The organism is Pseudomonas sp. PA-7-1E (assembly GCF_021605325.1).
GTDB lineage: Bacteria > Pseudomonadota > Gammaproteobacteria > Pseudomonadales > Pseudomonadaceae > Aquipseudomonas > Aquipseudomonas fluorescens_BV.
The window spans coordinates 1-57,671 of the sequence record NZ_WKFA01000028.1 but is presented as its reverse complement, the minus strand read 5'-3'; the positions used below and the strand labels follow the sequence as shown (position 1 = coordinate 57,671).

Annotated in this window: 47 protein-coding genes and 1 pseudogene (1 of these 48 running past the window's edge); 30 read left to right on the top strand and 18 right to left on the bottom strand. The window is 62.2% G+C overall.

Annotated elements, in window-relative coordinates:
* On the top strand, window positions 1-80 hold the 3' portion of the coding sequence (locus GIW79_RS29615; protein ID WP_254989796.1) for a hypothetical protein. Its footprint begins 49 nt before the window's first position; the window shows 80 of its 129 coding nt (coding positions 50-129); the start codon falls outside the window, past its left edge; it ends in the stop codon at window positions 78-80.
* A 563-nt stretch (window positions 81-643) separates the two neighbouring features.
* Here the strand turns inward: GIW79_RS29615 and GIW79_RS18230 are convergent.
* The gene (locus GIW79_RS18230; RefSeq protein WP_236453458.1) at window positions 644-6,913 is read right to left on the bottom strand and encodes a non-ribosomal peptide synthetase; all 6,270 of its coding nucleotides are present in this window, start codon (window positions 6,911-6,913) and stop codon (window positions 644-646) included.
* A gap of 490 nt (window positions 6,914-7,403) precedes the next feature.
* Between GIW79_RS18230 and GIW79_RS18225 the strand changes: the two genes are divergently transcribed.
* Together GIW79_RS18225 and adeC are read left to right on the top strand one after the other, a co-directional pair.
* Window positions 7,404-8,198: a helix-turn-helix transcriptional regulator gene (locus tag GIW79_RS18225; protein WP_198790585.1), complete on the top strand. Its 795-nt coding sequence runs from the start codon at window positions 7,404-7,406 to the stop codon at window positions 8,196-8,198.
* Window positions 8,198-9,667, top strand: coding sequence for an AdeC/AdeK/OprM family multidrug efflux complex outer membrane factor (gene adeC / locus GIW79_RS18220; protein ID WP_198790586.1), 1,470 nt, complete (start codon window positions 8,198-8,200; stop codon window positions 9,665-9,667). Before GIW79_RS18225 ends, adeC begins: the two co-directional genes overlap by 1 nt.
* On the opposite strand, the gene hpaA is transcribed toward adeC, so the two are convergent.
* Window positions 9,594-10,454, bottom strand: coding sequence for a 4-hydroxyphenylacetate catabolism regulatory protein HpaA (gene hpaA, locus GIW79_RS18215; protein WP_054917478.1), 861 nt, complete (start codon window positions 10,452-10,454; stop codon window positions 9,594-9,596). The genes adeC and hpaA overlap by 74 nt on opposite strands.
* Window positions 10,455-10,582: 128 nt before the next feature.
* Between hpaA and GIW79_RS18210 the strand changes: the two genes are divergently transcribed.
* The 8 genes from GIW79_RS18210 (at window position 10,583) to hpaI (ending at window position 17,972) form a co-directional block, all read left to right on the top strand.
* Window positions 10,583-11,248, top strand: a complete 666-nt coding sequence (locus GIW79_RS18210; protein ID WP_236453456.1) for a fumarylacetoacetate hydrolase family protein — start codon at window positions 10,583-10,585, stop codon at window positions 11,246-11,248.
* Window positions 11,245-12,015 carry a fumarylacetoacetate hydrolase family protein gene (locus tag GIW79_RS18205; protein ID WP_054917481.1) on the top strand — a complete coding sequence of 257 codons (771 nt, stop codon included), beginning with the start codon at window positions 11,245-11,247 and terminating at the stop codon, window positions 12,013-12,015. Before GIW79_RS18210 ends, GIW79_RS18205 begins: the two co-directional genes overlap by 4 nt.
* 5 nt (window positions 12,016-12,020) lie before the next feature.
* Window positions 12,021-13,481, top strand: a complete 1,461-nt coding sequence (gene hpaE / locus GIW79_RS18200) for a 5-carboxymethyl-2-hydroxymuconate semialdehyde dehydrogenase (RefSeq protein WP_072446196.1) — start codon at window positions 12,021-12,023, stop codon at window positions 13,479-13,481.
* A gap of 154 nt (window positions 13,482-13,635) precedes the next feature.
* On the top strand, window positions 13,636-14,493 hold the full coding sequence (hpaD, locus tag GIW79_RS18195; RefSeq protein ID WP_236453443.1) for a 3,4-dihydroxyphenylacetate 2,3-dioxygenase: 858 nt from the start codon (window positions 13,636-13,638) through the stop codon (window positions 14,491-14,493).
* A 15-nt stretch (window positions 14,494-14,508) separates the two neighbouring features.
* The gene (locus GIW79_RS18190; protein WP_236453441.1) at window positions 14,509-14,901 is read left to right on the top strand and encodes a 5-carboxymethyl-2-hydroxymuconate Delta-isomerase; all 393 of its coding nucleotides are present in this window, start codon (window positions 14,509-14,511) and stop codon (window positions 14,899-14,901) included.
* A gap of 134 nt (window positions 14,902-15,035) precedes the next feature.
* On the top strand, window positions 15,036-16,340 hold the full coding sequence (locus tag GIW79_RS18185; protein ID WP_236453438.1) for an MFS transporter: 1,305 nt from the start codon (window positions 15,036-15,038) through the stop codon (window positions 16,338-16,340).
* Between the two features lie 11 nt (window positions 16,341-16,351).
* The gene (hpaH, locus tag GIW79_RS18180; RefSeq protein WP_236453435.1) at window positions 16,352-17,155 is read left to right on the top strand and encodes a 2-oxo-hept-4-ene-1,7-dioate hydratase; all 804 of its coding nucleotides are present in this window, start codon (window positions 16,352-16,354) and stop codon (window positions 17,153-17,155) included.
* 16 nt (window positions 17,156-17,171) lie between these two features.
* Window positions 17,172-17,972, top strand: coding sequence for a 4-hydroxy-2-oxoheptanedioate aldolase (gene hpaI / locus GIW79_RS18175; RefSeq protein WP_236453417.1), 801 nt, complete (start codon window positions 17,172-17,174; stop codon window positions 17,970-17,972).
* 123 nt (window positions 17,973-18,095) lie between these two features.
* Here hpaI and hpaR read toward each other — a convergent pair whose 3' ends face one another.
* Window positions 18,096-18,518: a homoprotocatechuate degradation operon regulator HpaR gene (hpaR, locus tag GIW79_RS18170; protein WP_032896376.1), complete on the bottom strand. Its 423-nt coding sequence runs from the start codon at window positions 18,516-18,518 to the stop codon at window positions 18,096-18,098.
* Window positions 18,519-18,725: 207 nt separating this feature from the next.
* On the opposite strand from hpaR, the gene GIW79_RS18165 reads away from it, so the two are divergent.
* The 5 genes from GIW79_RS18165 to GIW79_RS18145 all read left to right on the top strand — a co-directional run bounded on the left by GIW79_RS18165 (window position 18,726) and on the right by GIW79_RS18145 (window position 22,900).
* A complete protein-coding gene (locus GIW79_RS18165; protein ID WP_236453414.1) occupies window positions 18,726-20,024 on the top strand; it encodes an NAD(P)/FAD-dependent oxidoreductase in 1,299 nt (432 codons plus the stop codon).
* Window positions 20,025-20,158: 134 nt separating this feature from the next.
* Complete coding sequence (locus tag GIW79_RS18160; protein WP_034128191.1) at window positions 20,159-20,524, top strand: cupin domain-containing protein; 366 nt, start codon at window positions 20,159-20,161, stop codon at window positions 20,522-20,524.
* A 13-nt stretch (window positions 20,525-20,537) separates the two neighbouring features.
* On the top strand, window positions 20,538-21,359 hold the full coding sequence (locus GIW79_RS18155) for a molybdenum cofactor biosynthesis F family protein (RefSeq protein ID WP_198790592.1): 822 nt from the start codon (window positions 20,538-20,540) through the stop codon (window positions 21,357-21,359).
* The gene (locus GIW79_RS18150; protein ID WP_054917504.1) at window positions 21,352-22,155 is read left to right on the top strand and encodes an SDR family NAD(P)-dependent oxidoreductase; all 804 of its coding nucleotides are present in this window, start codon (window positions 21,352-21,354) and stop codon (window positions 22,153-22,155) included. The genes GIW79_RS18155 and GIW79_RS18150 overlap by 8 nt, the downstream gene beginning before the upstream one ends.
* Window positions 22,145-22,900 carry an SDR family oxidoreductase gene (locus GIW79_RS18145; protein ID WP_054897407.1) on the top strand — a complete coding sequence of 252 codons (756 nt, stop codon included), beginning with the start codon at window positions 22,145-22,147 and terminating at the stop codon, window positions 22,898-22,900. Before GIW79_RS18150 ends, GIW79_RS18145 begins: the two co-directional genes overlap by 11 nt.
* Before the next feature lie 328 nt (window positions 22,901-23,228).
* Here GIW79_RS18145 and feaR read toward each other — a convergent pair whose 3' ends face one another.
* From feaR to GIW79_RS18130, 3 genes are all read right to left on the bottom strand, one after another.
* Window positions 23,229-24,170 (bottom strand): transcriptional regulator FeaR, encoded by a 942-nt coding sequence (gene feaR, locus GIW79_RS18140; RefSeq protein ID WP_181125097.1) that lies wholly within the window; start codon window positions 24,168-24,170, stop codon window positions 23,229-23,231.
* A gap of 114 nt (window positions 24,171-24,284) precedes the next feature.
* Window positions 24,285-24,851, bottom strand: a complete 567-nt coding sequence (locus GIW79_RS18135; protein ID WP_181125096.1) for a DUF3156 family protein — start codon at window positions 24,849-24,851, stop codon at window positions 24,285-24,287.
* Window positions 24,814-26,313 carry an APC family permease gene (locus tag GIW79_RS18130; protein ID WP_054897404.1) on the bottom strand — a complete coding sequence of 500 codons (1,500 nt, stop codon included), beginning with the start codon at window positions 26,311-26,313 and terminating at the stop codon, window positions 24,814-24,816. The genes GIW79_RS18135 and GIW79_RS18130 overlap by 38 nt, the downstream gene beginning before the upstream one ends.
* A 217-nt stretch (window positions 26,314-26,530) precedes the next feature.
* Between GIW79_RS18130 and GIW79_RS18125 the strand changes: the two genes are divergently transcribed.
* Window positions 26,531-27,853, top strand: coding sequence for an alginate export family protein (locus GIW79_RS18125; protein WP_236453411.1), 1,323 nt, complete (start codon window positions 26,531-26,533; stop codon window positions 27,851-27,853).
* Window positions 27,854-27,885: 32 nt separating this feature from the next.
* Here GIW79_RS18125 and GIW79_RS18120 read toward each other — a convergent pair.
* Both GIW79_RS18120 and GIW79_RS18115 read right to left on the bottom strand, forming a co-directional pair.
* A pseudogene (locus tag GIW79_RS18120) lies at window positions 27,886-28,359 on the bottom strand (flavin reductase family protein); the annotation flags it as partial.
* 56 nt (window positions 28,360-28,415) lie between these two features.
* Complete coding sequence (locus tag GIW79_RS18115; protein ID WP_034128200.1) at window positions 28,416-29,585, bottom strand: p-hydroxyphenylacetate 3-hydroxylase oxygenase component; 1,170 nt, start codon at window positions 29,583-29,585, stop codon at window positions 28,416-28,418.
* Window positions 29,586-29,821: 236 nt separating this feature from the next.
* Here GIW79_RS18115 and GIW79_RS18110 point away from each other — a divergent pair, with 236 nt between their 5' ends.
* Window positions 29,822-31,309 (top strand): aldehyde dehydrogenase family protein, encoded by a 1,488-nt coding sequence (locus GIW79_RS18110; RefSeq protein ID WP_236453408.1) that lies wholly within the window; start codon window positions 29,822-29,824, stop codon window positions 31,307-31,309.
* A 107-nt stretch (window positions 31,310-31,416) separates the two neighbouring features.
* On the opposite strand, the gene GIW79_RS18105 is transcribed toward GIW79_RS18110, so the two are convergent.
* The 5 genes from GIW79_RS18105 to GIW79_RS18085 all read right to left on the bottom strand — a co-directional run bounded on the left by GIW79_RS18105 (window position 31,417) and on the right by GIW79_RS18085 (window position 35,745).
* On the bottom strand, window positions 31,417-31,821 hold the full coding sequence (locus GIW79_RS18105) for a RidA family protein (RefSeq protein WP_054897401.1): 405 nt from the start codon (window positions 31,819-31,821) through the stop codon (window positions 31,417-31,419).
* A 303-nt stretch (window positions 31,822-32,124) separates the two neighbouring features.
* Complete coding sequence (locus GIW79_RS18100; RefSeq protein WP_089042181.1) at window positions 32,125-33,057, bottom strand: pyridoxamine 5'-phosphate oxidase family protein; 933 nt, start codon at window positions 33,055-33,057, stop codon at window positions 32,125-32,127.
* A 79-nt stretch (window positions 33,058-33,136) separates the two neighbouring features.
* Entirely contained in the window at window positions 33,137-34,021 is an 885-nt protein-coding gene (locus tag GIW79_RS18095; RefSeq protein WP_236453407.1) for a LysR family transcriptional regulator, read from the bottom strand.
* Window positions 34,021-34,941 carry a LysR family transcriptional regulator gene (locus tag GIW79_RS18090; RefSeq protein ID WP_236453405.1) on the bottom strand — a complete coding sequence of 307 codons (921 nt, stop codon included), beginning with the start codon at window positions 34,939-34,941 and terminating at the stop codon, window positions 34,021-34,023. Before GIW79_RS18090 ends, GIW79_RS18095 begins: the two co-directional genes overlap by 1 nt.
* A 171-nt stretch (window positions 34,942-35,112) precedes the next feature.
* On the bottom strand, window positions 35,113-35,745 hold the full coding sequence (locus GIW79_RS18085; protein WP_034128205.1) for a glutathione S-transferase family protein: 633 nt from the start codon (window positions 35,743-35,745) through the stop codon (window positions 35,113-35,115).
* A 215-nt stretch (window positions 35,746-35,960) separates the two neighbouring features.
* Here GIW79_RS18085 and GIW79_RS18080 point away from each other — a divergent pair, with 215 nt between their 5' ends.
* Window positions 35,961-37,037 carry an aldo/keto reductase gene (locus GIW79_RS18080; protein ID WP_054898365.1) on the top strand — a complete coding sequence of 359 codons (1,077 nt, stop codon included), beginning with the start codon at window positions 35,961-35,963 and terminating at the stop codon, window positions 37,035-37,037.
* A gap of 355 nt (window positions 37,038-37,392) precedes the next feature.
* Window positions 37,393-38,598 (top strand): DUF1835 domain-containing protein, encoded by a 1,206-nt coding sequence (locus GIW79_RS18075; RefSeq protein ID WP_054898364.1) that lies wholly within the window; start codon window positions 37,393-37,395, stop codon window positions 38,596-38,598.
* Between the two features lie 15 nt (window positions 38,599-38,613).
* On the opposite strand, the gene GIW79_RS18070 is transcribed toward GIW79_RS18075, so the two are convergent.
* Complete coding sequence (locus GIW79_RS18070) at window positions 38,614-39,135, bottom strand: hypothetical protein (protein WP_014719098.1); 522 nt, start codon at window positions 39,133-39,135, stop codon at window positions 38,614-38,616.
* Between the two features lie 198 nt (window positions 39,136-39,333).
* Here GIW79_RS18070 and GIW79_RS18065 point away from each other — a divergent pair, with 198 nt between their 5' ends.
* From GIW79_RS18065 to GIW79_RS18020, 10 genes are all read left to right on the top strand, one after another.
* The gene (locus GIW79_RS18065) at window positions 39,334-40,023 is read left to right on the top strand and encodes a fimbrial biogenesis chaperone (RefSeq protein WP_442968611.1); all 690 of its coding nucleotides are present in this window, start codon (window positions 39,334-39,336) and stop codon (window positions 40,021-40,023) included.
* Between the two features lie 23 nt (window positions 40,024-40,046).
* On the top strand, window positions 40,047-41,030 hold the full coding sequence (locus GIW79_RS18060) for a fimbrial protein (RefSeq protein WP_014719100.1): 984 nt from the start codon (window positions 40,047-40,049) through the stop codon (window positions 41,028-41,030).
* Between the two features lie 57 nt (window positions 41,031-41,087).
* Window positions 41,088-43,886, top strand: coding sequence for an ATP-binding protein (locus tag GIW79_RS18055; RefSeq protein ID WP_057975004.1), 2,799 nt, complete (start codon window positions 41,088-41,090; stop codon window positions 43,884-43,886).
* Entirely contained in the window at window positions 43,873-45,066 is a 1,194-nt protein-coding gene (locus GIW79_RS18050) for an EAL domain-containing response regulator (protein WP_003192443.1), read from the top strand. Before GIW79_RS18055 ends, GIW79_RS18050 begins: the two co-directional genes overlap by 14 nt.
* A gap of 70 nt (window positions 45,067-45,136) precedes the next feature.
* Complete coding sequence (locus tag GIW79_RS18045) at window positions 45,137-48,310, top strand: hybrid sensor histidine kinase/response regulator (protein WP_236453401.1); 3,174 nt, start codon at window positions 45,137-45,139, stop codon at window positions 48,308-48,310.
* 23 nt (window positions 48,311-48,333) lie between these two features.
* Complete coding sequence (locus GIW79_RS18040) at window positions 48,334-48,981, top strand: response regulator (RefSeq protein WP_054898360.1); 648 nt, start codon at window positions 48,334-48,336, stop codon at window positions 48,979-48,981.
* Between the two features lie 199 nt (window positions 48,982-49,180).
* Window positions 49,181-49,783, top strand: a complete 603-nt coding sequence (locus tag GIW79_RS18035; protein ID WP_014719104.1) for a fimbrial protein — start codon at window positions 49,181-49,183, stop codon at window positions 49,781-49,783.
* Window positions 49,784-49,858: 75 nt separating this feature from the next.
* Window positions 49,859-50,599, top strand: coding sequence for a fimbrial biogenesis chaperone (locus GIW79_RS18030; protein WP_014719105.1), 741 nt, complete (start codon window positions 49,859-49,861; stop codon window positions 50,597-50,599).
* Window positions 50,600-50,684: 85 nt separating this feature from the next.
* Window positions 50,685-53,195 carry a fimbria/pilus outer membrane usher protein gene (locus GIW79_RS18025; protein WP_236453399.1) on the top strand — a complete coding sequence of 837 codons (2,511 nt, stop codon included), beginning with the start codon at window positions 50,685-50,687 and terminating at the stop codon, window positions 53,193-53,195.
* 59 nt (window positions 53,196-53,254) lie between these two features.
* Entirely contained in the window at window positions 53,255-54,091 is an 837-nt protein-coding gene (locus GIW79_RS18020; protein ID WP_181125088.1) for a 5'-nucleotidase, lipoprotein e(P4) family, read from the top strand.
* A 171-nt stretch (window positions 54,092-54,262) separates the two neighbouring features.
* Here the strand turns inward: GIW79_RS18020 and GIW79_RS18015 are convergent, their stop codons facing one another.
* From GIW79_RS18015 to GIW79_RS18000, 4 genes are all read right to left on the bottom strand, one after another.
* The gene (locus GIW79_RS18015) at window positions 54,263-54,685 is read right to left on the bottom strand and encodes a RidA family protein (RefSeq protein WP_032896335.1); all 423 of its coding nucleotides are present in this window, start codon (window positions 54,683-54,685) and stop codon (window positions 54,263-54,265) included.
* A gap of 11 nt (window positions 54,686-54,696) precedes the next feature.
* Window positions 54,697-56,280, bottom strand: a complete 1,584-nt coding sequence (locus GIW79_RS18010) for a flavin monoamine oxidase family protein (RefSeq protein ID WP_236453397.1) — start codon at window positions 56,278-56,280, stop codon at window positions 54,697-54,699.
* A 10-nt stretch (window positions 56,281-56,290) separates the two neighbouring features.
* Window positions 56,291-57,214 carry an ABC transporter substrate-binding protein gene (locus GIW79_RS18005; protein WP_054917520.1) on the bottom strand — a complete coding sequence of 308 codons (924 nt, stop codon included), beginning with the start codon at window positions 57,212-57,214 and terminating at the stop codon, window positions 56,291-56,293.
* 18 nt (window positions 57,215-57,232) lie between these two features.
* A partial coding sequence (locus GIW79_RS18000; RefSeq protein WP_236477397.1) for an amino acid ABC transporter ATP-binding protein occupies window positions 57,233-57,671 on the bottom strand: 439 nt, incomplete at its 5' end.

The following is a 57,671-nucleotide window of genomic DNA, read 5'->3' as shown; positions in this document are numbered from 1 at the left end:
CGGTGGATCGCTCCTACCTTGGTATTGATGCAAATACCTTGGTAGTTCAGGCGAACCGGGTCGATGCCATCGCAGCATAGATATCTACACAACTTTAATGCGACGCAGGACCTGTGGCGAGAGAGCTTGCTCCCGCGACGGCCTGACAGCCGACGCTGATATAACTGATGCCCCGCGATCCAATGTGGGAGCTGGCTTGCCTGCGAAGGCGGCCTTAAAGCCGACCAGTATCTCGGGTCAGACCGCGTACATATCCGTTCCTGCGGCAATGGCTGCTATTGGTTCCGCTTTTACAGCGGGTCACTGTTGAAAAGAGCCGGAATGCCGGCCCAGCCAAAAGTAACCAAAAGGCTCTTGCCCCACCACTCGGCACCTCGCCTAGTCTCGGTGTTCCCGTAATCCGACAGCGTGGTTTAACGGGGCGCCTAAGATCAAAAGCAGATCAAGATCAAGAGCGGCTCGCTTCGCATCGTGGTTACCGTCGGCGGCTACAGGCTACAAAGTTGTGTAGATACCTATGACCATCGCAGGCAAGCCAGCTCCCACATGGGTTCGCAGGGCATCAGTCGAATCAATATCGGCTGTCAGGCCGCTTTCGCGAGCAAGCCCGCTTCCACCGCAAGCTCCCCTCGCCACTAGTCAGCTAAATCCGTCGACGGCGGTTGAGTTGGGGGATGGCGGCTTCGGGAGCTTCTACGCGCGGGGCCTGCGCCAGCGTTTTGGCGGCCAGTTGCGCCAGCGTGGGCTGGCTGAACAAGGTGCGTGCGTCCACGTCCAGCCCCGCCTTGCGCAGGCGGGCTACCAGGTTCACTGCCAACAGGGAGTGCCCGCCCAGTTCAAAGAAGTGGTCATGGCGCCCTACCCGTTCGAGCTTCAACACGTCAGCCCAGATCCCGGCCATCAGGGTTTCCACCTCGCCCACTGGCGCTTCGTAGGCTCGGCTAAGCACGGCCTCCAGCCCTGGCGCCGGCAGGGCCTTGCGGTCGAGTTTGCCGGCGGGGTTGAGGGGCAGTGCGTCGAGTTGCACGAAGGCGGCCGGCACCATGTATTCCGGCAGGTGCTCCAGCACATGGTCACGCAAGGCTTGCAGGCTCGGCGCCTGGCCGCGCAGGGTGAAGTAGGCCACCAGGCGCTCATCGCGAATCAATACCGCCACCTCGTGCAGCGCCGGGTGGGCGGCCAGGCGTGCTTCGATCTCTCCCAGCTCCAGGCGCACACCGCGCAGCTTGACTTGGAAGTCGTTACGCCCAAGGAATTCAAGAGTGCCGTCTGGCAGGTAGCGCACCAGGTCGCCGGTGCGATACAGGCGGTCGCCGGGCACGAAGGGGCTTTCGATGAAACGTTCGGCGGTCAGCTGTTCCAAGCCCAGGTAACCACGGGCAACGCCGACGCCGCCGATGTGCAGTTGGCCGCTGATACCCATGGGCACCGGCGCATCATGAGCGTCCAGGACATACAGGCGGGTGTTGTTGATGGCGCGGCCAATCGGTAGTTGCAAGGCGGGCACCGGCGCGCCGGGTTCGAGGGTCCAGGCGCAGCTGTCCACCGTGGCTTCGGTGGGGCCGTACACGTTATGCAAGCGCACCGTGGGCAAGCGCGCCTGCACGCCACGGGCCAAGGCGGCGGTGAGTTCGCCGCCGCCGCACACTATATCGGTGAGGCTGGTGCACAGGGCCGATTCGTCCAGGTCCAGAAACTGCTGCAACATGGCGGGCACGAACTGGATCACCCTGATCTGCTGCTCACGAATCACCTGGGCCAGGTACGCCGGTTCACGGTGCCCATCGGGCCGCGCCAACACCAGGCGCATGCCGTTGCTCAACGGCCAGAACAGCTCCCACACAGAACCATCGAAGCTGAACGGCGCGCGCTGCAACAAGGCGCCGCCTTCGGCGTTCGGGCACAGTTGCGAGCCCCAATGCAACAGGTTGCCCAGGCCACGGTGCTCGATCATCACACCCTTGGGCGTGCCGGTGGAGCCCGAGGTGTACATCACGTAGGCGAGATTGGCGACGCTCAAGCCTGGCACGCTTGGATTGTCGATTGGCGCCTGATTCCAGGTGCAGTGGTCGAAGTCGATCAGCGGGATCGAGACATCGCCCACCCCTTCGCGAGTGGCAGCTTGTACCAACAGCGCCACTGGCTGGCTGTCTGTGAGCATGTAGGCCAGGCGCTCGCGTGGGTAACCTGGGTCGAGCGGCACATAGGCGCCGCCCGCCTTGAGAATTCCCAATAAGCCCACCACCAAGTCCAACCCACGCTCCACGCACAGCGCCACCCGCGAGTCCGGTTGTACGCCGTGCTCACGCAAGTGAAAAGCCAGTTGGTTGGAACGTTCGTTGAGTTGGCGGTAGGTCAATGCGTGCTGACCCGCCTGCACCGCAATGGCATCGGGGATTCGCCGCGCATGGGCTTCAAACAGCGCTTGCACGGTCAGCGTTTTTGGGTAGTCGGTGGAGGTTGCGTTGAAGTCCACCAATAGAGTTTGCAACTGGCTCGCGGGCAGCACCTGCACACCGCGCAGCGGCATATCCGGCGTGCTTTCCAATGCGTCCAGCAGGCCGTTCAGCGCGGTGTCGAAGTAGCTCAAGACAGGTTCAGCGCCCACTGTGTCCGGGGCCATGACCTTGAGCCGGAAGCCGCTGGCCGTGTCGTCCACCGTGAGCATCAACGGGTAACTGAGGATGTCTTCACTGCTAAGCAAGGCAATGCCCGGCACAAGGTTCAGTCCAGGGTCCGCCGAGGTGTGACGATAGTTGAGCAAACTGTTGAACAGTTCCGGCACGCCGCTACGACGCTGGGCCAACGCCAGGGACGCCTGTTCATGGGCGAGCAAAGCGCTCAGTTGCGCGTGAGTGTCGTGCAGCGCATCCGCCACGTTTTGCCCGGCCAGGCGCAGGCGCAGCGGCAAGGTGTTGATAAACATGCCCAAGGCCCGCTCGGCCCCCTCGCCGGCTCGCAAGCGGCCGAGCAGCACGGTACCGAACACCACATCTTCGCGGCCGGCTACACGGCTGAGCACCTGAGCCCAGGCCAGGTGAAAAAGGCTCGCGGCACTGACCCCCAGGGCTCGGGCCTGGCTGCGCAGGCGCAGATTGAGCGCGTCGCTGAGCGAGCGCTGCGCCTCTTCGGTCTCGGCACGCAGGGCCTGACGCTTCTGTAGGCCGAACGCCAAGGTCGGCTCATCGACATCCGCCAGACGCTCTCGAAAGAACGCCTCGTGCGCCGCCTGGCGAGCCGTTGAGCGGGACTGCGCGACCATGTTGCGATAAGGCACGGGCACAGGCAGTTGCGCCTGTTGACCCAGCAGATGGGCACGAATCTCGTCCACCAGCAGCGTGGTCGACGTGGCATCGTTGACCAGATGATGAAAGCGCAGCCTGGCGACCCAGCGCTGGTGCTGGGGCTCCTCGGCGTAATCCAGGGCCATCAGCGGCGCCTGGCGCAAGTCCAGGGGTTGCGCCGGTTCGCGCAGCACTTCAACCCGCAGCTGCGCCTGGCGCCACACCACCTGCATCGGTTGTTCCAGGGCATCCCACACCAGGCTGGTGCGCAAAATATCGTGGCGATCGATCACCTGTTGCAGGGCACTGGCGAAGGCATCCAACTGCTCGCGGCGCGCGAAGCTGAACAGCGCTTGTTGCTGGTACGGGTCGTGCGCATCGGTGAGGTGGTGGTAGAGCAACCCTTCCTGCAACGGCGCCAGCGGATAGATATCCTGCACGTTGGCGGCGCCGCCAGGGATGCCGGCGACGATGCGGTCAAGGCTGGTTTGGTCAAGTTCGGCAAGAACGAGCAAATCCTTGGTGATATGGGTGCAACCGGCCGGGATTCGATTGGCCGGCACCGCCTGTTCGTGACCGACACACGCCGCCGCCAGCGCCGCCAGGGTGGGCTGGCCGAACAGCACTTGCACATCGGCGCGCAGGCCGGCCTCGCGCATGCGCTGCACCAGTTGCACCGCCAACAGCGAATGCCCGCCCAGCTCGAAGAAATGGTCATGGCGGCCCACTGGCTGCACATTCAGCAACTCGGCCCAGATCTGCGCCAGTGTGGTCTCCACGCCCTCTTGTGGCGCTTCGAAGCGGCGGGTGATAAAGGCTTCCTGGGTCGGTGACGGCAAGGCTCGGCGGTCGAGCTTGCCGTTGGCGGTGAGGGGCAACGCGTCGAGGCACACGTAAGCCGCCGGCAGCATGTAGTCCGGCAGCGAGGCTTGCAGGTGAGTGCGCAGCACTTCGATTTCCACAGGCTGACGGGGCACGAACCACGCCCATAATTGCCCGTCGCGAAACTGCACCACCGCGTCCTGAAGCGCCGGATGGCTGGCCAGGGCCGACTCGATTTCCCCCAGCTCGATGCGCACGCCACGGATTTTTACCTGGTCGTCATTGCGCCCCAGGTAGTCGAGATTGCCGTCTGGCAGCCAGCGCGCCAGGTCGCCGGTGCGGTACATGCGAGCGCCGCTGAAAGGGTCGTCGATAAACCGTTCGGCACTCAACTCGGCACGGTTCAGGTACCCCCGCGCCACGCCCTTGCCGCCGACATACAACTCCCCCGCCACGCCAATCGGCACCGGGCGTTGCTGCGCGTCCAGCAGGTAGACGCGGGCATTGGCGACCGGCGCGCCGATATGCAACGGCTGGCCCACCTCAACGCGCCCCGAGGTCGTCACAACGGTGGCTTCGGTGGGGCCATAGTTGTTCACCACCGCGAACGTCTGTGCCTGGGGGAAGGTGCGCAGGCGGTCGCCGCCGATCAGCAAGGTGCGCAAGGTAGGATGCCCCAGCCCCTGGCTGAACGCATATTCGGCCACAGGCGTGGGCAGGAAACACACATCCAATGGTTGCGAGCGCCACCAGCCGAGCAACGCGTCGATATCTTCCGCGCCTTCATGGGCCGGTGGCAGGTGCAAGGTCGCCCCCACGCACAACGCCGGCCAGACTTCCCAGGCCATGGCATCAAAACCGAAGCCGGCGACGCTGGCAGTGTGGCTGCCCGCATGCAGGTCGAACGCTTGGCAATGCCAGTCCACCAGGTTCGACACGCTGTGATGTTCGACCATCACACCCTTGGGCAACCCGGTGGAACCCGAGGTGTAAATCACGTAAGCCAGGTTCGACGGCGTGACGGCAACCTGAGGGTTACTGTCGATGGATGCGCTACCAGGCTCCAGCGCGATCACCGGTACCGTCGAGACGGGCAGACGCTGGCGTAAATCGCGCTGAGTCAGGATGGCCGCGGGCGCGCTGTCGTGCAGCTGGTACTCCAGGCGTTCGCCGGGATGGGCCGGGTCAAGCGGCACGTAGCAGGCGCCGGCCTTGAGGATCGCCAACAGCCCCGCCAGGGTGTCAAGGCCACGCCGGGCCAGGATTGCGACACGGTCATCGGGCTGTACGCCGAGCGCCACTAGTTGATGGGCGAGTGCATTGGCCTGGCGGTTGAGTTGGGTGTAGCTCAGTGAACGGTCCTGAAACACCGCCGCAATCGCGTGGGGCGTGCGTGCGGCCTGGGCTTCAATGCGCTGGTGCAGGGTTTGCGGCGTAGCGTTGGGCTGCGCGGTGGCGTTCCAGTGCAGCAGTCGGGCCTGCTCCTCGGGCAGCAGCATGCAAAACTCGCCGATGGGCAGCGCAGTGTCCTCCAACCCCTGCTCCAGCAGCCCGATGAAACGCTGGGCCAACGCCTGCACATCGTGCGCCTGGAAATACGCCTCGTTGTAGACGCAATGCAGCCACGCATTGTCCTGGTAACGGTTGCTGCGCAAGTGAATGGCGAGCGGTAGCGCTTCATGGTGATTGGAGACTTTGATCGCGCGGGCCTGGACCTGACCGAAGCGCAGGTCGTGGTCGTCCTGCTCGAACGATACCGACACGTCGAAGAGTTGCCCGCGATCTGTTCGGCGCAAGCCCAGTTCGTGGTTCATCTCACTCAACGGGAAGCGCTGATGACGAAAATCCTGCTTGAGCTGATCACGGATGCCCCGTACCAGAGCACCGAAAGACACGCCCTCGTTGAACGCAAAACGTACCGCGCTGACCTGGGTGAAGAGGCCCACAGTGGCGCGAAAACGCGCGTTGGAGCGGTTGAGAATCGGCAGGCCCACTCCCCATTCCTGCCGTTGGCCGGTGCGGGTGAAATACACATACATCGCCGCCAGCAACACATGAAAGGCCGACGCCTGGTAGTGGTTGGCAACCTGCTCCATGCGGTTGAGCAACTGTACCGGAAAGCCTTGCACCCAGGTGTTGCTCGACGTTTTGGTGTTGTGCCTGGGGCTGAGCAGCGGCTCGGGCAGTATCTGGTATTTGCTCAGCCAATAGTCGCGGTCGCGGGCGTAGCGGGCCGATTGCAGGTAGCGTTGGTCGGTGTCGATAAAGTCGATGTAGGAAGGCGCCAGTGGCTCGGTGGCGCGCCCCTGCTCCAGGGCGCTGTAGAGCTGCGCGAGGGATTGCAGCATCTGGCCGAAGCCCCAGCCGTCGAGGATCAGGTGATGAGCCTGGGTACCGAGGCGGTAATGATCATCATCAAGTTTGACCAGGAAAAAACGGCACAGTGGCTCGCCGCTCAGGGCGTAGGGCCGAGCCATTTGCGCCTGCATGAAGGTTTGGCTTGCCGCGGATGGGTCGGGCAGCGCGGAGAAATCATGCAGCGCCATTTCCACCTTCAGCTCCGGGGCGAATGTTTGCCCAGGCAGGCCATTGGCGTCGGTGTGCAGTTGGGTGCGTAGTGCATCGTGACGGGCCACCAGCAGTGCGACAGCATGCTGCATGCGTTCGGGCTCGACGGTGCCGGCAAAATCCAGATAGCCGCCAATGTTGTACAGCGGCGAATCGCCCACGCGCAGTTGGTCGAGCCAAATGTCTTGTTGGGCGCCAGTGAGGGGGAAGCGGGCCGGCTGGCTGGAGGAATACTGCATAAGATCCTTCTCATGGGGGTCAGGCACTGGCCGCGCAGAGGTGGCCCATTACGCCGAAGTTGCCGGATTGGAGCATGGCCGCCGAGGGGTGTCTGACACCCGAAACCCGGACATTCAAATGGATGGATAGGCCTTGATCGAAGGTTCATGGCTGAAACGATTAAAGCGTTGTAGGAGATTGGCTACAGCTCATCCATGCCGAGCCTCTGGATAATCCGTTGATTTTAATAATTCATTATTTACATCAATAACTTAGCTAAAAATAAAAACAACTTACACCTGTACGTAGCCGGCTTAATTCACGAGAAACGTCGGATTAATGGCGCAGCTTTTATGGCAGCTTGTGTCCCTCGTTTCCGCTACATACGTAGGACAAATCCCTATGGCTAAATAAAATCTCGAACGCCGAGTTACGTTCAAGCAGTACGGAGTGCCCTGCACAGGCCCTGGGCAACCGTTGACGGTTTTCGACATCAAGGATGAGATGGCTATGAGTCTGACCCCAAGTATTGGCGACACCTGCGGCCCGCATTTTTATGCCGAAATGGGCGAGTTGATTTCAAACAGCGGCGACGAACATTTCGCCGCCACGATGTTGCAACTGGTGGGCAAGTGGGTACCGATTCACCTGGTAGACCTCAGCGAATGGGCCCTGGATGAACTGCGTGACCGCGTGCTGGACATCAAGTTATTGGGCAGCGCCGGGGTAAAAAAGGATTTGTCGGTGCCCCAGACCTTGCATGCGCTGAACGACCACCCGTTGCTGCGGCAGATGCTGCACATGCAAGACCCGCTGCTGATCCAGATGAACGCCAAGGCCAACAGCGCGCATCCGCGCGGTACTTCGCACCAGTGCAACCTGGTATCGCGCCAGGGCAATCGACGCTGTGTGATTTCGTTCTACCGCCCGCCGACGCAGCAGGGGTTCTCCCTGGCTGAGTTGTCGTTTCTCAAGTGCTTGTCGGACACGCTGTTGCCGTTGATGGAACGGCACGCCCAGAGCCTGCGCCAGGCGCCGCACGCCGAGACTGAGCCGGCCCATACCGTGTTGGAACAATCGCAGTTGCAGCGTGAGTTCTACAAACGCTTGTCTTTGAGCGACATCACCCTTTCGGCGCGGGAACAGGAGGTGTGCCTGGGCCTGCTGACCGGCGGTACCGTGCCGCAAATCGCGGAGAAACTCAGTGTCAAAAACAGCTCGATCGAGACCTACCTCAAGCGCGCCGCCGCCAAGCTGGGCGTGAGCGGCCGGCATGGCCTGGCCAAATGGATGGTGGGCGCCTGATGAACACACGAGCACTGTGCACCGTCGGCATGGCCTGGATGCTCGGCGGTTGCTCGCTGATTCCCGAGTACCAGCGACCAGCCGCGCCGACGCCTGCGCAGTACCCCCAAGGCGGCGTGTACCGCCTGGCACAGGCCGGCACCCAGGCGCAAAACTCGGACTGGCAGCAGCTGTTCCGCGACCCGGCGCTGCAACAGCTGATTAATGATGCGTTGGTCAACAACCGCGACCTGCGAGTGGCGGCCCTGAATGTGCAAGCGTTCCAGGCCCAGTACCGAATACAGCGCGCGGATCTGTTCCCGGCGATCTCTGCCACAGGCGCCGGCAAGCGCCAGAAGCTGCCGGGGAGCGTGACCGGCACCGGCAAGTCAGCGATAACCTCCAATTACTCCGCCACCTTGGGCCTGAGCGCTTACGAACTGGATCTGTTCGGCCGCGTGCGCAGCCTCAGCGAACAGGCGCTGCTCACTTACCTGGGCACCGAACAAGCGCGGCGCAGTACGCAATTGAGCCTGGTGGCCAACGTCGCCAATGCCTACCTGACCTGGCGCGCCGATCAGGAACTGCTGGCCCTGGCCGAGCAAACCCTGGTCGCCAACGACCACAGCTGGCAATTGACCAGCCGCAGTAAAAGCGCAGGCAAAGCCTCGGCGCTGGACGTAGTGCAAGCGCGCACAGCAGTGGAAAGTACCCGCGCCAGCGTAGCCCGCTATGAACGCCAGGTGGCCCAGGACCTCAACAACCTCACGCTGCTGGTGGGTGGCCCGGTGGATGAACACCTGCCTGCGCGCCCATTGGCCGACGATCTGGTCGCCCGCGTGCCCGCCGGCTTGCCCTCGGACCTGCTGCAACGCCGCCCGGATATCCTCCAGGCCGAATACCAGTTGCAGGCGGCCAACGCCAATATCGGTGCGGCCCGTGCTGCGTTCTTTCCTTCCGTGACCCTGACGGCAAACGCCGGCAGCACCAGCAAGGAGCTGTCGGGGCTGTTCAAGGGCGGCTCGGGTAGCTGGACCTTCCAGCCGCAGATCAACCTGCCGATCTTCAACGCCGGCAGCCTGCGCGCCAGCCTCGATTACGCCAGGCTGCAGAAGGACATCACGGTGGCCCAGTACGAAAAATCCATCCAGGGCGCCTTCCAGGAAGTTGCCGACGGCCTCGCCGCACGCCAGACCTTCAACGACCAACTGGCGGCGCAACGGGATTTCGTCGCCGCCAACCAGAACTACTATGACCTGGCCGAGCACCGTTACCGCAGCGGCGTGGACAGCAACCTGACGTTCCTCGATGCGCAGCGTTCGCTGTTCAGCGCGCAACAGGCGCTGATTGTGGACCGGCTGGCGCAGTTGGTCGCCGAGGTGAATTTGTATACCGCACTGGGTGGCGCCTGGGATATCAGCGCAACCCCGACTGCCGCAGCCGGTACTCCCCCGGTGTCATCTGTGCATAGCGCAAAAAAAACCGGCTGAAATACGCAGGGTCCTTGAACCCCAGCTGGTAGCAGATTTCATTCGCGGAACTGCCGGTAAACAACAGCAGGCGCTTGGCCTCTTGCATCAGCCGTTCAAGGATCAGGCGCTTGGACGGCAGGTCGGCAATGCGTCGGCACACTTCATTGAGCCGCGCCTGGGTCACGCCAATACTCTCGGCATAACGCGCCAACGGCCAATGTTCCAGGTAGTGGGCTTCGATCAGCTCGTTGAAACGATGGAAGATGCGCAGGTCTTCGTGGGCTGTCGGGCGTGCCGGCTGGGCGTGGGCGCACAGGCGCAGCAGGCGGATCATGATCAACCGCGTCAGGCTGTCGAGGGCGGCGGCGCGCCCTGCCCGTTCGGCGTTGATCTCACTGCACAGCGCCTCGAAGAGTTGTTCCAAGCCCTCAGCGTCGCCAGTCAAGGCCACACATGCGGCGCCGGAGGCGAGGCTGGGGTCGGCGTCGATCAATCCCCATACAAGCTGCTGGCGCACCGTCAACACATGCCCGTCGGCATCGGCTTCGGTGACAAAAGCATGGGCCACCGTGGGCGGCGTGAGAAAAAACATCGGTCCCGATTCAACGTACTGGCGGTCATCCAGATACACCCGCACTGCACCACTCTTGACGTAATGCACCTGGAAAAACCGGTCATGGCGATGCACCGCCATATTGCGCCCGAAAAACCCCGCCAGGTTGCCGAGCTTGTCGTAATGCACCTCGGCGTCGCTGTAGCGCTGGTCGTAGACCTGCCCGATGTTGATGTTGGGAATCGGCTTCACGGGGCTCTCTTCTTGTTGTTGTGAGGCCAGCGCAGTGTGCCACGCTTGACGGTAGTTAACATATTAATTATAACGTTAACAACTTAACGAACGGCCTGTGCAGCCGTCGTCACCGCCAGGAGAAACGCATGAGCCGAACCCTGCATGATGTTGCCAGCGGCACCCTGTTCGGCGTTGCGCTGAACTACCAGGGCCTGCTGGACCAGCATCTCGCCGCCTTCCAACAGCCGCCCTACCAGCAGCCGCCGACCAAGCCGGTGCTGTTTATCAAAACCCCCAACACCCGCAATGCCCATGGCGGCGTAGTGCTGCAGCCTGCGGGCGAGCGCCTGCAGCCGGGCCCGGCGCTGGGTGTGGTGATCGGCCAGCGCGCCAGCCGTGTCAGCCTGGAGAACGCCATGGCGCATGTGGCCGGGTATGTGGTGGTGAATGAATTCAGCCTGCCGGAAGACAGCTACTACCGCCCCGCCGTCAAAGCCAAATGCCGCGATGGGTTTTGCGCCCTGGGCCCGCAGTTGGTGGCGCGGGATCAAGTGGCCAACCCCAATCAATTGAGCCTCAAGCTGTTCGTCAATGGCGAGCTGCGCCAGGAAAGCTCTACCGCCGATTGGGTACGCGACATCCCGCAATTGATCGCCGAGATCAGCGAGTTCATGACCCTGTACCCCGGCGATGTGCTGATCACCGGCACCCCGCAAGGCCGCGTGGATGTGCAGCCAGGCGACCAGGTTGAGGTCGATATCACCGGCATTGGCCGCCTGAGCAACACCATTGCAACGGAGGCATCGGCATGAAACGCGCACGTATCCACTTTGAAGGTGCAACCCACAACGTATTGGTGCAAGCCGACTGCAGCGTGCGCCTGAAGGATGGGCGGTTGCTGGCCGAAGACCAGGTGCAATGGCTGCCACCCGCCACCGGCAACATGTTCGCCCTGGGTTTGAACTACGCCGACCACGCCGCCGAACTGGCCTTTACGCCGCCGACCGAACCGCTGGCATTCATCAAATCGGTGGGCACTTACACCGGTCACCGCCAAGTCAGTTGGCGCCCCGACAACGTCGCCTACATGCACTACGAGTGCGAGCTGGTGGCGGTGATCGGCAAGACCGCGCGCAACGTCAAGCGCGCCGACGCCCTGGACTACCTGGCCGGTTACACGGTGTGCAACGACTACGCGATCCGCGACTACCTGGAAAACTACTACCGCCCCAACCTGCGCGTGAAAAACCGCGACGCCACCACCCCGGTCGGCCCGTGGATTGTCGACGTGGCCGATGTGCCCGACCCAGGCAACCTGAAATTGCGTACCTGGATCAACGGCGAATTGCGCCAGGAAGGCAGCACGAAAGACATGATTTTCGATATCCCCTACCTCATCGAATACCTGTCCAGCTTCATGACCCTGCAACCGGGCGACATGATCGCCACCGGCACGCCCGAGGGCCTGGCCGATGTGGTGCCGGGGGATGAGGTCGTGGTGGAAGTCGAAGGCGTGGGCCGCCTGGTCAACCGTATTGTCAGTGAAACGGAGTTTTTCTCCGCGCGCAAAGAGGCTTGAGCACCATGATCAAACACTGGATCAACGGCCGTGAGGTCGAAAGCAAAGACACCTTTATCAACTACAACCCGGCCACCGGCGAGGCCATCGGCGAAGTCGCCAGCGGCGGCGCCGAAGAAGTCGCGCAAGCCGTAGCGGCGGCGAAGGCGGCGTTCCCCAAGTGGGCCAATACGCCGGCCAAGGAGCGCGCGCGCTTGATGCGCAAACTGGGTGAGTTGATCGAACAGAACGTGCCACACCTGGCCGAGCTGGAAACCCTGGACACCGGCCTGCCGATCCACCAGACCAAGAACGTGTTGATCCCGCGTGCCTCGCACAACTTCGATTTCTTCGCTGAAGTCTGCACCCGCATGGACGGCCACACCTACCCGGTGGATGACCAGATGCTCAACTACACCCTGTACCAGCCGGTGGGCGTGTGCGGGCTGGTATCGCCGTGGAACGTGCCGTTCATGACCGCCACCTGGAAGACCGCGCCGTGCCTGGCGCTGGGCAATACGGCGGTGTTGAAGATGTCGGAGCTGTCGCCGCTGACCGCCAATGAACTGGGGCGCCTGGCGGTGGAAGCCGGGATTCCCGACGGCGTGCTCAATGTGATCCAGGGCTACGGCGCCACCGCCGGTGATGCACTGGTGCGCCACCCGGATGTACGGGCGATTTCCTTTACCGGCGGCACCGCCACCGGTAAGAAAATCATGCAGAGCGCCGGCCTGAAAAAGTATTCCATGGAACTGGGCGGCAAGTCGCCGGTGCTGATTTTTGAAGACGCCGATCTGGAACGCGCCCTCGACGCCGCGTTGTTCACGATCTTTTCCCTCAACGGCGAGCGCTGCACCGCTGGCAGCCGGATCTTTATCCAGGAAAGCGTCTACCCGCAATTTGTCGCCGAGTTCGCGGCGCGAGCCAAGCGCTTGATCGTCGGCGACCCCCAGGACCCGAACACCCAGGTCGGCTCGATGATCACCCAGGCCCATTACGACAAGGTCACCGGCTACATCAAGATCGGCCTGGACGAGGGCGCCACGCTGCTGGCTGGCGGCCTGGAACGCCCGGCCAACCTGCCGGCGCACCTCAGCCGCGGCCAGTTTATCCAGCCGACGGTGTTTGCCGACGTGAACAACCGGATGCGCATCGCCCAGGAAGAAATCTTCGGCCCGGTGGTGTGCCTGATCCCGTTCAAAGACGAAGCTGAAGCGCTGCAATTGGCCAACGACACCGAATACGGGCTGGCCTCCTACATCTGGACCCAGGACATCGGCAAGGCCCACCGCCTGGCGCGCGGTATCGAAGCGGGCATGGTATTTATCAACAGCCAGAACGTACGGGATTTGCGCCAGCCGTTTGGCGGAGTCAAAGGCTCGGGCACCGGGCGTGAAGGCGGCCAGTACAGCTTCGAAGTGTTTGCCGAGATCAAGAACGTGTGTATTTCCATGGGCAGTCATCACATTCCGCGTTGGGGCGTGTAGCCCAGGCTCAAACAAGCCTCCTGTGGGAGCCGGGCTTGCCCGCGATGCAGACACCGCGGTCCTTCAGCCGCACCGAGTCGATGCCATCGCAGGCAAGCCAGCTCCCACAGGGACCTCACAGGCCATACAAGAATAATTATTCAGGAGAGTCATCATGGGCGAAGTGGTTCTGGCAGCGAAGATCTGCCACGTACCGTCGATGTACCTGTCGGAACTGCCCGGCAAACATCACGGCTGTCGCGAAGCGGCGATTGCCGGGCACAAGGAGATCGGCCGGCGTGCCCGCGAACTGGGGGCCGACACTGCGGTGGTGTTCGACGTGCACTGGCTGGTCAACAGCGGCTACCACGTCAATTGCGGCGAGCAGTTCCAGGGCACCTACACCAGCAACGAACTGCCGCACTTCATCAAGAACATGGACTACGCCTACCCCGGTTGCCCAGAGCTGGGTGAGCTGATCGCCGCCGAAGCCAACCTGGCCGGCGTGCGCAGCATGGCCCACAACATCCCGAGCCTGGAGCTGGAATACGGCACCCTGGTGCCCATGCGCTACATGCATATGGGCGTGCCCGACGCAGAGAAATTCAAGGTCATTTCCATCGCTGCCTGGTGCGCCTGGCATCGCCTGGAAGACAGCTTTGCCTTCGGCGCCGCCGTGCGCCGGGCGATCGAAAAGAGCGACCGCAAGGTGCTGGTGCTGGCGTCCGGCTCGCTGTCCCATCGGTTCTCTGACGACCGCCAGGCTGAGGCGAATATCCACAACTGGACCCGCGAATTCGACAAGCAGGTGGACCTGCATGTCGTGCAAATGTGGAAGCAAGGTCGCTTCAAGGAGTTCTGCGCCATGTTGCCCGACTACGCCGAACATTGTTTTGGCGAAGGCAAGATGCACGACACCGCCATGCTCCTGGGCCTGCTGGGTGGGCCGGACTATGCCAAGCCGACCGAGATCATCACGCCGCCGTTCGGCAGTTCGGGCACCGGCCAGATCAACGCGATTTTCCCGCTTTAACCCTGGGAGAACACCATGCCGCACTTTATCGCTGAGTACACCGACAACCTCGAACAGCAGGCCGATTTGCCCGGCCTGTTTGAAAAAGTCCACCGCGTGCTGGGTGACAGCGGTGTGTTTCCATTGGGCGGCATTCGCAGTCGCGGCGTGCGCCTGGACACCTGGCGCATGGCCGACGGCAAGCACGATTATGCCTTTGTACACATGACCCTCAAGGTCGGCCATGGCCGCGACCTGGCGACGCGCGAAGCAGTCGCCCAAGCGGTGTTCGCGGTGATCACCGCACACTTCGCCGAGCTGCAGGCGCAACGGTTGTTTGCGCTGTCGTTCGAGATGATCGAGCTGCACCCGCAGCTCAACTTCAAGCAGAACAATGTGCATGCGTTCCTGAACAACCCGGCGAACTGAAACGGCCCCGCCCTCCCTGTAGGAGCGAGCTCGCTCGCGAAAAACCCACAGGCCCCGCGGATCACCGGCAGCGCTGCGTTTTCGTTAACGTTTTTCGCGAGCAAGCTCGCTCCTACAACAAAAAGAACAACGCCATGAGCACAGCCCATTCCACTGCAAGCCTGCGGCTTGCCGAGCACGACCGTACCCATCGTTTGGTGACCTGGCGCCTGATGCCATTGTTGCTGGTGTGTTACCTGTTCGCCCATCTGGACCGTATCAACATCGGCTTTGCCAAGATGCAGATGAGCAGCGACCTGCACTTCAGCGACACCGTGTATGGCTTCGGCGCCGGCCTGTTCTTCATTGCCTACGCATTGTTCGGCGTGCCCAGCAACATTGCCCTGGACCGTGTCGGACCACGGCGCTGGATCGCCTGCCTGATGGTGGTGTGGGGCCTGCTCTCCACCGGCATGTTGTGGGTGGAGAGCGCGCGCGGGTTCTACGTGCTGCGCTTTCTGCTGGGTGTGGCCGAGGCCGGTTTTTTCCCGGGGATCCTGGTATTCCTCAACCGTTGGTACCCGGCACGCCGTCGCGCCCAGGTCACTGCCTTGTTTGCCATTGCAGTGCCTATGGCCGGGGTGCTGGGCGGGCCGATTTCCGGGGCGATCCTGGAGAACTTCCACGACGTCGGCAGCCTGCGCGGTTGGCAGTGGATGTTCCTGATCGAAGGCGCACCCGTGGTGCTGCTGGGGCTGGTGGTGCTCAAGTGGTTGCCGGACAGTTTCGAGTCGGTGCACTGGCTGAGCGCCGAGCAAAAACAGCAACTGCGCACCCAATTGAGCAACGAGGAACAGCGCAAGACCATCACCTCGTTCGGCGGCATCCTGCGTGACCCGCAGGTGTGGCTGCTGGTGGCCGTGTACTTTGCGGTGATGCTGGCGGTCAACACCCTGGCGTTCTGGATGCCCACCCTGATCCACGGCGCCGGCATCGGCCGTGACAGCCAGGTCGGCTTGCTCAGCGCCGTGCCGTACCTGGCCGGCTGCGTCTTCATGCTCGGCTGCGGGCGCTCGTCCGACCGCCACCGCGAACGCCGCTGGCACCTGTGCGTGCCGTTGCTGATGGCGGCACTCGGTATCGCCGTCGCGGGCCTGGCGCCCGGCAATGCGCTGCTGGTGATGGGCGGGCTGGTGGTCGCCGGCATGGGCGCCAGTGCCGCCCTGCCGATGTTCTGGCAACTGCCACCGGCGTTTCTCTCCCACACCACCCAGGCGGCGGGCATCGCCATGATCAGCTCGTTCGGCAGCATCGCGGCGTTCCTCGCGCCCTACCTGATCGGCTGGATGCGCGACGCCACCCAGAGCGCCAGCCTGGCCCTGTACGTACTCGCCCTGTTTATCGCCCTCGGTGGTTTGCTGGTGCTGCGCACCCAGGCCGCCATCGTCAACCCACACTAGAGACCGTTGCCATGCTCGACTCCCAGCAAATCCTCGCAGCCGCCGCCCACCTGGACCATGCCGAACGCAGCCGCGAACAGGTGCGCCAGTTTTCCCTCGACTACCCCGATATGACGATCGAGGACGCCTACGCCATCCAGCGTGAATGGGTCGCCCAGAAGATCAAGGACGGGCGCACGCTCAAGGGCCACAAGATCGGCCTGACGTCACGGGCCATGCAGGTGTCGTCGAATATCACCGAACCCGATTACGGCGCTCTGCTCGACGACATGTTTTTCGACGAAGGCAGCGACATTCCCTTCGAGCGTTTCATCGTGCCACGGGTGGAGGTGGAACTGGCTTTCATCCTCGGCAAGCCGCTCAAAGGGCCCAACTGCACGGTGTTCGATGTGCTCGACGCCACCGAGTGGGTGATCCCGGCGCTGGAAATCATCGACGCCCGCATCCAGCAGGTCGACCCGCATACCAACGCCACCCGCAAGGTGTTCGACACCATCTCCGACAACGCCGCCAACGCCGGTGTGGTCCTCGGCGGCCGCGCCGTGCGCCCCACCGAGATCGACCTGCGCAAGGTGCCGGCGGTGTTGTATCGCAATGGCGTGATCGAAGAGTCCGGGGTGTCGGCGGCGGTGCTCAACCACCCGGCCAAAGGCGTGGCGTGGCTGGCCAACAAGCTGGCGCCCTATGACGTCACCCTGCTGCCCGGCCAGGTGATTCTCGGCGGCTCGTTTACCCGCCCCGTGGCAGCCCGCCCTGGCGATACCTTCCACGTCGACTACGACCTGCTCGGCTCGATTGCCTGCCGCTTCGTCTGAACCCAGGAGTGCTTTCATGGACATGCCTGTCAACCGCTTCAAGCAACGCCTGCACAACCGCGAGGTACAGATCGGCCTGTGGCTCGGCCTTGCCAACGCCTACTGCGCGGAACTGGCCGCCAACGCCGGTTTCGACTGGCTGCTGATCGACGGCGAACATGCGCCCAACCAGCTGGGGGAGATGCTCGCGCAATTACAGGCCATCGCGCCCTACCCCAGCCAGGCGCTGATTCGCCCGGTGATCGGCGACACGGCGCTGATCAAACAACTGCTGGATATCGGCGCCCAGACGCTGCTGGTGCCCATGGTCGAAAACGCCGCCCAGGCCCGGGAACTGGTGCGCGCCCTGCGCTACCCGCCCCAGGGTATTCGCGGGGTCGGCAGCGCCCTGGCCCGCGCCTCGCGCTGGAACAGCATCGCCGATTACCTCGACCAGGCCGATGCGCAGATGTGCCTGCTGGTGCAGATTGAGAATGCCGAGGGCCTGGCCAATCTGGACGCCATCGCCGCCGTCGAAGGCGTGGACGGGGTGTTTATCGGCCCGGCAGATTTGAGCGCGTCCATGGGCCACCGGGGTAACCCGGGGCATCCGCAGGTACAGGCGGCGATTGAGGACGCCATCGTGCGTATCGTCAAGGCGGGTAAGGCGGCAGGGATTCTCAGTGCGGATGAAAATCTCGCCCGACGCTATATCGAGTTGGGGGCGACGTTCGTGGCGGTGGGGGTGGATACCACGGTGTTGATGCGGGGGCTGCAAAGCCTGGCCGGGAAGTTCAAAGACGTACCGGTGGCTGCCAATACCGGTGGTGTCTACTGAAATCCATGTGGGAGCTGGCTTGCCTGCGATGGCGGTGCATCAGCGACAGATAAGCCAGCTGACACGGCGCTATCGCAGGCAAGCCAGCTCCCACAGTTGACCGGTGGTGGTTCAGTCATTAGTTCAGCGCTTGATGTTCTTCAAGTCATCCAGCAACCCCAACAGCATCTGGAATTTCTCTTCGCCAAACTGATCCTGCAAACGCTGGTAGTTGGCCTCCATGCACTGGCTCATGGACTCGAAACTCGCCTTGCCCTTGTCCGCCAGGGTAATCAGCACCCGGCGCTGGTCCTGTTCGGCCTTGCGCCGGTGCACCATGCCGGCCGCTTCCATGCGCACCAGTACGCCGGTCATGCTCGGCTTGAGGATGCAGGCCAGTTCCGCCAGTTGGTAGATCTCCAACTCACCATGCTGTTCAAGGATGCGGATGATGCGCCATTGCTGTTCGGTCAGGCCGTGTTCATTCAGGGAAGGACGGAAAAAACTCATCGCGGCCTCGCGCGCTTGCAGCAAGGCCAGGGTCAGGGATTGTCGAGGTGTGGACATAGGGCTCAGGGTCACGAAGTATTTAGTTAATAGTTTAACGAAACTCTAACATTCCCGGCCGGCGACCGCGCTATAACTTGTAGGTGCCCTCGCCCGTGGCGCGCTGAATCAAAAACCCGGGCACGCAGGATCAAGACTTCCCGCCCGCCAGGGGCCCTAATGGAGGCATCCGCTTTAGCGCCTTCCTTCACTTTTTCAGGCTGCGCCATGATCAACATCGAAACCCCCACGTACTACACCGCCACCAAGAAATACAACCTCAGCTTCCCCACCCTGGAACAGGATATCGACGCAGACGTCGTGGTCATCGGCGGCGGCTTTTCCGGGATCAACACGGCCCTTGAGCTGGCGGAAAAAGGCATCACCAACATTGTGGTGCTTGAAGCGCGCTACCTGGGCTTTGGCGGCACGGGCCGCAACGGTGGGCAAATCATGGCAGGCATCGGCCATGACCTGGAGAAGATCAAGAAGGACGTGGGCGAAGACGGCCTGCGCCAAGTGTTCGAGATCAGCGACCTGGGCGCCGACATCATCAAGAACCGCATCGCCAAGTACAACATCGACGCGGACTTTTGCCACGGCTACGGCTACATGGGCTTCAACGCCCGCCAGGAAAAAACCCTGCGCGCCTGGGAGAAGGACTTCAAGTCGATCAACAGCCAGCACGAAATCCGCTTTCTCGGCGGCTCCGACGTGCAGCAGATCATCGGCTCCACCGCCTACACCAGCGCCCTGTTGCACATGGGTGGCGGGCATGTGCATTCGCTGAACCTGCTGCTGGGCGAAGCCACCGCACTGGCCAGCCATGGCGTGAAGATCTTCGAGAACAGCCCGGCCCTGGACGTCAGCTACGGCGAGCGCATCACCGTGCGCACCGGGCGCGGTTCGGTACGCGCCAGCAAGTTGCTGTGGGCCTGTGACAGCTTTCTCAACAAGCTGGAGCCAGAACTGCACCGCTCGACCATCAACACCTACGCGTTCCAGATGATGACCGAGCCGTTGTCCGAGGAGTTGATCCAGCGCATCAGCCCGATCCGTGGGGCCTACAGCGATATCCGCCCGGTGATCGACTACTACCGCGTGACTAACGAAAACCGCCTGCTGTTCGGCGCCGCGACGCCCCTGGTGGAGCACATTCCCGGTGACCTGAAAGCCTGGAACCGTCACCTGATGCTGAAGATTTTCCCCTACCTCAAGGACGTGAAAATCGACCTGGCCTGGGGCGGCCCGATGGCGTGCAGCCCGAACCTGTTCCCGCAGGTGGGCACCTTGCCGGGGCGCAGCAACGCGTTTTTCGTGCAGGGCTATTCCGGCTTCGGCGTCACCCCCAGCCACATCATCTGCAAGGTGCTGGCCGAAGGCATGAGCGAAGGCTCGGCGCGCTATGACCTGGTCAGCTCGATTCACCGCCCCACCATCATCGGCAAGGACGCGATTCGCCCGCTGCTGCTGACGGCGGGCAAATCCTGGCACCAACTTTCCGGCTACTGGAACGGTCGCCGCTAACCCCCTGTAGGAGCGGGCTTGCGCGCGAAAAACTTCAACGATAACGCGTGTTTCCTGAATGAACGCGGCGCCTGTGAGTTTTTCGCGAGCAAGCTCGCTCCTACAAAAATCTCGTACTTATCGGAGCATCTGCCATGACACTTACCACCCTCAAACACAACGTCCAGCTGTCGGAACTCGACGCCTGGGGCACCGTGGCCGACCTCGGCTCGCAAATCCTCGAAGGCGAAGTACGCGCCTTCGGCAAGATGACCTTTGGCGCGCCCACCGATGCGGTCAGCAGTGCTTACTTCGGCACGACCCAGGGCAAGTTCCGCATGGTCTACCCTTTCGCCGAGCAAGCCACGGTGGTCACCGGCGAAGTGGTTCTGACCGACGAGTCCACCGGCCAAACCACCCGCTACAAGGCCGGTGACAGCTGGTTCGTGACCAAGGGCACGCCGGTGCTGTGGGAAGTGGTCAGCGAGAGTTTCGTCAAACACTACTTCGCCGTCGTGTAAGGGAGGCGTTGCCATGTCGAATTCATCTGACTGGATCACCGTGGGCGCCCTGGCCGACGGTTTTGCACCCGAGGCGTTCATCCTGCCGACCCTGGCCGACCTGGCCGGCCAGACCTTCACCCTGCACTTTGCCAATGGCTGGCAGATCGAACACCGCTTCGAACAGGAGCGCTTGGCCTGGCACGCCGCCGATGGCCACTCCAGCGGCAGCGCCGTCTACCGCGCCAGCTCCATTCGCCCGGGCCTGTACCTGGTGGACTTTATCAAGCACGAGGCGGGGCAAAGCTGGTCGATCAGCCTGGTGCTGGACACGCCAACTGCGTCCTTTACCGCGGTGATTGGCCGTATGCCGGAACCGGCAGAGACCCACGAAGGCCTTTACCACCGCGCCCTGGCTGGCAAACCTCTGACCTCGGTACAGGTTGACTTCCTCCACGGCAGCCTCGACCGGCCGTGGCAGGAGGGCCACTGCCTGCACGCCCCCACCGACGAGTTGGTCGGCCTGCGCAACCACTACCGCTACAGCCCCAGCGAGGTCTACGAACACATCTACCTCAACCCGCGGTTCTACGCCTGGCAATGCCTTGAGGGCGTGGAGAAAGGCTTGTGCGACACCGACCGCTGCCATTACTACAAGATCGCCGAACAGCTATACCTGTTCGTCTGGCAGGAGAAGATCGTACCGACCCTCGGCCTGGTGCTGATCGACCTGCAACAGCACCGCAGCGACGGCAAGATCTTCGGCTATGCCGGGGCGTCCTTCGACGCGCTGTCGAACTTCCCGATCAGTTCCTATTGCCAGGTGCTCAACCGCACAGAGTACCCCCGTGACTGAGCCGCGCACGGTGGTGATCACCGGGGCCGGCACCGGCATCGGCGCTGCCTGCGCACGCTTGTACGCACAGGAAGGCGCGCATCTGGTGCTGATCGGTCGGCGTCGTGAGCCACTGGAACAGGTGGCGCTGGACACCGGCGGGCTGATCCTGGTGGGCGATGCCGCCTGCCCGGACACCTGGGACGGCTTCATCCAACAAATCCGCAGCCACTTCGGGCGCCTCGATGTGCTGCTGGCCTGTGCCGGTGGCCACGGGCTGGGCAGTGCGACCCAGACCAGTCAGGCCACCTGGGAAGGCGCGCTGCGCAGCAACCTCGACAGTGCGTTTTACAGCGCCCGCGCCTGCCTGCCGCTGTTGCAGGAAAGCGCCGGGAACATCGTGCTGATTGGCTCCATCGCCTCATTGGCGGCAGGCCCCGAGGTGTGTGGCTACACCACCGCCAAGCATGCGCTGCTCGGGCTCAACCGCTCGCTGGCCCGTGATTATGGGCCCCATGGCGTGCGGGTGAACGCGGTGTGCCCAGGCTGGGTGCACACGCCGATGGCCGACGCGGAGATGCAGCCGTTGATGGAGGCGTACGGCGAAACCTTGCAGCAGGCCTATGCGCGTGTGTGTGCCGATGTCCCGCTGCGGCGCGCCGCCCGTGCCGACGAGATCGCCAAGGTGTGCCGCTTCCTGGCCAGCGATGACGCCTCGATCATTACCGGCGCCACGTTGGTGGCGGACGGTGGCTCCAGCATCGTCGACGTGCCGACGCTGGCGTTTACGCACCTGGAGCCTGCCCATGACGAATGACCTGGATTTCAGCGGCCAGGTCGTGCTGGTCACCGGCGGCGCCCAGGGCATTGGCCTGGGCATCGTCCAAGCCTTTGCCCAACGCGGTGCGCGGGTGGTGATTGCCGACCGTAGGGTTGAACAGGCTGAAGCCCTGGCTGCCGGGTTATGCGCGCAGGGGTATCACGTTGACGCCGTTGGCGTTGACCTGGCGGATGCCGAAGCGGTGTTCGCCTGCGTCCAAGGCTTGGCGCAACTGGATGTGCTGGTGCACAACGCCGGGTATTTTCCGCTGACCGCCTTTGCCGACATTACCCCAACGATCCTGGAGCGCACCCTGGCGGTGAACCTGTCGGCGCTGTTCTGGCTGACCCAGGCGGCGTTGCCGATGTTTCGCGAACAAGGCCGGGGCTGCGTGCTGGTGACGTCTTCGGTCACCGGCAACCGGGTCGGTTATCCGGGGCTGAGCCACTATGCGGCGTCCAAAGCTGGGGTGAATGGGTTTATCCGCAATGCAGCGCTGGAGCTGGCGCCGTTGAATGTGCGGGTCAACGGCGTGGAGCCCGGCATGATCGCCACCCCGGCGATGGATAACCTGGGCGATGCGGCCGTGAATGACAGCATCGCCCGCCGTGTGCCGCTGGGGCGCCTGGGCGCGGCGGCGGATATTGCCGGGGCGATGGTGTTTCTGGCCTCTGACCTGGCGGGCTATATCACCGGGCAGACGCTGGTGGTGGATGGTGGCGCGACGCTGCCCGAAATATGAAACCCGATCGTTCCCACGCTCTGCGTGGGAATGCATCCTGTGACGCTCCGCGTCACGACTTCTGGCGCGGGACGCGGAGCGTCCGGGGCGGCGTTCCCACGCGGAGCGTAGGAACGATCAACAGCTGTCCTATCGGCAGACGGCGGCCTTGTTCGACATCCGTAAGTTCGACATCATCGGTCTCTGGGAACGCTGCTTTGATGAGGGCGGTTTGCCGATCGTTCCCACGCTCTGCGTGGGAATGCATCCTGTGACGCTCCGCGTCACGACTTCTGGAGCGGGACGCGGAGCGTCCGGGGCGGCGTTCCCACGCGGAGCGTGGGAACGATCACGCTTGCACCGCCTGCAACCGGCTGGAACGAAAATCCTTGGGCGATACTTCGAACTGCTTCTTGAACGAGCGGCTGAAGTGCGCCGAGTCGGTAAAACCCCACTTGTAGGCAATCGAGGTGATCGACTCACTGCGCAGGAACGGGTTGGTCAAGTCATCTGCACTGCGCTTGAGCCGTGCGCGCTGGATATAGCGGCAGACGCTGTCATCCTGTTCTTCAAACAGACGGTACAGGTGCCGCACCGAGATATTCAGGCGGTTGGCCAGGCCGATCGGGCTCAGGCCTGGCTGGCTCAGCGACTCATCGATGACTTTTTGTACATAGCTGCGCAGGTTATTGCCGTGCAACGCAGCAACGCCCTCGCGGCACTCGTCGCCCTGCTCCAACGCCGACCCCAACAGCGAGACGAAGGCCGCTTGCAGCGCTTCCACTTGCGTGGCGTCTTCGTCGGTATCGTCCTTGCACAGTTGGTCCATCAGCACATGCAGCATGCGCCCGCAGGCTTTGGTCGAGGAGATCTTGCCGAAGGCCCGTGCCTGGCCACCCAGGTGCTTGCACACCGCACTGCGCGACAGGGACAACGAGGCGTGTTCGATCAGGCCGAAAGGGGTAATTTCAATGGAGCCTACCGAGTCCATCAACAGCATTTCGCCGGGGGCCAGTTGTACGGTCTGGTCGTTCTGAGTGATTTGCGAATAGCCGCTGCGCTGGCTGACCAGAAAACATTCCTGGTCGTTGTCATGGTCGGCGTGGTGCGTCGGGCGCTTGATCAGCCCGGCATTGGTGCGCAGGATGGCCAGGCCACGCGGCAGGTTATGGATCTCGCCGATAAACAGCGAACGGTTGAAAGCCAGTTCGGTATCGAAGTGGCCGCACGCGTCGCGCAGTTCGCGGTTCCAGCTGTCGAGCCCGTCGGGTGCATGCTGTGGGATGCTCATGGGGTGTCTCCGCAGTGGCGTTATTCTTGTTGTTCTGGTGCATTAGTTAACATGTTATCTATATGCACGCAACAACAACCTGTTTGCCCTTTGCAGAAGCACTAATGGTGCCAATCAGAGGTCCGACAATACCCGCCGCAATCCGGCCAGTACGACCAAGAGATACCCGCGTTGCTCGGTGCTCAACGCAATGTAGCGCCGGAACGCCGGCACGCGGTTGACCACCTCGCTGCCGCCCATATGCTCCAGGCGCACGCACCATTGCTGGTCTTGCAGCTCGATGCGCAGGCGCTTGAAATCCAGCGGCATCAACGCTTGGAACAACACGCTGTCAGCCTGCAAACGCGCCTGCAACTCACGGCCCAGTGCCTGGTTGCCAGCGCGGCGCCGCACATGAATACCGCTGCGCCGGATCGCGCCGCCATGGTGCACCTCGAAGCTGCCAGCGCCACCCGCTGCCGCAGGAACGCGCAGGACACATTCGGTCAGCACCAGGTGCATCAACAACTGCGACTCGGTGCGCTCGACAATCTCGAAGGCCACACCGCCCACTTCAAGGCTTGCCAGGCCCAGGTCACGCCGCAGGTGGGCCAGGGTCACCCCCGGCCGATACCCGCTGGGTGCGCGGTCAGCACGAAACAGCTCAAACAGTTTTTGCCGCAAGGTCGCTATAACCCTCATGGGTGTGCCCCGGTTCGTGATTGAATTCCTTGGCCAACACCTCTTCCACGCAGGCGGGCTTGAAGGGATTGACCTTCTGCACCACCAGGGTCCAGAACAGCGCATAGGTGGCCGTCACGCCGAGCATCACGCCAAACGGCACGTAGATGTCAGCAGGGTTCATGCCTGGCGGAGTGATAAACCACATGCCCAGCAGGATGCCGATGCTGGAGACGATCTGCGGCAGCGGGAACCACGGCGAGCGATAGGCCCGAGGCAAGTCCGGACGCCGAATGCGCAGGATCACCACCGACAGCGTCACCAACAGGTAAGCGAAACTCCACGCGCACACCGCCGCCAGCACCAGGTGCATGATGTTGTCAGTGTTGCCGCCCAGGTACAGCGCATGCAGGCACGGAATCAACATGGCCACCAGGATGCACAACAGCGGCGTCTTGAAACGCGGGTGCAGATAGGTGAACACCTTGGGCAAGGCGCCATCCACCGCCATGCCGTAGAGGATGCGCGGCACCCCGGCCATCAGGGTATTGATGGTCGCAGCGCCAGCGAACAGAAAGCCGATACCCAGCCACAACGGGCCGATCTGCCCCATTACCTGTTCGGCAAATCGGGGGATGGCCATGGGCGTGTCCAGCAGGTGCACGCCGGACGCGGCGTCGAGCACGACGTTTTCCACCTGGCGCTTCATCGCCGCGCCATAGATGAACATGCACGTCGCCACGCCCATCAGCCCGAGCATCATCGCCCGTGGCATCACCTTGGCCGATTGGCGCAGGTCCGGCGCCAGCGGGGTGACGAACTCGCAACCCACGAACATGAACATCGCCATGCCCACCAGCGACAGCACGGTGACCAGGTCGGTGCCCACCAGCGACTCACCGAACCAGCCCTCCAATTGCACCGCCGGCGCGGCGATCAGGCCCAGTACGCCGAACACCATCAGGGTGGTCCACATGCCGAAGGTCAGGATGATCTCGGCGCGGCCAAATGCGCTGACGCCAAAGGCGTTCAGCACGCCGAACACCAGTACGAAACCGACGCCCAGCAACCACGAGCCGCCGGCCGACTCTGCCAGGGTGTTGAGGTGTTCGAAGTTCACCAGGGCCATGACGCCGGCGAGGATGGTTTCGGCGGTGCCGGCGAACACATGCACGATCAGGTAGGCCGACAAGGTCCCGGTGATCGCAAAGAACCGGCCCATGCCGCAGTTGATGTAGTCGTACACCGAGCCGGTGGTGGGCAGCATCGAGGCGGCCTCGGCGAAAGTCGTCGCCTGGGCCAGCATCATCACCACGGCGATCAGCATCGCCAGGGCAAACGCGCTGCCACCGATGCCAAAGCCCATGGTGGCGGTGAGAATCACCGGGCTGGCCATGATCAGGCCGATGGTGCTGGCCAACGCAGTGGGAAAACCTACCGTACCCCGGTTGAGGTGTGCGGTGAGTCGGTCGTTGATCGACATGGAGGGGTCCTCGAAGCGGTTTTTTTTAATGTGTCGGCACTCTGCGCCCCACTCCCGTTGATCGTCTTGCCCCTGTCTGCCGCCGGTTTTGTTGCTGCCTGCCAAGGCCTGCTGCCTGGCGGCCAGAGTCAATTGCCTGGCACGCAGGGAAAAGACTTGGCCTCACACCGCTCGCCCTAATGCGCTCTCACTCTTAACCAAGATGGGGGCAATAACAATGGAGCACACACTGAAAAACCGCTGCCTGCGCCAGACGGTCGGCCTGGGCGTGGCACTGCTGGTGGGCCAGGCGCAGGCCATCGAGTTGTATGCAGACGCCGACACCCAGGTCACCGGCAACTTCCTCGCCGTGTACGGTATGTTCAACAGCCCGAAGAACTACGATGGGCGCAGCGGCGGCTCCACTTGGCGTGAGGCGTTCATCAAGTACGGCCTGAGCGTCGAACAGCGCCTGGGCAACCTGGGCGGTGTGTATGGCACGGCCAACCTGGTGAGTTCCGGTACCTGGGGCGACGGCGATGCGGCCGGGTTGACCAACGGCACCGAGCGCACCACCAAGTTTGACGAAGCCTTCGCCGGCTGGCGGTCTGGCGAGTTGTTACCGGCGCTGGGCAAGGACGGCCTGGACCTGTCGTTCGGTCGCCAGATCATCATGCTCGGCGACGGTTTTATCCTTAACGACGACGGCCCCAACCTGGGCAATGGCGTCGGCGACGGCGAGTTCAATCGCGGCGGCGCCTACTACATCGCCGCACGCCATGCCTTCGATAAGACGGCGGTGATTCGCCTGGGCGGCAAGGACGGTGTGCACGGCAGCCTGATGTGGATCAAGTCCGACAACCGCGCCCAGGCCCTCACCGAAATGGCCGCCGGCACCCTGGAATACAGTGCCGCGCCGGGCACCCTGGGGCTGACCTATATTCACGGCATCAATGTGGATGAGCGCTTCGCCACCGACCTGCAGCGCCAGCGCAAAGGCATGAACCTCTACAGCCTGCGCGGCACCGGCAATGCCGGTATCGACCACGCGCACTTCGCCTTCGAACTGGCGCGCCAAAGCCGTCGCGATGGCCAGGAAAATGCCGGTTACGCCGAAGCCGGCTACACCTTCGCCAACCTGCCGTGGTCACCGGACCTGACCTACCGCTACGCCCGTTATTCGAAGAACTGGGACGGCATGTTTTCAGGCTTCAACCGTGGCTACGGCACCTGGGTGCAGGGCGAAGTGGCGGGCAACTATTCCGGCCCCTTCAACAGTAATACCGCCGTGCAGCACGTGGCGCTCAAGGTCAAACCACTGGAGAACGTCACCCTGGGGGCGCTGTTCTTCGACTACAACACCGTCAGTACCCGCGGCCAATTGAACCTGGATGGCCGCGAACTGGACCTGTATGCCGAATGGGCCGTCAACGAGCACCTGATCATCACGCCGCTGCTGGGCCTGTACAAACCCGATAAATCAGCCGATACCGGTGGCAATCAGGTCGGCGGCAACGGCACCAATGTCTACAGCCAACTGGTGGTCGCCGTGCCGTTCTAAACTGCTTCGGGCGCGCAGGGAGGCAGCGCCCGGACCTCGGCATAGGCGCCCTGATGATAGAGCAGCGGCGCACGGCCAAAATCATCGAAGGCCACCACCTTGCCGATCATGATCCAATGGTCGCCGCCGTCCACCTGCTGGTATTTCTCGCAGTGAAAACGCGCCGAGCAATCGGCGAATACCGGCGAGCCCCCCTCCCCCGGCTCGTACTCGATCAGGGCGAAGCGGTCTTCACGGGGGCGGGCAAAATTGTTCGACAGGTGCACCTGGTCCGCCGCCAAGACATTTACGGCAAAGTGGCTGGCCTCCTCGAACACGGCATGGCTGTTGGAGCGCTTGTCAATGCTCCACAGCACCAGCGGCGGGTCGAGGGATACCGAGTTGAAACTGTTGGCCGTCACGCCCACCTTGCGCCCGGAGGCGGTGGCGGCGGTGACCACGGTCACGCCAGTGGCAAAATTGCCCAAGGCGCGACGAAAGGCTCGTGGGTCGAATACGTCGGACATGCAAGACTCCCGGGTGGCCTCTTTGGGCCGCCCTGATTGTTGTAGGGAAAACGCAGCTACACCATGCTCGGGTCGGGTTCCAGGCCCATCAGCTCACGGCCAAGGATCTGCGCGCACACGTCATAGTCGGTGTAGGCATGCGCGCCGGTCATGTGGGCATCGCGGAACAGGCGCTGCATTTCGTTGTGTTCGAACCAGGCATTGCCACCGGCGGCGGCGAACAGCCGGTCTACCGCTTCGATGCACATCTTGGTGGCGTAGGCCTGGTTGGTGCGCCAGAACGCCAGGGTTTCTCGCGCTGGGTAGCGGTGGGCGGCGCTGTGTTCGGCGTGGTCTTGCCAGGTCTTCTCCAAAAACGCCCGAGCAGCGGCCACCTGGTGGGTGGACTCGGCCAGGCGCATCAGCGCCGGGGTCGCTGCGCCGACGGCGGCACCGGTATAGGCGCGCACACGGTTTTTGGTTTTTTCGCGGAACACCTCCAGCATGCGCTCGGCCACGCCGAGGCTGACGGTGGAAAAACCACTGGCGAAATACGGCCGGTACGGCGCGTAGAAAATCTGGCTGTCTGGGTAGAGACCAAAGCCTGCGGACTTGCCTTCCATCATGTCCTTGGCCTTCTGGATCCGGTGCTCAGGCACCCAGGCGTTGTCGATGATCAGGGTCTTGGTGCCGCTGCCTTTCATGCCGGCCGCGAACCAGTCATCGCGGATCTGATAGTCACTGCGCGGCAGCACGGCAAAGCAGTAATCCTGGGTCCCTTCGGTATTCTGGCGACGGCAGCCGACAATCGCCCACTCGCCATGGTCACAGCCGCTGCTCCAGCCCATCTCGCCACTGAAGTACACGCCGCCCTCGCCCTCGGTCACCCGACCGAACGGCGCAATACTGCTGCTGGCCGTGGCATCCGGGTTGGCGCCCCAGATCTCCTCCTGCAACTGCGCCGAGAACAGCGCCAGTTGATGGCTATGGGTACACAACAAACTCATGGCCCAGGCGGTGCTGGCGCAACTGCCGGCGAGCAAGGCGATGCAGTCGGCGAATTCGGGCAGCGACAGTTCCAGGCCACCGAATGCCTTGGGCTGGAAGGCGCGGTGCAGGCCGATGCTTTTGAGCAGCGCGATATTCTCATCCGGCACTTGGCGCAGCTGTTCGGCACGGCTGGCGTTCGCGGCAATGGCAGGCAGAAGAGGCTTGAGGTCTTCGAGGAGCGGGTTTGGCTTTTTCATGGACGGCCCTGCTTATTATTGGAAGTCCGGCAGGCGCTCCGAATCGTGGAACGGCGCGGGATGCAGGGCCAGTATCAAACGGGTCGTGCAGGCGGGAAAATGCACGTTCGGCAGGCAAGCTTGTACTTTTCACAAGCACGGCAGGCACAGACATAAAAGCTGGCAGGCACAGTCAAGCCGCTTATCAGTGCGTTGGTTAACCTCGGGGTTTCTTTGTGAACTGCCAGGAACCTGCCATGAGCGATATCCCGTTGCTGCCTCAAGTGGAAGCCTTTTTGCGTCGCCGCCATGGGCTGTTTATCGACGGCGCCAGTGTGCACAGCCACACCGACGCACGCCTGAGCGTGACCAACCCCGCCACCGGCCAGGTGATCGCCGACGTGGCCGATGCTGACCTGGCGGATATCGACGCTGCGGTCGCTTCTGCCAACCGTGGTTTTCAGCTGTGGTCCCAGGCTGCGCCCGCCATCCGTGGCAACGTGCTGCTGAAACTGGCCGACCTGCTGGAACAGCACCGCGAAGAACTCGCGCAGATCGAAACCTGCCAGTCAGGCAAGATCATCCAGATTTCCCGCGCCTTTGAGGTCGACCAGGCCGCGCACTTCCTGCGCTACTACGCAGGCTGGGCCACCAAGCTCAGCGGCCAGACCCTCACGCCCTCCCTGCCTTCGTTCAATGGCGAGCGTTACACCGCCTTCACTTTGCGCGAACCGGTGGGCGTGGTGGTAGGCATTGTGCCGTGGAATTTCTCGACCATGATCGCCATCTGGAAGCTGGCCTCGGCGCTGGTGACCGGCTGCAGCATCATCATCAAGCCCAGCGAATTCACGCCGCTGACCCTGTTGCGCATCGCCGAACTGGCCATCGACGCCGGCTTGCCGGCGGGGGTGCTCAACGTGCTGACCGGCGGCGGCCATGTCGGCAAGGGGCTGGTGGAACACCCCGGCACGCACAAGGTGTCCTTCACCGGCTCAGTACCCACCGGTATTGCAGTAGGCCGCAGTGCCATGGGCGCCGGGCTGACCCGCGCGACCCTGGAACTGGGTGGCAAGAACGCCGCCGGCTTCCTGCGCGACATGGATGTAGACAAAGCGGTGGATGGCATTATCGAAGCGGGTTTCCTGCACTCGGGGCAAATCTGCGCAGCGGCCGAACGTTTCTTCGTGCACCGCTCGCAAATCGACGCCGTGCTGGAAAAACTCAAGGCGCGTCTCAGCCGCCTGACCATCGGCTCGCCCCTGGATGAACACACCGAATTCGGCCCGGTGACCCACCAGCAACACCAACAAAAACTGCTCGGCTACTTCAACCAGGCCCGCACCGAAAACAACACGATCATCCACGGCGGCCACCTCATCGACCGTCCCGGCTGCTACGTCGAACCCACCGTGATCCTGGCCAACCACCTGCACGACACCCTGCTCAACGAAGAAACCTTCGGCCCCATCGCCACCTTCCTGCCCTACGACGACGAAGACGAACTGCTGGCGCTGATGAACCACGGGCCCTACGGGTTGAGTGCCAGCCTGTGGACCAACGACCTGGGCAAGGCCCTGCGCATGATCCCGGCGATCAAGGCAGGCACCTTGTGGGTGAACATGCACACCCTGCTCGACCCGGCGGTGCCGTTTGGCGGCAGCCGGTCTTCGGGGTTAGGCCGGGAGTTTGGTGGTGCGTTTATTGAGGATTACACCGAGCTTAAGTCGGTGATGATTCGGTATTGAATGGCTGTAGGAGCGAGCCTGCTCGCGAAAAACGTCAACGATAACGCGTGCATCCTGAATAAGTGCGGCGGCTATGGTTTTTTCGCAAGCTCGCTCCTGCAAAAGCCCTAACTGAATGGAACCACCGCCTCCGCCTCAACCTCGATCAACCACTCAGGCAACGACAACCCACTGACGATAATCCACGAAGACGGCGGCGGGTTGTGCGCGAAGCGCTGGCGCAGCGCCTCGACAATCGGCTCCTGCTGATCCCGGGCAGATTCGACGATATACAGCCGCAGCATGATCACATGAGACAGGTCGCCCCCCACCTCGGTCAGCACCTTTTCGACATTGTCCAACGCCGTGGCCGTCTGCTCGGCAATACCTGGGCCCACCGTACGCTCTTGAGCATCAACCCCCACCTGCCCGGACAGCATGATCCGCCGACCCTCTGGCACTTCCATGGCCTGGCTGAAACCGTATTGCAGGGAGTTGAATACCGTCGTGGGATTAATGACCTTTCGTTGCATGACCAATCCTTGTTTGTCAGTAGGAAGACAAAGCTAACCTAGAGACTCTGCCCACGCTGACGGTTCAACATCCAGCAACATTTCATGGGGGAAGCGCTGAACCGGGAATGCCCGGGGGCCTGATGAAAACGCGCAAACCCAGCGGACAATGACATTCCCCTGTGGGAGCCGTCGAGCTTTAGCGAGGCCGCGATAGCGGTGGGTCAGGCAATGAATATGTTGACCGTGCCGCCGCCATCGCAGCCTCGCTGGGGCTCGACAGCTCCCACACTGGATAGGCTGCGCCTGGGAGAGTGCGCCAGGCTACCAAGTACCCATCGCCAGGCTGTGCGGCGAAAACTCCGCGAATTGCCACCGCAACGCCAATGCTGCCGGGCGGCGGACCACATGTTCCACCGTTACCGTCCACAGGCGCTGCGCGCCTTCGAACTCAGCCACTTGCGGCCCGCTCAGGATCAACGAAGTACGCCCGGCCACTTGCAGCACGTCACCGGTCTCAAAATCAACAAACAACAACCCCGCCACCGGGTTGGCGTGCAGGTTGCCGAGGGTGTTGAAGAACAGGTTGCCGGCAAAATCCGGGATGGTCAGTACGTTGCCTTCCACCCGCACAAACCCCGTGTTGCCGCCGCGATGGGAAACGTCCACCGAGCGTTCGCCGTGCTGGTCGACGTAGCTGGCGACGAAGAAGGTGTCGGCTTGGCGGATCAGCGCTTGAGCCGCATCGTCCAGGCGGCGGCTGCGCTCGGCCAGGTTGCCGGGTTTGCGTGCAATGCCAGCGACGGGCCGCAGTTGGATGTATTTGGGGCAATTGCCGAAGGTGTGCACTACGTCCACCGCAAAGCCCTCATCCTCAAGCGATCCGATCCGGCCATTCATGCGATTGCGGCGGCGGGTGTTGAGGTCGATGCCCAGCAGGCCGATCGCCGCGCCATCCGCTATCCCAGCCCAGGCGGGATCGCTTTTGGCGGGCAGGCTGTCGATCTGCAGCGTGTGTGGGTCCGGTGAATGCGCAAACCCTGGAGCGCCTTCCAGCATCGTTGCCCAGGGGATGCCTTGTTCGTCCACCACACCCGCGATCAAGTACGGCAGCAGCGGATAAAAATCGCGGTGCTGCTCAGGCAAATGATCACGAATGACCTTGGGCCCGATCATGGCCATGCGTTCAGAAACGCCGGCACTTTCCTGCATGTGTCGTTCGCCGACATGCCAAGGGGTTGCTTCAATCGAGTGCATGGCGCTCACCTCCGGTTAGATACGAGCATGCTGCGCCCAGGCCTTGATAGAGAGAATGCCCACCCAGGGCAATCCACTATTACGCCAACTGAAACGCCGGATGCTCGCGCAACGCGGTGACGCAGTAGTCGACAAAGCTGCGCACGCGCATCGATGCATGACGGCCTTCGCGGTAGACCACATGCACCGGCTGCGGCGGCAACTCGAAGGTAGGCAACAGGCGCTGCAACTGGCCGCTCGCCAGGTGTTCGTGCAGTGGATAACTCAAGGCTCGAATCACGCCCGCCCCCTGCACCGCTGCATTGATCGCGCCTTGGACAGTGGCGCAACGCAGCCGGGCGCGAGCCTTGAGGGTGTAATGCGGGAAATCCCAGTGCACCGGGTCGGCGCTGGCAATCAGATGCTGCTGCTTGAGTTCAGCCGGATGCCGGGGTTCGCCCCGGGTCGCCAAGTAAGCGGGGCTGGCACATACAACAGTGCGCACCTGCCCGACTTGCCGCGCAATGAGTGACGAGTTGGGCAATTCGCCGACCAGCACCGCCACATCCAGCCCTTCTACGTGCAGGTTAGGGAAATAGTCGTGGTAGTGCGCGATAACACGCACCGCCGGGTAGCGATCCGCATAACCGGCCAACAGCGGCGCCATGACATAGCGGCTGAACAGCAACGGCAGGAATATCCGCAGGTCGCCCTGGGCCTGCACATGCAAACCGTTGGCCGAGGCCTCGGCCGCGTCCACCGCTGCCAGCAGGCGCACGCAGTCGGCAAGGTAAGCCTGGCCTGCGTCGCTCAGGCTGACCCCACGGGTGCTGCGATGCAGCAACACCACGCGCAGGCGTGCCTCCAGGCGCGCAACTGCACGTACCAGCGTCGGCCCGGAAACCTGCGCATGACGTGCCGCCGACGCCAGGCTGGGTTGCCCGGCCAGCGCGGCAAACAGCTGCATATCGCGATAACGCTCCATCAGGCACGCTGCTTGGTCGCGGCGTTCAGGGCCGGGTCCTGCCCGAGGCGATGGCTGAGGAAATCCACAAACGTATTGACCTTGGCCGGTACTCGGCCGTTTTGCTGGAACACCACGTGGATCGGCAGCGGCGCCGGTTCGAAATCCTCCAGTACCAGTTCCAGTTCCCCCGCCGCCACCGCTGCCGCGACTTGATAAGACAGCACCCGCGTCATGCCCCACCCCAGGCGGGCCAGGTTGATCGCGGCATTGTTGGCGGTGACAACCAGGCGTGGCTCGATGGGTACCTTCAGCGGCTGGCCGGCGTCAACGAATGTCCACTCACTGACCAGTTGGCTGGACGATGAGGTGACGAGCTTGGCCTCACGCAACTGCTCGGGGCGCTGGGGGCGCCCGTGTTGGTCAAGATAAGCCGGCGATGCGCACACCACCCGGCGTACTTCGCCGACCTTGATCGCTTGCTGCCCGGATTGCTGCAGGTGGCCGATACGCACCGCCACGTCCACACCTTCGTCGGTCATATTGACCACCCTATCGACCAGCAAGGCGTTGATACTCACCAACGGAAAACGGTCCAGATAATCCCCCAGTACCGGCGCCACATACAGCTCGCCAAACAGTACCGGTGCGGTCACCGTCAACTGGCCGCCCGGGATGGAGTAGCTGCCCGCCGCCGCTTCCTCGGCTTCGTCCAGCTCGGCAAGGATGCGTCGGCAATCGTCCAGGTAACGCTGGCCGGCTTCGGTCAAGTGCAGGCTGCGGGTGGTGCGCGCCAGCAACTGCGTGCCGATGCGTTGTTCCATGGCGGCAATGGCGCGGGTCACGCTGGGCGGCGACGTGTTCAGGCGCCGGGCGGCAGTAGCGAAGCCCTCCTCCTCGGCCACGGCCAGGAACACCTGCATTTCATGAAATCGATCCATCTTTACGCCTTCTGATTATGTGTCCCCCTGTGGCGAGGGAGCTTGCTCCCGCTGGGGCGCGCAGCGGCCCTGAAAGCTGCCAGCGCGGTTTGGCTGAATAAATACGGCAGCCTTGTTGGGGCTGCTGCGCAGCCCAGCGGGAGCAAGCTCCCTCGCCACAGGTGTTGGGCTTCAACTCGATTGCAAACCGACAGCCGTGCGCGGCATGCCGACAAAACCCGGCAGTGCTTCGATGCTGGCGAGCCAGGCGCGTACCTCAGGGTAGTCGGCCAGGGACACATTGCCTTCCGGCGCATGGGCCACGTAGGTGTAGAAAGCGATATCGGCAATGCTGGGCTGCTCACTGGCGAGGAAACGGCTCTGGTTCAGTTGCTGTTCCATCACGCTCAGCAAGGCATGGGCACGGTTGATTGCACTGACAGTGTCCACCTCGGCGCCAAACACCGTGGCCAAGCGCGCCGTGGCAGGCCCGGCATGGAGTGGGCCGGCGGCGGCCGAGAGCCAACGCTGCACCCGGGCTTGCCCGACAGGGTCGCTCGGCAGCCATTCGCCGCGGCCATAGGTGCTGGCCAGATAAATCAGGATCGCATTGGAGTCGGCCAGTACCGTGCCGCCGTCATCAATCACCGGCACCTGGCCAAAGCTGTTCAGGGTGGTGAGGAACTCAGGCGTTTTATGCGCACCTTGCTTGAGGTCCACCAGGATAAATTCACTCGCCAGCCCCAGCAGGGACAACATCAGTTCGACCCGGTGGGAATGGCCGGACAGGGGGAAACCATAGAGTTTGATCGCAGGCTGGGTCATGACAGGCTCCAGATGAGTGGGTATCGACGCCAGGGATGTTCTACCACTGCCATGTCTGGCGGAATGACCAGGATTCACAATCCAGCATTTCATCCAGCGAAACAATCTTCATTGACGTCATAGCCAAGCTTGGCGCGAGGTTTTCATGAAAAAATTCAAACTATCGCCGTCCCCATCGTTCACACCTTCACGTGCAACGTTAAGTAGGAGGCAACATGCAGTACCGACAACTGGGTCATTCCGGCCTGCTGGTATCGGAAATCATCCTGGGCACCGTGCCCTTTGGCGGTCGCGCAGAGTTTGAAAAATGCGGGGCGGTGGACGTGCCCCTGGCCAAGCGCATGTTCGATATGGCGTTCGACGCCGGAGTGAATATGGTCGACACCGCCGACCTCTATTCCCACGGCCTGGCCGAAGAAGTGGTGGGCAAGGCGCTGGGCGACAAGCGCAACGACATTCTGCTGGCCACCAAAGGCCGCAGCCCGGTGGACGACAACCCCAACAACTCCGGCTCGTCGCGCTACCACTTGATCCGCGCCTGCGAAGCCAGCCTCAAGCGCCTGGGCACAGACCACATTGACTTGTACCAACTGCACAACTGGGACGGCATGACGCCAATCGAAGAGACCCTGGAAGCCCTGCGCCTGTTGGTCGGCTCAGGCAAGATCCGCTACTTCGGCACCAGCAATTTCACCGCCTGGCAGATGATGAAAACCCTGGGCAAGGCTGAACTGCACGGCATGCTCAAGCCGATTACCCAGCAGATCTACTACACCCCGGAATCCCGCGAGGCCGAGTACGAGTTGCTGCCGTTGGCCCTGGACCAGCAGGTTGGCACTTTGGTGTGGGGCCCGATGGGCGAAGGCTTGCTGACCGGCACGACCCGACGCGGGCACAAGCCGCCCGCCAATACCCGCCAGGGCAGCGGTTGGCCGGAACCCTACGTCCACGACCAGGAGCGTGCGCTGGACATTATCGAGACCCTCGCCGCCGTCGGTGATGAACACGGCGTCTCGGTCGCCCGCACCTGCCTGGCCTGGCTCAAGGATCGCCCGGGGATCACCTCGCTGATTATCGGCGCCCGTACGGAAGCACACCTGCGCGATAACCTGGCGGCCACCGAGCTGAAACTCACCGAAGAGCAGTCGGCGCGCATCGAAGCCGTCACTCGCCGTCAGCCGTTGTACCCCTACTGGCACCGCTTCACTGCCGGGATTGATCGTTTTGATCCAGCGGAGCAACCCTTCCTGGCCGAGCATCAAAAAACCCTGGATGCGCGCCAGGACAAGTAAAACAGCACCCGCTCCAATGCCGACGAATTAAGCGAACGCAATGCTCAAAGCAACGAAGATCCAATGTGGGAGCTGGCTTGCCTGCGAAAGCGGTGGTGCAGTAACAGATGCAGCGACTGACCTACCGCTTTCGCGAGCAAGCCCGCTGCCACACAGGGACTGCGCTTGACTGAGTGGCACTGGGGCAATGCCCACATTTTCAGGGTTGCACCGAACGGCAATGCTGCCTATATTTCCCGTCTGGCGCTCTCTACGCCACCTTCCGCGGAAAGGGCTGCGCCCAAGACATCCCAGCTCCACCTCATTTCTACGACTCCCAACCTTGAAGCGGAAAAGGTTTGTGCAAGGAGCTCGTATGTCGCAACGCCCTTTAGCCTCCACTACCCATGGCCGCCTCAACCTTGAGCAGCAGCGCAAGCGCGCCAAGGAACTGTTGTCGCAGCTGAAAAGCCTAGACCCCAGCGCAACCTTGTCCCAGGCTCAATGGCAGGTAGCCAAACAGCTGGGCTTCGCCAGTTGGCCCAAGCTCAAGGCCCACGTCGACGCCCTCGACTTTGCCGCCCGCCACCCTGGTTTCGATGCCAGCGATGAATCCCGCACCACTCATTGGCGGTGTGGTAATGATATTGCCCACAGCCTGCAAGTGGCCGGGTTCAAGGGACAGTTCCGGATGCTCACTGACCCGTTGTGCATGGGGCCAGTGCGTGAACTACCCAGCGAAGCGTTCCGAGCGATGCGCAGTACCTTTATCAGTCAGGCCTTTGCCCTTGACTCCACTGAAGTTGCGCATCGCATCAACGATGAATACAACCAACTACAAGCCTTGAACAACGCCGATCACAGTGTGCTGTGGTGCGAGGCGGACGCCTACGATCAATTGTTCCTGGTCCGCGCCCTGGCTGGCCTTGAGCAGGCGCCGCGCAAGCTGGAGCTGATTGAGGCAGACCGAATTCCCGGCGTCGAGCGATTTATCGGCATAGGCCAATTGGCCCCCGATGTGCTGGCCTGGCTCTGGCCGCAGCGGCGCTTGATCGACGACGACGCAGTGCAGTTGGCCAAACGGGCCTGGTCGGCTTACTGCGACAGCTCACCGCTCAAGCTCGCGGAACTGGCCCATGGCAATCACCCTGCCCTGCCCTTTCTGGCGCCGGCGTTACGGCGTCAGTTACAGGAGTTGCCGGGTCTCGAGGACGGGTTGTCACTGACTGAACGTTTGTCCTTGAAATATATTACTGAGGTCGGGCCTGTGCCTTTCGGTCGGGTGTTTGCCGAGTTGATGGCCAAGCGCGAGCCACTGCCTTTCCTGGGCGATATGATGTTTCACGCGCTGCTGCGCCCATTGATTGATGGGACGGCGCCGCTGCTGATCGAGACCGAAACGAACATGGAGTGGCCGCGCCGCGTATTGGCGCTGACGCCACTGGCGCAGCAGGTACTGGACGGCAATGCCTGCTGGCTGGACCACGCCAGCCATGAGCGCTGGGTCGGTGGTGTGTGCCTGCGGCCACGGCAACCTCATTGGGCACTGGACCAAGATGATCTGCCCGTCTGGCGTGACTGATGCTGCACGATACGATCAGCGCTTGGGAAACAACCCCACGGCACATGCCACCACCGTCGGGTCGCCTTGATAGACCGCCCGCGGGCTAATCGAAGGCTGGGACGCTCGGCCGTCCACGGCGTGCAGCATGGGCCACTCAGCGATCGGAGAACTGTGTGCCGGATCGACAATTTCCATGCAGCGACGCAGGGAGGTGAAGTCGGGCGACTGTGACAATGACAGGTGCAGGGTCTGGCTAACCGAGACCGACACCACAGAGCGCTGCGCACATTGCCCGTCATAGATCAGCGTGTGGCGGATCAACGGGTTGTCATGGCAGTACTTGAGCAGGTTGACCTGCCGTGAGTGCACCAGCGCAGTGTTGATGATCAGCAGGTCAAACGCCACAACGCCCGAGCGTGTCAGTGCCTGCAACTCGTCGAACGAACTCAACGGGGCGATGCGGTGATAGCCCAGCTGGTTGAGCATTTTCTCGATCTTGATCCGTTGCAAAAGCTCTGCATCGGCAATCAGAAGGCGTAACGCTTTATTGGACATAGGGTAAACCTGACAGTTGGGCATCCGCGTCGATCATTCAACGCTGAGCAAAGTAACCGTCAGGGGTGAACCCTGACTTTAAGGCGATTCTGAAACGGCAATCAGGGGCACACCGTACTTTTAAGAATCGCCTCAAAGCCTTCGTGCCACTCGCTACCTACCATGGTCTGCGTTCCCTCACCCGACCATGGAATTGCCGTGTTCATGTTTCTACTCAGAGTGGTGCTACTGGCCTGCGGGCTGCTGGTGCTTGCACCCCCGCCTGCCAATGCGGCGCTGAAGATCGAAGGCACCCGCCTGATCTATTTCGGCCAGGACAAGGCCGCCGGTATCAGTGTGGTCAACCAGGCCTCGCGGGAAGTGGTGGTGCAAACCTGGATCACCAGCGAGGACGAATCAGCCGACCGTACCGTGCCCTTTGCCGCCACCGAGCCATTGGTACAACTGGGCGCCGGGGAGCATCACAAGCTGCGCATACTGTATGCCGGTGAGGGCTTGCCCAGCGATCGTGAATCGCTGTTCTGGCTCAATATCATGGAAATCCCGCTCAAGGTCGAAGACCCCAACAGCGTGCAATTCGCGATCCGCCAGCGGCTCAAGCTGTTCTATCGCCCTCCCGCACTCCTGGGCGGCTCGGCCGAGGCGGTGCAGCAGTTGGTATGGAGCAGCGACGGGCGCACGGTGACGGCCAACAACCCCAGCGCCTTCCACCTATCGCTGGTCAACCTGCGAACCGACAGCCAGACACTCAGCGATTACCTGCTGCTCAAGCCTCATGAACGCAAAACCCTGACCGCGCTCGACGCTGTGCCCAAGGGCACCACTCTCCACTTCACCGAAATCACCGATATCGGTTTGCAAGCCCGTCACAGCACGGCGCTCAACTGATAAATCACGGGGTATTTGAACCGATGTCACTGACCAAACGCTGTTTACCGCTTCTGGTGTTGGCCTGCGCGGTCTTGCCCGCCACCAGCCACGCACTGGCCTGCCGCGAGGACGGCACCAACTCGATCATCACCCAGGAAGCGCTGGGTACGGCGCTGGCGGTCGCCGCCGACGCACCTAACGGCACTATCATTTGGGAATCAGGCCCGCGCTCGACCAATGTCATCTGCAAGGACGACTACCTCCACGGCCGTGAGGAAGTGTATTTCTACGTCAACCCCGCCAGCGTGAGTATCGGCACCGGGATTCGCGTGGGCATTCGCTACAACAACCAACCGATTACCCAAAGCAGCGGCAAGGTCGGTACCGGTTTCTTCTCCGACCGAGGCTGCAATTTGTCCAACTGCGTGGGCTGGGACAAGGCGCGCTTCACCCTCAATTTCAGCGTGTTCATCGAGAAGTACGACCCCACGCCACCGAGCGGCCAGGCCAGCACGCTGACCTCTTACCGCGTGTTCCAACTGGACGGCGTGCGCGGGCTCAACTCACGCCCCAACAGCAACTTCAATTATGTGGTCACTGGCATGAACGATATCCGCTTCGTGCCTTGCACTCCCGAACTGACCATCAGCCCCAGCGTGGTCAACTTCCCCACACCTTCGCGCAAAGCCTCGATCGGTGAAGTCGCCAGCAGCGCAAACTTCAGCCTGAACCTGCGCAAGGGTTGCGACACGCCCTATACCGTCAGCGCACGCTTCGCCACCACGCCGGGCGGCGGCAGTGTGAACAATGGCCTGCTGGTGCCGGACAACAACAGCTCAGTCGGCATCTCGCTATCTCGCGCCGAGAGCCAGCAGCAACTGCCCTTCAATAACTGGTTCACGCTGCAGGAACTGATGGGCCTGGGCCAGAGCCACGATGAATTCCGGGCCGACCTCAAGTGGCGCACCCTACCGATTCCAGGAGCGTTCGATGCTGCCGTGGTGGTGGATATGTACTACAAGTAGGTGATTTTTAAGGATCGTCTTATGCCACCGGCAAAGGCCCAGACGTAAAGTCCGCCGATGCGATTGAAAAGTTATCTGCTCCAGATCAACCCCGTCCTCTCCCGACCCGAAGCAGCCAGAAGGCTGCTTCGTATTTTTGCGAGCGTGCTGCTGGTAGGCATCCTCAGCGGGGTCTATACCTTTTTGCTGTCGACCTTCAACAACGACATCTCCCAGCGCCGCGGCTACATGAGCAGCGCCATTGCCGAAGCCCATACCTTTTTCACCAACCGCCAAGCCCTGCTCGAAAGCCTGAGCCTGTCGGCAGTGCGCAAGCAGTCCAGGGTCTATCCATCCTCGGCCGAAGAACAGCACCTGGAATTGGGCGACACATCGGGCAACCAGTGGAGCATCTGGCTGACCGCACGCATGCGCGACTACCTGAAGGCCAAACAGCTGAACCTACTCTATGTCAACGCCGGCCCCAACCCGCAAGTGATGCGCCTTTACGACGCCACCGCGCAGGTATTGCCGATTTCCAAATGCATGCTCAACCGCCTCAAGGCCCTGCAGCACACCGACCCGGCCACACTTAACGAACTTTGGCTGAGCGACAGGACTGAACAGCACTCGCACCTGTACATCTTCATCCGCCTGGACGAACGCGACCCCGACTCCGGCTGGCTCGGCCTGGAGATGGATAGCCGTGAAGTCTCCTCGACACTCAGCGACCAGAGCGCCGGCGAGTTCATGATGCTCAATTCCCAGGGCATGCTGGTGTTCACCAACAGCACCGATACACAGTTGAGCCAGCAACAGCTGAGGCCCGGCGAAGACAGTTTTTTCGGTTTTGTCGGCAACGGCTGGCTACCCGACCACCTGGTGATTCGCAAACACCTGAAGTCCTCTGAGTGGCAGTTGATGTACTCCATCGACCTGCGTGCAGTGGTCACTGGCCTGTGGAAACAGCTGCTCGGTTCGTTGTTGCTCTGCCTGTTCAGCCTGACGCTGATCGGGCTGGTGATGCGCCGCGTCGACCAGCGTTTTATCATTCCGTCGATCCATCGCATCCAGGCGCTGATCGAAAGCGAAGCCTTCGGCCGCGATGTGATCCAGACCGCTCCTGTGGCCCTCTGCGTGCTGCGCCGCACCGACGGCCAGGTGGTACTGGAAAACGCCCTGGCCCAGCAATGGCTGGGTAACGGGCCGGAGCGCGAGGCGCTGCGCGCCGGCTGGATCGAGCAAGCCTTTGCCAACGGACCTTCCGAGCGCAGTGACTACTTTGAAACCATCGATGGCCGTCACCTGTACCTGAGCAGTGCACCCACCCGCTACAAAGGCGAAGACGTGCTGTTTTGCGCCTTCAGTGACATCAGTGCGCGCAAGCAGGTCGAGGCGGCGCTGGAAGAGGCGCGGCAATCGGCGGACGCAGCCAACGCGGCAAAAACCCTGTTCCTGGCGACCATGAGCCATGAAATCCGTACACCGCTGTATGGCGTGCTCGGCACCCTGGAACTACTGGCGCGCACGCAACTGGATGCACAACAAAAGGACTACTTGCAGGCGATCGAAGGCTCATCGTCGACCTTGCTGCAACTGATCTGCGATGTGCTGGACGTATCGAAGATCGAGGCCGGGCAGTTGGCACTGGAGATGGGCGAGTTCTCTGCGCTGGACCTTGTGCATGAAATCATCCAGGGCTACGCCGCAGCGGCCCACGCCAAGGGCCTGCAGTTGTATGCCTGCTTTGATCCCAAGCTGCCGGAACGTCTGATCGGCGACGTAACGCGCATCCGCCAGATTCTCAATAACCTGCTCAACAACGCGGTGAAATTTACCGACTATGGGCGCGTGGTGCTGCGGGTCAAAGTGCTGGGCCGCGACGGAGAACGCTCCAGTCTGTTGTGGCAAGTCTCGGACACCGGCAAAGGTATCGCCCAGGAAGACCAGGCGATGATCTTCGAGCCGTTTTACCAGAGTGAGGGCAATACCAATGTGGTCGCCGGCACCGGCCTGGGCCTGCCTATCTGCCAGCGTCTGACGGAGTTGATGAACGGCAATATCCGCATGGTCAGCGAACTCGGCCTGGGCAGCAGTTTCAGCCTGATCCTGCCGTTGGAAGAAGCATCTGTTCCACCGATGACACCGTTGCTGGCCGAGACCATTTACGTAGCCTCGCCGATCCCGGAACTGGCAAACGCCATCGCCGGCTGGTTGCGCCGTTGGGGCGCGAGGGCCCAGGCCGGCTTGCCGACGCTGGCGGACACACATCTGCTGTTGCAAGTGCACCCCGGCAGTGTCGACCCGTTGCTGGTGCCCGAGTGGCCCGGGCCGGTGATTCACGTGAGCAGCAACGCCTGCCCCGGCGTAGAAGCCGACGCCGGCGCCTGGCACGTCAACCTCAACCACCTGGGGGCTATTCATCAGGCCGTGAGCCAGGCGCAAGGGCTATGGGTGGCCCGTGCCGATGAGCAAACGCACCGGCGGGATCTGAACAAACTCAACCTGCACCTGCTGGTGGCCGAGGACAACATCATCAACCAGCTGATTTTGCGTGATCAACTGGAAGAACTCGGCTGCACCGTGGAGCTGGCGGCCGACGGTCAGCAAGCGTTGCAGCTCCACACCGCCGGCAACTTCGACGTGGTGTTGACGGATGTGAACATGCCCCATATCAACGGCTATGAACTGGCGCGTGAACTGCGGCGCCAGGGCTGCACGTTGCCGATTATCGGGGCCACCGCCAACGCCATGCGCGGCGAGGCCGACCTGTGCCTGGCCGCCGGCATGAACCATTGCCTGGTCAAACCCTTTGCGTTGCGGGCTCTATTCAACTCCCTGGCGCCTTATGCACGGATCACCCATGAAGCCCCTTAGTATTCTGATTGTCGAGGACCATCCCCTGCAGCATATCTACCTGCAGAACTTGCTCAGCGAGTTGGGAGACTTCCTGCTCGAAACCGCCGAGGATGGCAAAGAAGCGCTGGAGCGCCTGCGCCAGCGGGACTTCGACCTGGTACTGACCGACCTGCTGATGCCCGGCATGGACGGCGTGCAGTTTATCCAGTGCCTGGCCAGCCTGCGCTGCAAGCCGGCGCTGGCAATCATGAGTGCGGCGTCGAGGCGCATGCTGATGGCGGCCAGCCTGGTGGCGAAAAACCTCGATGTGGAAGTGCTTGGCCTGATTTCCAAGCCCGTGAACGCCGAGGCCTTGCGCACCCTGGTCAACCAACTCAGGAACAGGGTGCGCACGCCTACCCCCGAACTGCCCGAGCACATGGACATCGACCGTCACACGCTGGTGCAGGCCATGAGCAGCGGCCAGTTCCAGGCCTGGTTCCAGCCGAAAAAATCCCTGGCCAACGGCCGTATCGTCGCTGCCGAAGCCCTGGTGCGCTGGATGCACCCCGAACAAGGCGTGATGCTGCCTGCCGCGTTCCTGCCGGCAATCAAGGCGTTCGAACTGGAGGAGCGGCTGTTGTGGCTGGTGCTCAAGCAAGCGATCCACGCCCAGGAACACTGGCGCCAGCGCGGCTATGAAATTCCAGTGTCGATCAACCTGCCGACCCACTTGCTCAACAGCCATGACCTGGCAGACCGTTTGCTGGAGTTCGTGCTGCACCACGATGGTATCCCGGGAATGATCTGCTTCGAGTTGATGGAATGTTCGGTGCCGCAGGACATCAGCAATTTCTACGCCGGCGCCTGCCGATTGCGGATCAAGGGGTTCGGTTTGTCCCAGGATGATTTCGGCAAGGGCTACAGCTCCTACCTCAATCTGGTGTCCACGCCATTTACCGAACTGAAGATCGACCAGGCGCTGGTGCAGGGCAGCCACGACAACGAAGGCATCGCCCAGGCATTGGCGAGCATTATCGCGCTGGGCCGCAAGTTGGGTCTGACGGTGGTTGCCGAGGGCGTGGAGACCCCGCAGCAATTGGCGCTGCTGCGCAAAATCGACTGCAATCAGGTGCAGGGGTTCCTGATCTCTCACGCAGTGTCTTCGGACCAATTTCAGCAGCTACTGAACAATGATGGCCCCGCGACATCTCACTAGCTGGCGGCCACGATCATAAGGAGTAAGCTCCATCCAGTGCCGATTTATCCTGCGCCTGCGGAAACCCCTGATGAAGCACAATAACGCGATTCTCGAAGCCTTTACCCGCAGCTCATTGCGCCTGAACAAAGGCTTGATGGTGTTGATGGGAATCGCGTTGCTGCTGATGCTGACCAATTACTGGTCTCTGCACCGGGGCGTCGAAATTCGCTACAGCGCGATGCGCTTTCACTTTGCGCGGCTGATGGAAAACCTCGCAGAACAGCAAACCTACCTCAAGAGCCTGACACACCCCGGCATCCAGGCCGAACTGCTGCACGCCACCAACGTGCAGGTCAGCCTCAAAAGCCGCATGGTCGACAACCGTCGCACGCTGTACGAGGGCCAGAAGTATTCGTTTTCGGTGCCCTTCAGCGTCAAGTTCGATGAACAGCAGATCAGCACCGCCGCGAGGCCGCCGATTTTTGCCCTGGGTGCGCACTTGACCAGCTACTACAGCGCCTTCTGGTCCTCCTCGCCGTACGAGGCGCCGCAAACCTTCCTGCTCAATCGCCAGGCCGACTACGCCATCACCATTCCGTCCGTGGGCTATCAGCACCGGGAAAGCCCCGAGGATACCGACAACCCGGTGGCCCGGGTCAACGCCGTGCAGCAAATCCTTGCACAGGCGCCGCAGCCACTGGAGCAGAATCGGGTGTATTGGCAGGCCGGCCCCGAACCCGAACATTTGCTGGCCTACATCGGCCTGCCACTCGACGCCCAGGGCCAGGCCGTGATCGGCACCCTGCTCGACGTGTCGCAGGTCGACGATGTACAGCGCGCGCTGAATCACTCGGCGTTTGATCGCTTTACCCTGATTGGCCCTGACGGTAACCGGTTGATTGGGCCAGCCAACCAGGCGCAGCTCAGCGATGGTGTGCATTTCACGGCCGACGGCTTTGAATTCAAGGTCACCGAGGCCGGCGACCAGCCCTGGAGCGCGGTCTATGGCCTGAACTACTCGCACTTCTTTCACTCCGCATTGTGGCCGTTGAGCACCATGGCGTTGGTGCTGTTCAGCCTGATTACACTGGGTTGGGCTGGCAGCCGATGGTATCGACGCCAGGTGATCACCCCAGCACAACTGGCCCACGAACGCATCGCCGAAAGCGTGGCGTTCAGCCGCGTGATCATCGACACCGCACCCACTGGGTTATGCGTTGTGCGACGCAGCGATGGCAGGGTATTGATCGAGAACCAGCGCGCCCAGCAATGGCCGGGCACCTCACGCCTGGTGGAGGCAATGGCCGGTAAGCAAGATGGCGCCGAGAGCGGTGAGACGCACTTGGAGATCGAAGGCCGGCACCTGCAGATCGGCTTTGTGTCGACCCGCTATCAGGCTCAAGACGTACGCCTGTATGCATTCAACGATATCACCCGGCACATCGAAGACGCCCAGGCACTGGAAGAGGCACGTCATGCCGCCGATGCGGCCAGCGAGGCCAAGACGCTGTTCCTGGCAACCATGAGCCATGAGATCCGCACGCCGCTTTATGGCGTGCTCGGCACCCTCGAATTGCTCGGCCTGACCGACCTCGACCCGCACCAGAAAACGTACCTGCACACCATTCAGCGTTCGTCCGCCACACTGTTCCAACTGATCAGTGATGTGTTGGATGTCTCGAAGATCGAGTCCGGGCAAATGGCGATAGAAGCCGTGGATTTCTGCCCGCTGGACATGCTCGAAGATACCTTGCACACCTACGCCGCCTTCGCCCGGCGCAAGGGGTTGCAGCTTTACAGTTGCATCGACCCGCAGTTGCCGAACTGCCTGATGGGCGACCCGATGCGCATCCGCCAGGTCCTCAATAACCTGGTGAGCAACGCCATCAAGTTCACCGACTTTGGGTGCGTGGTGATTCGTGCCAGGGTGGTGGGCAGCGACGCCAATAATGTCGACCTGGAATGGCAAGTCACCGATTCCGGCGTTGGCATTGCCGAGGCGCAGCAGGCCAAGCTCTTCGATCTGTTCTACCAGGCACCGGACACCGCCAGCGAAGGCGGCACCGGGCTTGGCCTGCCGATTTGCCGGTGGCTGGCGCAGATGATGGACGGCGAAATCCGCGTGGTCAGCGAGCCCGGGCTGGGCAGCAGCTTTACCCTGAAAATGCGCTTGCCACTGTGTTGTGGTGCACTGACCAACCTGCCGCTGATCGAGCCCAGCTCGACGCCGGTGTATGTGCAGGCACCGGTACGCGAACTGGCGCAGGCAATGAGTGACTGGCTCAACCGCTTGGGAATCACCGCCGCCCTGGCCGCGACCACCCAGGACAAAGACAGTCACCACGCGGTACTGGTAGAACTGTTACCCGGCGATCCCCCTAAGCCATGGCCCGGCCAACGTGTGCTCTGCCTGCCCGGTGCAAACAGCCCGCCGCTGCACACAGCCCAAGGCTGGGTGGTGGATATGCACGACATACGCACCATCGCCGCCACCGTATCACTGGCGCAGCACGGCAGGCACGAGCAACCCACAGCGACCCGGCCACAAAGCGCCGGGCGGCTAGAGCTGCGCATCCTGGTGGCCGAGGACAACCCGGTCAACCAGGCGATTATCAAGGAACAGCTGGAGGCGCTCGGTTGCTCGGTGAGCCTGGCCGCCAACGGTGAACAGGCGTTGCAGTTATGGCAACCGAAGGCCTTCGACCTGGTGCTGACCGACGTGAACATGCCGTTGATGAATGGCTATGAACTGGCCAGAACCTTGCGTGAGCATGATCCACACTTGCCGATTATCGGCGTGACCGCCAATGCAATGCGCGAGGAAGGCGTACGTTGCCTGGCAGTGGGCATGAACGCCTGGATCGTCAAGCCCTTGAGCCTGCAAACCCTGCGCGATCAGTTGATCAAACTGTGCAAAGTCAAGTCGCCGGTTGAGCCTGACGCCCAAGTATTCGACGATCGCGTGCAACTGTCGGACAAGATGCGCCCGCTGTTCATCAGCAGCGTGCAGCAGGATATGCAGCGCATCGGCGCGGCCCTGGTCCAGCGTGATGCTCATGGCCTCGGCCAATTGCTGCACTCGATCGCCGGCGCTCTGGGCGCAGTGCAGGCGCTCAGCCTGGCCCAGGCCTGCATCGAACTGGAAAGCGCACTTAACCGCGGCAGCCTCGACACAACGCTTGAGCTCAAGGTGAAGACTGTGATGCAGCGTCTGTCGGCCGTTCTGGAGACTCTCCAGCTCGGGCACTCTTCACTCACTTGAACTGGCACTACGGACGGCCCTTTATGAAAAAATTCAACGTGGTAATCGCGGACGATCACCCGATCGTGTTGCTTGGCGTTCGCGAACTGGTAGAGCGTGACATGCGCTTTCAAGTCGTCGGCGAGGCCGTGTGTTCGGCCGGCCTGATCGAGCTGTTGCAGCATCAAGGCGCTGACATCGTGATTACCGACTACAACATGCCGGGCGACTCGCCTTATGGCGATGGCCTGAAGCTGGTGGAGTACCTCAAACGGCACTTCCCGCAGGTACAGATCCTCATCCTGACCATGATCTCCAATCACCTGATTCTCACCCGCCTGCAAGAGCTGGGCGTGGTCGGCATCATCCAGAAAAGCCAGTTGCATACCGAGATTCAACTGGCACTCAAGGCGATCGCCCAAGACAGCGACTATCGCAGCCTGGAGCCGCCAAAGACCTCGGTGATAGAGACCCTCACGGCAATTGACGAGCGCTTTACAAGTTTGTCACCCAAAGAGTTCGAGATCCTGCGCCTGTTTATTTCCGGCATGAGCGTGAGTGACATTGCGCGCCGCCAGAATCGAAGTTCAAAGACCATCAGCGCACAAAAAGTATCGGCCATGCGCAAACTTGAAGTGAGCAGCGACCAGGACCTTCTTGCTTATTGCCTGGAACGTAACATCTTCAACTAACGCATAACTTGCAAGCCATTTCTGGACAATGGCTTCGCCATTTGTTTTCTGGCTCTTCACTGCTGCAACCGTGCAAATAACCTGCCCGCCCCAGCGCTTATAAGAATCGTCTTATTCGCTCCTACCGCCTCGTCGCCTACTCTTTGCTCGCAGTTCAACAACAGCACTTTTTTTCCAACTAAACCTTACGGACATCATCATGAAGAAGTTTTCCCTGGCTGTTATCGCCTCGGCTATTATCGCGGCCTCCGGCAGTGCATTCGCCGAAGGTGAAGCAGCAGCGCCAACCCTGGGCGGCAGCGGCAAAATCACCTTCACCGGCGTGATCAACAACGACGCGTGCTCGGTGGACGGCGCCAACTCCGACCGCACCATTTCGGTGGACATGGGCAACGTTTCGATCAAGGACATGGGCACCGCGGAAAACCCAACCGCAGGTCGTGTGACCGCCAAAGACTTCAACCTGAACGTCAACTGCAACCAGGGCACCAAGGTCGCCATGATCTTTGACGCCAACAACGGCGGTTCCGGCCTGGTCACCGGCAAAAAAGTACTGGCCCTGAACCCGGGTTCGGCCACTGCACAAAACGTCGGTATTGCCCTGCTGGACAGCAAGGGCAGTCTGATTGACCTCAGCTCGCCAAGCACCGCACGCATTGAAAGCACCATGCACGGTGCAGGTACTGAAGGCGGCGACGCCACCCTGAGCTTCGCGGCCGCCTACGTCACTACCGCAGCGGCGGGTTCGTCGACCGCCGGTCGCGGTGACGCCACCCTGCCGTTCATCCTGCAATACGAATAATTCGGCGCCCCGGGCACCGAACGCGCGAGGCCTTGCGGCCTCGCCATTGTCTTCTGATTACACCGGATAACCCTCATGCCGCCTCGTTCTATCGCCGCATGTCTGGGGCTGCTGGGCTTGCTCATGGCTACCCAGGCCGCCGCCAGCATTTCATTGAATGCCACCCGTATCGTGTTTGACGGTGACCACAAGGAAGCCAACATCACCGTGCGTAACGGTAACCAGGATGTATTGATTCAATCCTGGGTCGACATGAACGACGCCAGCGCCAGCCGTGCACCGTTTGCCGTCACCCCGCCACTGGCCCGGGTATTCGCCAAGGAACAACAACTGCTGCGCATTCTGTATGAGGGCACCGGCATGCCCACGGACCGCGAGTCGGTGGTGTGGCTCAATGTGCAGGAAATCCCCCAAGCCAGCGAATCCGAGAACACCTTGCAGTTGGCCATCCGCCAACGCATCAAGATTTTTTACCGCCCTGCCGGTCTTACCGGCAGCGCGCTGCAAGCCCCTGCACAGCTTGAATGGACGCTGGCCAAACACGGCAGCCAAACCCTGTTGCAGGTGAAAAACCCGACGCTGTACCACGTGTCCATGGCCGACATCAAAGTGCAGGCGGTAGTGGCCAGCGACTCCACCATGATTGCGCCCGGCGAACAAAAACAGTTTGCGCTCAGTGCTCCAGTTGCCAGCGGGCCGGTGCGGTTGTCGTTTTCCAGCATCAATGATTACGGCGCGCAGAATCACTACAGCGCGCCACTGTCTAGCGGCACTGCGCTACCGGCGTATGCGACTGAATCGCGACTTAACCCCTAAGCACTTTCGCTAACTCACAAGCTCACTTCGCGTGCGTGTTTGCGTGCCCGACTGTCCGTCAATCAGGGATGTCATAGGTCTTCGCATGTCTTTTCTTTCCAGCAACAGGCCCGCACGTGGCGTATTGAAGTTGAAGACGCTGTCGCTGGCGATTGCTGCCAGCTTGCCCAGTCTGACCATGGCCGATGATGCTGCGCAAACCTTCAACACCACCTTCCTGCAAGGCTCGCAGTCGCCGGTGGACTTGCAGCAATTGCTCTCGGCCAACAGCGTGCTGCCGGGCAATTACCGCGTCGACCTGTACAGCAACGAAATGCTGGTGGGCCGACGCGATATCGATTTCAAGCGCAACCCGAAAAACGGTCGTGTAGAAGCCTGCCTGACCCTCAACCTGCTCAAGCAACTGGGTATCGACCTGCACCGTTTGCAGGCCGAGGGCAAACTTGACCCGCAGCAGCCGCAGGACTGCTACGCCCTTGCCGACATGATCGAAGACGCCAGCGTGCGCTACGACAGCAGCCGTCTACGCCTGCTCGCAAGTATCCCGCAGGTGGCGATGCAGCGTGGCTTGCGCGGGTATGTCGACCCACAGTTGTGGGACGACGGTGTGCCCGCCGCTTTCATCAACTACCAGCTCAACAGCAGCCGCACCGCCGGCGACTATAAAACCCGCATTGCCAATAACCTGGGCCTGCGCAACGGCATCAACCTGGGGGCCTGGCGCCTGCGCAACGAGTCGAACCTGAGCGGCGGCACCGATCGCTCGAACACCTTCACCAGCAACCGCACTTACTTGCAGCATGACGTCACCGCGATCAAGGGCCAGTTCAGCGCCGGTGAGATTTTCTCCGACACTGACCTGTTCGACAGCGTGCGCTATCGCGGGGTCAAGCTCGCCTCTGATGATGGCATGCGCGCCGACAGCGAACGCGGCTATGCACCCGTAATCCGTGGGGTGGCGCAGACCAACGCGACGGTGGAAATCCGCCAGAACGACTACATCCTCTACACCGCCAACGTCGCGCCAGGCCCGTTTGAGATCAACGATATCTACCCCAGCGGCTCCAACGGTGACCTGCAAATCACCGTGATTGAAGCCGACGGCACGCGCCGGGTGACGATGCAGGCGTTCTCCAGCCTGCCGATCATGGTGCGCGAAGGCCAGGTGAAATACAGCGTCTCGGCGGGCACGTTCAAAAGCAATGCCGATGGCCTGGCCTCCCCGCGCTTTCTCAGCGGTACGCTGGCCTACGGCTTGACCAGCAACCTCAGTGGGATTGTCGGTGTGCAAGCCAGTGAGGACTACAGCGCGCTGTCGATCGGTGCCGGGCGGAACACCTCGTTCGGTGCGTTCTCCCTGGATACCACCCATTCGTCCAGCAAGGCCCAGGGGCGAACCTCCCAGGGCAGCAGCGTACGCGCCTTGTACGCCAAGACCTTTGCCGGCACCGATACCAACTTCACCCTGGCCGCCTATCGCTACTCCACCGAGGGCTATCGCACCCTCACCGACCATGTGGAAGACAGCAGCGAAGACCTGCGCGTACGCACCGGCCACTCGAAAACCCGCACCGACCTGACCATCAACCAGAGCATCGGACGCAACAGCGAATTCGGCAGCCTGTATGTGAACGCCAGCGACCAACGCTACTGGAATCGGGGCGGCTCCCAGAGCTTTTCCGCGGGCTACACCGGCAACTGGGGCGACCTGAGCTACAACCTTGGCGTGACGCGCACCAAGCAGATCGTCACCTGGGGCGAGCCGAGCAGCGACACGCAGGTGAACCTGTCGGTGTCTTTCCCGCTGGGCAGCCAGGCCCGCGCGCCACGGGCGTTTGTCACCACCAGCCACCAACGTGGCGATACCACCACCCAAGCGGGCATCAATGGCTACGTGGCCGATACCAGCGACACTTTCTATTCGGTGCAGGCCGGCCACAGTGACACCAGCGGCGACTCAGGCTCGGTGAACGTCAACAGTCGCACCGCCGTGGCAGATGTCAGCCTCGGTTACAGCCAGGGCCAGGGCTACAACTCACAGAACTTCAACCTCGCAGGCTCGGTGGTGGCTCATGCGGGTGGCGTCAACCTGGGGCAGACGGTCAGCGAGACCTTCGCCCTGGCCGAAGTACCAGGCGTCTCTGGTGCCAAGATCAGCAGCTACAGCGGGGTGGAGACCGGGTACAACGGCTATGCCGTGGTGCCCACTGCGCAACCCTACCGGGTCAACTGGATCAGCCTGGACACCCGCGATCTGGGAGGCGACGTGGAAATCACCAACGCCACCCAGCAACTGGTGCCGCGCCGTGGCGCCATCGTGGTGGCGCATTACAGTGGCACTAGCGGGCGTCGCGTATTGTTTGAGTTGTTTGATGCCCAGCATCAACCGCTGTCGTTTGGTGCATCACTGGAAGACGCCAATGGCAAGCAGTTGGCGATTGCCGATCCGAATGGCAATGCCTTGGCACTGGTGGAAGAGGATCAGGGCACGCTGATCATCAAGTGGGGTGAGCAGCATTGTCGTGCCACCTATGCGTTACCACCGCAGAACAAGGCGCTGAACTATGAGCGCCAGTCACTGGTGTGCACGCCTTGATTGTGCGGGTAATTGCGCTACTGTGCTGACCACGCGCCTACCCTCTGCGAGACTTGCTCATGCGTAACTTGTTATTCGCCAGTGTCTGCCTGTTGACCACCGCTCTGGCAGGCTGCCAGCAAACACCCCCGGCCAACGACCAACTCGATGCAGTGCTCTGGACCCAGACGTCCATCGAACACGAGCTGATCTACCGCCAGCTCTTCGCCAACGCCACCCGCCAACTGGATGTCGCCCTGGCCGACCCGAGCTGGGACGCCCTGCCCTTTGCCCCACGCAACCTGGCCGGCTTGCCCCCGGCCGTGGTGGTGGACATCGACGAAACGCTGTTGGACAACGTGCCCCTCAACGCTCGCGACATCATCAACAATCAGGTCTATTCCTACGATCGCTGGAATACCTGGGTCGAGCAGGCCAAGGCCCAGGCGCTGCCAGGTTCCGTGGCGTTCCTGCAAGCGGCCAGACAAAAAGGTGTCAAGGTGTACTACCTCACCAACCGCGAACACAGCCAGGTCGCGGCCACCGCCAAAAACCTGCGTTTGCGCGGCTTTCCGATTGAGAGCGACGCACAGATCCTGGCGGCCAGCACCCCCACCGGCCACTGCGAAAGCGCGGGCTACGGCAAGCAGTGCCGCCGCCAGTGGGTCGCCAGCCATGCCCGCGTGCTGTTGATGGCTGGTGACTCGCTGGGAGATTTCGTGCAAGCCGAACACAACACCCTGGATGCACAACGCAAGGCCGTCGAACCCTATGTGAATTGGCTAGGCCAGCGTTGGTTCCTGCTGCCCAACCCGAGCTACGGCAACTGGTATAGCGCGCCGTATGGGGATGATGAGAGCTTGCCGTTTGCGCAAAAACGCAGGCTCAAGCAGCAGGCATTGCTGTTGCAGGAGTAGGTGGAACCTCTGCCATGATGATCGTTCCCACGATCTGCATGGGAATACATTCTGTGACGCTCCGCGTCACCTTGTGCAGTGCGTGGCGCTTGCGAGGCGATGGGACGCGGAGCGTCCGGGGCGGCATTCCCACGCAGAGCGTGGGAACGATCCACACAGTGACGGGTGTGATCACACCGCCCTGGCCGCAATCGCCTCCACCTCCACCAACGCCCCCGGCAACGGCAACGCCACTACTTGCAACGCGGTGCGCGCCGGTTTGTTTGGCTGTTCGGGCGTGCCAAAGAACTGGGTATAGCCGCGCTGCAACCCGGCAAAATCCAGCTTGCCATCGGTCTCTTCGGCGCCGACCAGAAACACCCGTAACTGCACGATGTCGCCCAGGTCCAGGTCGTGTTGGCGCAGGATCTGGCGCAGTTTGTTGAACACTGAAACGCTCTGCACTTCGGTGTCGCCATATACCCCAGGCACCTTCGGGTCGGCGGGGTCCGGCAGCGTGCCGCTGACAAACACCAGGCTGGCCGAGGCCGGCACGGTGACGGTTTGCGAGATGGGGAATTCGCCGACGCTGGTGCGTTGGATGCTGTCGCTCATGGTGAGGCTCCTCAGAATGCGGCCAACGCCGCGAGTTGGTGTTGTTGGGTGATGCGCTCGGCCAGTTGCGCGACCACATGGCGCGCCGAGTTGGCTGCCGATTCCTGCCAGATACCCACGCCGCTCTGCACCAGGCCGTCGCCGGCGAAGTACACCCGGCCATGGGGCTGTTCAAGCAGGGCGTGGGCCTCGGCGGGGAAGTGTTCGCGTTGCAACCACGGGCCTTCGCTGTAGGGGATCTGCTCCCAGGACACCGCCAGAGGACTGCGCAAGTGCCTGGAGTAACCTGGATGCAACAGCTCCACGGCTTGCCGGGAAGCGGCGTACTGCTGATCGAGGGGCTGGCCGCCAAACACGTCGGCACCCTCGCCGGTCACGTAACCGGCCACCAGCACGCCTTCGCGGGTGTTGAGGTCGTTGCTGGGGTACCACAGCAGGCGCGCCGGGTGCTCGATCCACGACAAGCCGCCGTAGGTACGGTAGTCGGTCTCCCAAAAGCGCGGGGATTGCCAGGCCACCTTGGTCGCCTGGTCGCTGCGGGTGATGAGCAGGGCCGCCTTGACCGGCGCGCTGAAGTCCGTGTCGAGCTTGGCCAGCAGGGGCAGCGGCAAGGTGGAGACCAGAAAGTCGGCACGCACCACCTGTTCACGGCCACTGTGCTGGTCGTGGTAAGTCACCGCCACGCCGTCCTCCAGCTGGCGGATCTGCCGCACCTGGGCGCCCAGTTGCACCTGCTCCTGCACGCGTCGGTAGAAGGCCTCGGTGATGCGGTCCATGCCGCCCACTGGCTGGAACATGGTGGCCGAAAATTCCGGGAACTCGGTGTGCAGTAAAGCCCCCCAGAGTTCCGGGTGCAGCAACCGCTCTAACGTCAACGGCCTGCGGCGGTCGGGCAAGGCGCCAGGGTGGGCGGCAGATTCAAGGTGCCCGGAGCGCAGGGTGCCTTCAAAAGCCAGCTCTTGGGACAGGTCACCGTACACCTGCAAAAAACCGAGCAGGCGTGTGCGCTCTTCGCCACTTAATACATCATCGAGAGCGTCGCGTTGCACCGCCTTGGCCAGCAACCCCGACAGATGCCCGCGGGTATCGTTGAGCGCCTGGCCGACACTGAACGCCGCTTGGCTGAGGTCCGGCCGCACCTGGGCGCCATGGCTGCTGTTGACCAGCACTTCCAACGGCACGCCAAGCTCACTGCAATATTCGAGGATTGTGCGATGCTGGCTGGGGATGCGCGCCGGCCCGGCGTTGAAATACTGGCCTGGGTCAAACCTCACCGTCTGCGAGCGACCGTCCTTATAGTCCACGCGGTCGCCGTTACGCAGGGTCCAGGTGCGGCCACCCACGCGCTCGCGGGCCTCCAGCACCTGCACACTGAAGCCGGCGCGCGTCAACTCCAGCGCAGTGACCAGCCCAGCAATTCCGGCGCCCAGCACCAGAACCCGAGTGCCCTGCCCCAGGTCGTCCTTGAGTTTCAGCGGTTGCGGTCGGCGGTGTGACGATGGGCCCAGGCCCAACACCGCCAATGCGTCCTTGACCGCCTTCTCACCGCCGACTGCGGCAATACTCGATAGCGCTTCACGTCGTGTCAGTCCCATGTCGATGCTCCTAGTCCGGCAGGCCCGGTGGGTTGATCAGCGACTTGTCGACGCGCTCGACATCCAGGCCCCAACGTTGGAGCACCTGCTCGTATTGGCCGCCGGCAATCGCACCCTGCAGTGCCGTGTGGATCGGCTGCACCAGGCCGTTGTCCTTGCGCGTGGTCACCGCGATATCCGCCTGCAACGGCCAGCCACCATTGACGGTGCCGACACGCTTGATGCCGCCGGTGATCGCTGCCGAATAGGCATACACCGAGTTCGGCCCGAACAGTGCGTCGCTGCGCCCAGACTGCACCGCCAGTTGTGCGGCGGCCTGGTCGTCGAAGTACTGCAACAACGCAGGTTTGAGGCCGGCTTTCTCATTGGCCTCGTTCCACGCCAGCAGGACTTTTTCCTGGTTGGTGCCGGAGCCGACGATGATCTTCAGCCCGGCAATATCCGCCGCCTGCTTGATCTCACTGATCTTGCTGGTGCTCTTGACGTAAAACCCGAGCACGTCCTGGCGGTAGGTGGCGAAGTCGAAACGCTTTTTGCGTGCCTCGGTCACGGTGACGTTGCTGATCACCGCGTCGTATTTGCCCGAGCTGACGCCCAGGGGCCAGTCTTCCCAACTGGTCTGCACTACGTTGAGTTGCAGGCCAAGGCTGTCGGCTACCAATTGGGCGGTGTCGGCCTCGCTGCCGATGGTGGTCTTGTCGTCACTGGCCAGCAGCGCCAGCGGTGGCCCGGCTACGCCTGACACGGCCACGGTGAACTTGCCCGGCTGGGCGAACTTGAAGCCGGGCGGGATCTGCGCGATGGCCGCTTCATTGCGTGGCGCATGGATGCGCGGGCGATCGGGGCTGAGGTCGACCTGTTGCACGGCAAATGCGCTGTGGGCAGCGGCCCCGGCAATTGCCAGCAGGACGACACGGGCAGTGGTGATAAACATGGGCAGTCACTCCTTGAACTAAAGCACTTTGCCGAGAAAGGCCTGGGTGCGGGGATGTCGGGGTTGGCGCAGGATCTGTTCGGGCGGGCCTTCTTCGATCAGTTGGCCGTCGCAGAGGAACACCACGTGGTCGGCCACTTCGCGGGCAAAGCCGATCTCATGGGTGACGATCACCAGGGTCACGCCCAGTTGGGTCAGGCCCTTGATCACGTCCAGTACCTCGCCCACCAGTTCCGGGTCGAGGGCCGAGGTGGGCTCGTCGAACAGCAGCACTTTGGGGTCGAGCGCCAAGGCCCGGGCGATGGCGACGCGTTGCTGTTGGCCGCCGGAGAGCTGGCGCGGGTAGGCGTCGGCCTTGTCCGCCAGGCCGACCTTGGCGAGTAATTCATCGGCCTTGTCACGGGCCTGCAGCCGGCTCCAGCGCTTGTGCGCCAGGGGCGCTTCGGCGATGTTTTCC

What these genes read in the sequence shown, in the direction of transcription:
- GIW79_RS18005 (WP_054917520.1), bottom strand. Translation starts at nt 57,214, where the DNA reads ATGTTTATCACCACTGCCCGTGTCGTCCTGCTGGCAATTGCCGGGGCC.
- GIW79_RS18060 (WP_014719100.1), top strand. Translation starts at nt 40,047, where the DNA reads ATGTCACTGACCAAACGCTGTTTACCGCTTCTGGTGTTGGCCTGCGCG.
- GIW79_RS18130 (WP_054897404.1), bottom strand. Translation starts at nt 26,313, where the DNA reads ATGTCGATCAACGACCGACTCACCGCACACCTCAACCGGGGTACGGTA.
- GIW79_RS18025 (WP_236453399.1), top strand. Translation starts at nt 50,685, where the DNA reads ATGTCTTTTCTTTCCAGCAACAGGCCCGCACGTGGCGTATTGAAGTTG.
- GIW79_RS18035 (WP_014719104.1), top strand. Translation starts at nt 49,181, where the DNA reads ATGAAGAAGTTTTCCCTGGCTGTTATCGCCTCGGCTATTATCGCGGCC.
- GIW79_RS18020 (WP_181125088.1), top strand. Translation starts at nt 53,255, where the DNA reads ATGCGTAACTTGTTATTCGCCAGTGTCTGCCTGTTGACCACCGCTCTG.
- GIW79_RS18110 (WP_236453408.1), top strand. Translation starts at nt 29,822, where the DNA reads ATGAGCGATATCCCGTTGCTGCCTCAAGTGGAAGCCTTTTTGCGTCGC.
- GIW79_RS18075 (WP_054898364.1), top strand. Translation starts at nt 37,393, where the DNA reads ATGTCGCAACGCCCTTTAGCCTCCACTACCCATGGCCGCCTCAACCTT.
- hpaH (WP_236453435.1), top strand. Translation starts at nt 16,352, where the DNA reads ATGCTCGACTCCCAGCAAATCCTCGCAGCCGCCGCCCACCTGGACCAT.
- GIW79_RS18105 (WP_054897401.1), bottom strand. Translation starts at nt 31,821, where the DNA reads ATGCAACGAAAGGTCATTAATCCCACGACGGTATTCAACTCCCTGCAA.
- GIW79_RS18125 (WP_236453411.1), top strand. Translation starts at nt 26,531, where the DNA reads ATGGAGCACACACTGAAAAACCGCTGCCTGCGCCAGACGGTCGGCCTG.
- GIW79_RS18115 (WP_034128200.1), bottom strand. Translation starts at nt 29,585, where the DNA reads ATGAAAAAGCCAAACCCGCTCCTCGAAGACCTCAAGCCTCTTCTGCCT.
- GIW79_RS18080 (WP_054898365.1), top strand. Translation starts at nt 35,961, where the DNA reads ATGCAGTACCGACAACTGGGTCATTCCGGCCTGCTGGTATCGGAAATC.
- GIW79_RS18135 (WP_181125096.1), bottom strand. Translation starts at nt 24,851, where the DNA reads ATGAGGGTTATAGCGACCTTGCGGCAAAAACTGTTTGAGCTGTTTCGT.
- adeC (WP_198790586.1), top strand. Translation starts at nt 8,198, where the DNA reads ATGAACACACGAGCACTGTGCACCGTCGGCATGGCCTGGATGCTCGGC.
- GIW79_RS18155 (WP_198790592.1), top strand. Translation starts at nt 20,538, where the DNA reads ATGTCGAATTCATCTGACTGGATCACCGTGGGCGCCCTGGCCGACGGT.
- GIW79_RS18230 (WP_236453458.1), bottom strand. Translation starts at nt 6,913, where the DNA reads ATGCAGTATTCCTCCAGCCAGCCGGCCCGCTTCCCCCTCACTGGCGCC.
- GIW79_RS18045 (WP_236453401.1), top strand. Translation starts at nt 45,137, where the DNA reads ATGAAGCACAATAACGCGATTCTCGAAGCCTTTACCCGCAGCTCATTG.
- GIW79_RS18185 (WP_236453438.1), top strand. Translation starts at nt 15,036, where the DNA reads ATGAGCACAGCCCATTCCACTGCAAGCCTGCGGCTTGCCGAGCACGAC.
- GIW79_RS18010 (WP_236453397.1), bottom strand. Translation starts at nt 56,280, where the DNA reads ATGGGACTGACACGACGTGAAGCGCTATCGAGTATTGCCGCAGTCGGC.
- GIW79_RS18210 (WP_236453456.1), top strand. Translation starts at nt 10,583, where the DNA reads ATGAGCCGAACCCTGCATGATGTTGCCAGCGGCACCCTGTTCGGCGTT.
- GIW79_RS18085 (WP_034128205.1), bottom strand. Translation starts at nt 35,745, where the DNA reads ATGACCCAGCCTGCGATCAAACTCTATGGTTTCCCCCTGTCCGGCCAT.
- GIW79_RS18100 (WP_089042181.1), bottom strand. Translation starts at nt 33,057, where the DNA reads ATGCACTCGATTGAAGCAACCCCTTGGCATGTCGGCGAACGACACATG.
- hpaE (WP_072446196.1), top strand. Translation starts at nt 12,021, where the DNA reads ATGATCAAACACTGGATCAACGGCCGTGAGGTCGAAAGCAAAGACACC.
- GIW79_RS18095 (WP_236453407.1), bottom strand. Translation starts at nt 34,021, where the DNA reads ATGGAGCGTTATCGCGATATGCAGCTGTTTGCCGCGCTGGCCGGGCAA.
- GIW79_RS18165 (WP_236453414.1), top strand. Translation starts at nt 18,726, where the DNA reads ATGATCAACATCGAAACCCCCACGTACTACACCGCCACCAAGAAATAC.
- GIW79_RS18070 (WP_014719098.1), bottom strand. Translation starts at nt 39,135, where the DNA reads ATGTCCAATAAAGCGTTACGCCTTCTGATTGCCGATGCAGAGCTTTTG.
- GIW79_RS18040 (WP_054898360.1), top strand. Translation starts at nt 48,334, where the DNA reads ATGAAAAAATTCAACGTGGTAATCGCGGACGATCACCCGATCGTGTTG.
- GIW79_RS18205 (WP_054917481.1), top strand. Translation starts at nt 11,245, where the DNA reads ATGAAACGCGCACGTATCCACTTTGAAGGTGCAACCCACAACGTATTG.
- GIW79_RS18055 (WP_057975004.1), top strand. Translation starts at nt 41,088, where the DNA reads ATGCGATTGAAAAGTTATCTGCTCCAGATCAACCCCGTCCTCTCCCGA.
- GIW79_RS18030 (WP_014719105.1), top strand. Translation starts at nt 49,859, where the DNA reads ATGCCGCCTCGTTCTATCGCCGCATGTCTGGGGCTGCTGGGCTTGCTC.
- GIW79_RS18160 (WP_034128191.1), top strand. Translation starts at nt 20,159, where the DNA reads ATGACACTTACCACCCTCAAACACAACGTCCAGCTGTCGGAACTCGAC.
- hpaI (WP_236453417.1), top strand. Translation starts at nt 17,172, where the DNA reads ATGGACATGCCTGTCAACCGCTTCAAGCAACGCCTGCACAACCGCGAG.
- GIW79_RS18015 (WP_032896335.1), bottom strand. Translation starts at nt 54,685, where the DNA reads ATGAGCGACAGCATCCAACGCACCAGCGTCGGCGAATTCCCCATCTCG.
- GIW79_RS18225 (WP_198790585.1), top strand. Translation starts at nt 7,404, where the DNA reads ATGAGTCTGACCCCAAGTATTGGCGACACCTGCGGCCCGCATTTTTAT.
- GIW79_RS18190 (WP_236453441.1), top strand. Translation starts at nt 14,509, where the DNA reads ATGCCGCACTTTATCGCTGAGTACACCGACAACCTCGAACAGCAGGCC.
- GIW79_RS18090 (WP_236453405.1), bottom strand. Translation starts at nt 34,941, where the DNA reads ATGGATCGATTTCATGAAATGCAGGTGTTCCTGGCCGTGGCCGAGGAG.
- hpaD (WP_236453443.1), top strand. Translation starts at nt 13,636, where the DNA reads ATGGGCGAAGTGGTTCTGGCAGCGAAGATCTGCCACGTACCGTCGATG.
- hpaR (WP_032896376.1), bottom strand. Translation starts at nt 18,518, where the DNA reads ATGTCCACACCTCGACAATCCCTGACCCTGGCCTTGCTGCAAGCGCGC.
- GIW79_RS18145 (WP_054897407.1), top strand. Translation starts at nt 22,145, where the DNA reads ATGACGAATGACCTGGATTTCAGCGGCCAGGTCGTGCTGGTCACCGGC.
- feaR (WP_181125097.1), bottom strand. Translation starts at nt 24,170, where the DNA reads ATGAGCATCCCACAGCATGCACCCGACGGGCTCGACAGCTGGAACCGC.
- GIW79_RS18050 (WP_003192443.1), top strand. Translation starts at nt 43,873, where the DNA reads ATGAAGCCCCTTAGTATTCTGATTGTCGAGGACCATCCCCTGCAGCAT.